Here is a 55,237-nt window from a genome sequence, read left to right as displayed (position 1 = left end):
GTTCTGGGCCAGCAGGACCGCGTTCGACAGACCGACATAACCCGTACCCACAACAGCGATCTTCACGACGAAATCCTCTCGACTTTCCTGGTCAGTTGCTCACTGCGGTGGTGAAGGGGCGAAGCCCGTCCTCCAGATATGGCTGCAGCGTCCTGGCGAACGTGTCGGTCATGTGGCTGCTCCCGTCCCGGTAGACGAACACCGAGCCCACGACCGCGGGGCAGCGGTCGTCGGTGCAGAAGCGGTCCCCGAGGTCGACCAGCGTGACGTCGTCGGCATCCCGCGCGGCCGCGTGGAAGTACTCCGGCAGGGAGAACGCCTCGGAGCGGTCGACGCCGCACGACGCGGTGTCCGCCGCCGTGGTGACGCACTCGCGCGCTTCGTCGGGCATCCGGGGTGTGTCGGCAAGGACGGCGACGGGCATACCGGCGGCGGTCAGCTCGGCCCACCGGTCGCGGAAGCCGCCCACGGCGGTGCCGCGGTCGGGCTCACCAGCGGCGTCGACAAACGTGTAGCCCGCCCGGGACGACGTCACGACGCCGTCGAAGCCCCCGGTCAGGACGCGGTCGAGAACCTCGTCGTTCCAGGCGATGCAGGTCGTCTCGTCGAAGGTCGAGTCCAGGCTCTCGATCGCCGCCGAGAACGCGCAGGCGCCCTTGAAGAAGAGGGTGATCCGCCAGCCATTGGCCTTGCCGATCTCCGACAGAGGCGTGGCCCACTGAGCCAGGTGGGAGTCGCCCACCATCGCTATGGAGCGCTCCCCGTCTGGATCGCCGAGCACGCACTCGAGCACGCCTTCGCCCTCGGGCTGGACCCGGCACTCGTCGGTGTAGACCGGGGGCAGGTCGCTCTCGGCCACCGCGGGTTCGGGCACGATCTCGGTGACCGTCTCGGGGGAGCAGATGGTCCCGTCCGGCTGGATCGCGGCAGCACCGAAGCATTCGGTACCGATCGCCTGGTCGGCCAGCTGCTCGCTCTCCCGCTCCTGGGCATTGATGACGGAGATGCCCATGAGCGGCGCCGCCAGGGCGACCACCGTGGTGCCGACCAGCACCGCGTACGTCACGCGCGGGCGTCGCTTGGCGAGGACCGGGGTCTTGCGAACGGGATCCTCGACGTACAGCTTCGTCAGCCAGGCGAGGATCAGCGTCCCGGCGAGGATCGCGAGCTTGTGGCGGTAGTCGAGGTTCCCCCCGAGCACGTACGGCAGGATCACGATCGGCGGCCAGTGCCACAGATAGATCGAGTACGAGTTGTCGCCGAGCCACCGTACGGGCGACAGGTTGTAGAGCCGCGTCGGTGCGAGGGGGTGGTTCGACTCGCCGGCGGCGACGACCAGGAGCACGCCGACGACCGGCAGCAGGGCCGCGACCCCGGGGAACGGCGTCCCGCTGCCGTAGGCGAAGACCGACACCACGAGGGCGGCCATGCCCGTCCACGACACGATCGCCGAGAACCCGCCTCGGTTCGCGAGGGTGGTGCTGAGGAAGGCGAGGAGAGCGCCGGCGCCGAACTGCCAGGCCCGCGTCGGGGTCACGAAGTAAGCGGCTGCCGGGTCGGTGAACGTCAGCACTATGCCGTAGACCAGCGAGGCGACGGTCGTCACGGCGAGGACCGCGAAGATCGCCGAGCGCCGGGACTTCCCGCTGCGGACGGCGAGCCACATCGCTCCGACGATCAGGAGCGGCCAGACCAGGTAGAACTGCTCCTCGACGCTCAGCGACCAGTAGTGCTGGACCGGCGAGGCCGCGCTCTCGGCGGCCAGGTAGTCCACGGCCTGCGCGGCCAGCGCCCAGTTCAGCACGTAGACGGTCGCCGCGATCGTGTCCTGGAGGAACGTCTGCCACATCTCCCGCGGCACGAGCAGCAGGACGGCGACGGCCGAGACGACTGCGACGAGCAGCGAGGCGGGCAGCAGCCGCCGGACGCGTCTCGCCCAGAACTGCGGGAGGTCGATCTTCCCGGTCCGGTCGACCTCGCGCAGGAGGTGCGACGTGATCAGGAACCCCGAGATCACGAAGAACGCGTCGACACCGATATAGCCGCCGGGGACGTGCATCGGCCAGAGGTGATAGAGCACCACCGCCATCACGGCGAATGCGCGGAGCGCCTGGATATCTCCTCGCACGCCTCGGGCGGCCTTCATACGACTGGTCACGTAATACCTTTCGGCTCGCGCTGTGCGCGGCCTTCGACTTTGTGGTCGCCGGAGAGACTGTCGTGCGAGTCTCTGCGGCTGCGAGCATACCAACGGGGATGTTGCTCCCCGGCAGCGGCCTACGGGCGGGGACTCGTCAGCCGACGAGGCTGCGCGCGGCGGAGAACACGGGCTCGACGAGCTGCTCCTGGAGGGCGAGTACCTCGCGTCGCACTTCCTCCTCCCGCGCAACTATGTCAAGCGTACTTTCAAGCAGCCGCTCGCCGAGGTCCGGCGTGGCCGCGTCGAATGCCCAGGAGAGGCGCCCGATGTCTTCGAGGAAGTAGCGCATCTTGGGGTGGGACACGATGCTCAGGACGGGCGTCCCGAGGCCGAAGGGGACCATCGTCGCGTGCCCGCGCATGCCGATCACGAGGCTTGCGTCGCGGTACACGGCCAGGCTCTCCTCCAGCGGGTTGTTGTAGAGACGTTCCACCGGGAGCTCCAGGTCGAAGCTCCTCCTGAGGTCGTTGACGAGCCGCTCGTCGCTCGTGAGGTGCGCGGCGAAGGCGATCTCGGCGCCGGACGCACGCACGCCGTTGACCAGGCGGGCCATCTCCTCGAGAAACTCCCCGTAGCTCTCGCCGAACCGGCGCGACCTGCGGTCGAAGGCGGCATTGAGCAGCACCCGTCCGGTACCCGTGGCGGGTGCCGTGGCCAGCGGGCGGATGCGCGACAGGATCGTCGTCGGGCACGGGACGTAGCGCACCTTGTCCTGGAGGGACGCGGGGAGGGCGGAGCGCACACGGTCGATCGACCCTTGGTTGCGCAGCCCGAGGAACTCCGCCTTCTCGGCGACCTTCACGAGGCTGTCCTGGAAGAGGGTGCCCTTGAAGGTCTGCCCGGCAAAGAGGTTGTAGCCCACCGCGAACAGGGCGAGCGGCGTCGTGATGCGCTCGAGGTGGTCGTTGTCGACGTTCCACTGCCAGCCTGAGTTGCCGTTGGGCGACGTGTCCGGGAGGAACAGTCCGCCTCCGCCCACGACCACCGCGCGCTGGGCGTTGAACTGCTCCACGGTGACGTCGTCGACGACCTGGTGGGCGTGGTACGGCCGCCAGGTGGTTGGTGCCGTGGCGGTCTCGATGGCTGCCCGGACCGCGATCGGCAGGATGACGTCGCCGAAGTTCCCGGTCGCTCCCGGGTAGTAGGCGACATGCGCGACGCTACCCGCGAGGTCGGCGGCGCCGAGGGCGCTCCGGCTGTAGGCGGAGGACCGGATCTGTTCGAGCATCTTCGACGCCGCGCTTCGCTCGGGATCGGCCTCCAGCGCCGCCGCCGCGGCGATCTCGCCGTCCTCGTAGCGGTGCGTGATCCAGGCGGTCCGTGCGCGCTGGAACTGGGCCTGCGCGACGTCCTCGGGCGGTGCGGTCACGAGACCGAGGACCGAGTGCGCCGCCCCGTACCGGCTGGTCGAAGACAAGAGACGCGCCCACATGAGCAGGAACTGGTTGATCCGGAGCGCCCCGGGCGTCGTGGCGACCTTCTCGAGCACGGCCGCCGCGCCGGCGAAGTCGCCGTCGTCGGACAGCGCCGATGCCTCCTTGACGGCGGTGACGAGCCAGTCGGGCTCCGAGCGGGGGGACGTCCGGCCCCGCATGACGGCGTAGGCGTCGAACAGGGCGCTGACGGTAGCGGTGTCGTCGGTGGCGGCGGTGTGCACCAGCAGGGCCTCGACGCCGGCCTCGAGCTCCTCGCCCCGCCGAGGACTGCGTGCGACGGACAGCACCTGGTCGACGAGGCTCCGGGTCGCCTCGTCGAGACCGTCGACGTCGAGCGTCGAGGACCACTGCACGACAGCCGCACGGAGCATGGCGAGGTTCTTCTCGCGGCGGACGCGACGGTCGACGGTCTGGCGCAGCTCCTCGGGGTCAGGGGTGGTGCGCCGCTCGGCGAGGCGCCAGTCCTTCTTGGCGGCCGCCCAGTTGTCCTCGGCCGCCTCGAGGACGCCCCGGAGGTCGTGCGCGCGAGGACTCTGCGGGCGCTCGGCGAGGAGCTGCTCGACGACCTCGGTGGCGTACCGGAGGTCGCCCTCGTCGACGGCCGTCTCGACGAGCGTCAGCGCACGGCCGAAGGCGCCGGACGGGCTCGTCCATGCGATCCGGCCGGTCGTCAGGGCGAACAGAGTGGTGCCGTCGTCGGCCTGCAGGACGTGGTCCAGGAGCTCCCTGCGGGCACGGCGCGTCTTCGCGCTGACGTGCTCGTCGTGCTTCTCGACAGCGTCGAGAAATGCTCGGTTGGCGTCCGCGCGCTCGACAGTGGCGGCGTTCGAGCCGACCAGCCTGTTGGTCTCGTTCACGACGGTGGCCGCGAGGCCGGATCCGCGACGGGCAAGCGTTCTGCGGATCGAATCTGGGGACATTCGCTACTCCTGCTGCGCGGTGGGGCGGGCGTGCAGGGACGCTACAGTAGATCGGGTGCTCTCCAGTACGAGGAGCTGCGCCAGGAACATCGCTCCAGGACCACGCACGGCACCTCGTTCGATAGGGTCGCTCCCGCTCCCGTCCCTACCACCAGAGATTAGGCCATGCCCGACCAGACAACCCCATCGGCGATAGTCATCATCCCTGCGCGCGGCGGCTCTCAGGGGGTACCGCTGAAGAACCTCGCGCGAGTGGACGGGATCACGCTCGTGGGGCGCGCAGTACAGGCGTCGCTCGCGGCCCCGTCGGTGGCCGAGGTCATCGTCTCGACCGACCATGACGAGATCGCCGCCGAGGCCCGCCTGCACGGTGCGCGCGTCGTGGCCCGCCCCGCGGAGATCGCGGGCAGCACGGCATCGTCGGAGTCGGCGCTGCTGCACGTCCTCGACCGCGTCGAGGCCGGCGACGGCGGCCTGCCTCCCCAGGAGATCCCGCCAGTGACGGTGCTGGTGCAGTGCACCTCACCGTTCATCGACCCGGAAGACCTGGACACGGCGATCCGCCGCGTCACCGCGGGCGAGAAGGACGTAGTGGTAGCGGTCTCCGAGACGCACGACTTCCAGTGGCGCATCGACGACGGCGTCGCCAGCCCTGTGGGACACACCACCGAGTACCGCCCGCGCCGCCAGGAGCGCGCCCCGCACTTCCGCGAGACCGGTGCGTTCTACGTGATGCGTACGGACGGGTTCCGTGAAGGTGGTCGCCGATTCTTCGGCGACGTCGGCATCCAGCCGCTGGCGCCCGAGTGGTCCATCGAGATCGACGAGCCGCGCGACCTCTGGCTCGCCCGCCAGCTCGTGGACCAGAAGAGCGACGCCGCTCCGGTGCCGCTCGACGTCGAGGCGCTCGTCACAGACTTCGACGGCGTCCACACCGACGACCACGCCTACGTCGACCAGGACGGCACCGAGCAGGTGCGGGTGAGCCGCGGCGACGGCATGGGCGTCTCCCGCCTGCGCCGCACGGGACTGCCGATCCTCATCCTCTCCACGGAGACCAACAAGGTCGTCGCCTCGCGTGCCGACAAGCTGAAGGTGCAGGTCATGCACGGTATCGACGACAAGGCCTCGGCCCTGCGCGCCTGGATCGCCGAGCAGAACCTGGACCCGTCGCGGGTCGCGTACGTCGGGAATGACGTCAACGACCTCGCCGCCATGGCGGTCGTCGGATGGCCCGTCGCGGTCGCCGACGCACGCCCTGAGGTGAAGGCACAGGCCAGGCTCGTGCTGTCCCGCGAGGGCGGGAACGGTGCGGTTCGTGAGATCTGTGACCGTATACTCGCTGCGCGTCAGGGCGAAGTCGCCTCCAGTACAGCAGCTGCCCAGACCCCCGTCGTCACCGGTTAGTCCCGACGACACGTAACAGCACTACCCTGTGCTTGACCCTTTCGGAAGGACCTTCTTATGAGCGCGACGAACGCGCAGCCCGCGCCGGTCACCATCGGCGACCTGCAGGTCGGCGTCGGCCAGCCCGTGTACGTGATCGGCGAGATCGGCATCAACCACAACGGTGACGTCGAGATTGCCAAGAAGCTGATCGACGTCGCGGTCGAGGCCGGATGCCAGGCCGTGAAGTTCCAGAAGCGCACTCCGGAGATCAGCACTCCGAAGGACCAGCGCGACAAGATCCGTCAGACGCCCTGGGGCGAGATGACGTACCTCGAGTACAAGTACAAGGTTGAGTTCGAGGAGCCGGAGTACACGGAGATCGACGCGTACGCCAAGGACAAGGGCGTGCAGTGGTTCGCCTCTCCGTGGGACGCCCCGTCGGTGGACTTCCTGGAGAAGATGGGCGTGCCGACCCACAAGGTCGCCTCCGCCTCTGTCACGGACCACGAGATGCTTCACGCGCTCGCCGCCACCGGCAAGCCGATCATCCTCTCGACCGGTATGTCGACGCTCGAGCAGATCGACGCCGCCGTGGAGATCCTGGACACGAGCAAGCTCGTGATCCTGCACTCCACGTCGACCTACCCGCTTCCCCCCGAGGAGGCGAACCTGCGCACCATCACGACGCTGCAGGAGCGCTACGGCGTGCCCGTCGGCTACTCGGGCCACGAGACCGGTCTGCAGATCTCGATCGCAGCAGTGGCGCTGGGCGCCGTCGCCGTGGAGCGGCACATCACGCTCGACCGCGCGATGTGGGGCTCGGACCACGCCTCCTCGCTCGAGCCCAAGGGCCTCGAGAACCTGGTGCGTGACATCCGCATCCTCGAGAAGGCTCTCGGCGACGGCCAGAAGCGCGTCATGCCCGGCGAGTTCTCGCCGATGTCGCGCCTCCGTCGCGTCGACGCCTGAGCCACAGGCCCAGGCGGATCAGCACACTGATCCGAGGCCAGTAGTAGGCTCAGGCGCGTCAGACAGCGCCTGGACCGAAGGCACGTCGCAGGCTCGGACGCCCAGCAGGGTCTGAGTCCGTGGAACTGTTCATCGTCGGAGGCGGGCGCCGCACGTGCGGTGCCCGCCTCTGATGTTCCCCGGTCCGGCAGGTTCAGGGGAACGCACGGGCCGCAGCGGCCCAGCCATCGCGAGAGGGGGCCTCGTGCCCGAGCGGGTAGATGCGGCGAGCATGCCGTTGGTGACGGTGGTCGCCGTCGTACGTGACGAGGAGCCCTACCTCGAGGCGATGGTGCGGTCGATCCTGGGCCAGGACTACCCGCATCCGCTGCACATGGTGATCGCGGTGGGCCCCTCCAAGGACCGGACCCGCGAGATCGCGGACAAGCTCGCGGTCGAGACGGGTCGCGTCACCGTCGTGGACAACCCGACGGGCTCCAAGCCGCTCGGCCTGAACGCAGGCCTGGAGCGCATGCCCGAGGGACATTCGATCTTCGTACGCGTGGACGGCCACACGGTGGCCGAGCCCACGTACGTGCGCCGCGCGGTGGAGGCTCTCCAGGCCGCGGGGGCCGACGGCGTGGGCGGGCAGATGCTTCCCGTCGGCGACACCCCCGTCCAGAAGGCCGTGGCGCGCGCGATGAGCCACCCGGCAGGTCTGGGCGCCGCGTCGTTCCACACGGGCGGCAGTGCCGGCCCAGCCGAGACGGTCTACCTGGGCACGTTCCGCCGTGAGGCGCTGGAGCGCGTGGGCGGGTACTCGCCCGTGTACGTGCGGGCCCAGGACTGGGAGCTGTGCCTGCGCCTGCGGAACAGCGGCAGCCTGCTGTGGTTCGACCCGTCGCTCGTGGTCCAGTACAAGCCGCGTCGCACGCTCGGCGCCGTCGCCACGCAGTTCTGGCGTACCGGCATGTGGCGTCGCGAGGTGGTGCGCCGCAACCCCGGCACCGCGAACCTGCGCTACCTCGCCCCGCCGACCGCCGTCGTCGTGCTCGGCACGTCGGTCCTGCTTGCCGTCGGCGGCGCGATAGCGGGCCTGCTGCCTCTGGTGGTGGTCGGCCTCGTGGCCCCAGCCACCTACCTGCTGGGCGTCCTCGCCGCCTCGGCGCACGCCGCGACCCGCAGCCCACGGCTGGACCTGCGTTCAGCCCTCGCACTGCCCGTCACGCTCATGACCATGCACATGGCGTGGGGGGCGGGTTTCCTGCGCGGCCTCACCGAGCGGGTCCGGACCGACGACGGCGTCTGACCGTCGACGCTGCTGAGGCGCTCACCCCGTGCGGGGTGAGCGCCTCAGCGCGTTATGGGGTCGTCTCAGGCGCCCAGGCGGCGACGTACGACGACGAGCGCGGCGCCCGCGGCCACCAGCAGCGCGGCGACGCCGGCCGTGAGCCACGCGGCCTCGGGGCCGGTCGCGGCGAGCTCGTCGTCGTCGGAGCCGTCGGCCGCACCCTCACCCTCACCGTCGCCAGTTCCGCCGTCGACGCCGAGGCACGGGTCGGCGGACTCGAAGCGGAGCATGGCCAGCGCTTCATGGATGTCCCGGCCCTCGCCTGTGTGGATCCAGAAGATGGGGTCGCTTACCGCAGTCTCCTCCGGATCGTAGATCTCGTCCCCGTACCCCACAGCGATCGGACCGGTCATGCCGGGTGTGCTGCCGTCCCAGGCAAGCCGGCCGGACAGCGTGTTGCCGTCATAGACGGTGCGCCCCTGGGCAGCCTCGTCCGAGGTGTAGGGGTAGATGGCGACGCTGGTCTCGTCGGTCGCCCACCACGCGTCGATGTCGTACACGAGGTAGCCCATGCCGTCCGTGCACTCGGTCGTCACGTTGACGGTCGTCTCGTCGTTGTGGTTGCAGTTCGGGAACGCGTAGTCGGCGACCGCCCTGACGTACGGGTCCGTGGTGCCAGGCTCCGGCTCGATGTACGGCGGCTCCTCGTAGATGGGATCGGTCCAGGGGTCCCAGTTCACTGGCCCCTCTCCCCACACGTACCCTTCCTCCAGCGCGGCGGTGAAGATGCCGTCCTCAAGGGTGTAGGTGACTCCGTCCCCGTCCTGCGGGATCTGGAAGTCGTCGGACGGGTCCTCGTCGCACGTGAAGTTCGGGGCCAGCCCGAGTGTCGGTTCCAGCGCCATGACATCGGCGTCGGGCTCTGCGCTGGGGGACGGCGAAGGGGAGATGCTCGGCGAAGGCGACGCGCTGGGGTCCGGGACGTCCGCGGCGACGGCGGTCCCCGCGCCGGCGGTCAGGAGCGACAGAGTGAGAGCTGCGGTGCTGATCAGAGCACGTTTCATGATGTCTTCCGGCCGTAGGGTCGTGGAGCCCGGCCGACGCTAGCCGCTACGTGTTGACCGGGCAACGAAGTTCCCGCCCAGATTGGCATAATTCACCCGATCTGGGCGGGTGTCGGCTACCGGTTCTCGAGCGACGGCGCTGCCCCGCCGAGCACCCGCTTGACCGGGCGACCGACGACCAGGATGGCCTGGTAGACCGGGGCCGGCAGCACCGACTGCAGCAGCACCCGCACGTGCCGTGGCCACAGCCAGGGGCGCACGTCCGGCAGCTCGCGCAGCGTGCCGTCCGCACGCTGCGCGGCGAGGGCCGAGACGACGTCAGGCAGCTCCGAGTCGCTGCTGTGCAGGTAGTTCTCGTCCAGCCACGCGGCGTCGGGCACGGGGCCGCTCTCGCGGAAGAGCTTGCCGGCGTCCGCGAGGGCTACGAGGCAGCCGCTGCCCGCGAAGGGCTCGTTGAGGAGCTCGTCGGAGACGCCGAAGTCGTCGACCAGGGCGGTCGGCAGGTTCAGGGCCAGCGACTCGAGCGCCGCCGTCGAGCTGACGGTCACGAGGGCCGTGCCGGACTGCAGCCACTCGGCCATGGGGCCGTCCACGAAGCGCAGGGCGCCGGCCGGATGGCCGAGCCGTGCGTGCTCGGCCTCCCACAGGTCGTCGTAGGGGTGCTCCTCGTTGTGCGTCTGCCGCTCACCCTTGCGGGCGCGGAGCTTGACGATCACGTCGAAGCCTTCGTTGGCGATGTTCGCCAGGCCGTCGAGCAGGCGGAGGCGTTCGGTGCGCCCGGCGGGCACCTTGGCCTGGGCGGCGAACACGACGCGCTCGATGGGCTTCGGCGTCATGGTGGCGTTCCGCTCCAGGAACGGCAGATGGGTCAGTACCACGTGCGGCTCGACGCCGTGGGCGGCGAACGCGTCCTGGTAGGCCAGGCGCTCCCGGCGGCTGTGCACGACGAACGCGTCGCACCAGCGGCGCCATGCCGTGCCGCGCGGCGTGGCCGGCAGGGCCATGCCCGGCAGGCCGGTGACGAGGGCGGGCCGCCGCTGCGGGTCCGCCCGGACAACCGTGCGAGCAACCATCTCCGCGACCGGCCCGGTCGCGGCGACCAGCACGACGTCGGGCTTGGCGTCCCGGACGTGCTGCTTCAGGGCGCGCAGGCTCAGCACGTGCGGGCGCACCACGGAGGAACCGGCGACGGCGGCCGCGATCTGGCTCGTGGTGGGCACGATCGGAGTGCTGATCAGGACGGCCGATCGCTCCAGCGGGGCGTCGGGCGCGCCGAGGCTGTCGAGCGTCGAGCACGCCCACTTGAGGTAGGAGTCGCTGTCCGCGACGGCGAGCACGCGGATGGTCATCCGTGGTCCTCCGGGTAGGTCGAGTCGGGTCCGGTTCCGGCGGCGCGGGTCTCCGCCGCGAGCCGGAGCACGCTCGAGAGGTGCGCGCGCAAGCTCGGTGCCGCGCGATCGGTCCACCAGCGGTCCGGCACGGCCTGCGGCGTGACCGCCACGCCCCGGGGGGCGAGGATCGTGGTCAGGAGTACGGCTGCCGTGGATGGGAGACTGACGACGCGCTGCGATGCCGCCATGCCGCGCAAGCGTAGCTCTACCGGGGCCCCTGCCGCGTCGAGTACCAGCCCGTCGATCGCGGAGAGCCTGGTCAGTGCCTCGTTCCGCTCGCGGCGATGCGGGAGGTAGCGCAACGGGCCGTCTGCCGCGAGCGACCGGACCCACTCCACATAGCTGTCGGTGTCGATCAGCCCGTCGGCGGCGAGGGCGGAGCCGATGACCACCGTCGGCTCGGCCGGGGCGTCACCGGCCGGAGCGTGGGCGAGCCAGGTGAACTCGTTCCGCACCAGCTCGAATCCTTGTGCGCGCAGGCGGTCGCTGACACCCGCGTCGAGGGGCAGCGCCGTGAACAGGGTCGCGCGTCCGTCGGCGGCGAGGTCCCGCAGCCGGCGGGCGGCGACGGTGCCTAGTCGGCGGCGTGCCGCGCCGGCCGTGGCGCGCGGGCGGACCAGCGGTTCGCGTTCCGCCAGCCGTCGGGCCAGGTCGAGAGTGGCGAGCCCGTCGTCGACGAGAACGACGTGGGTCAGGCCGCGCCGCAGGGGCGCCGTCGCCTGGAACAGGCCGGAGAAGGCGTCGCCGACCAGCCAGACCGGTTCGTGAGCGGTGAGCGCAGCGCGCCGTCCGCCCAGGTCGGCCGCGAACCCCTCGGGCAGCCCGAAACGCCGTACCTCGTCCAGGGCGTCGTCCAGCGCGGGGACGTCGTCGCGCACATGGACGCGAGTCGGGGTCCCGCCGAGCCCCGCGGCATGGGCCTCGATGGTGCAGAGAAGCTGGAGCGGCGACTCGACCAGTGCGCCCGCAGGCCCCGTCGGATGAGGCGAATTGTGGTGGGCGGTCGGCACGATGGGCAGTCTCTCACGTCGGGGAGAACAGGATCACGCCGGGCGGAGGCCCCGGAATGCCCGACCTGTCTGGTAGGTTTTCAGCCCGACCCGCTAGGATTTTGATGGCCGGTCGATGCCGGCCTGCCCTCCACAGACAGGTATTTCCTAAACCGTGAGCACACCCACCACCGATGCGGCCGCAGCCGGTGTCCGCCCTGTGCGCGGCGGCACGCCACAACCACCGCCGCCGCTGGAGCCCGACACGACGTCGGAAGAGCGGATGGCGCTGGCGAAGCAGTACGGCCTTCGCCGGCTGAACGTCCGCCCACCGCTCCTGGAGTACATCCGGGACCTGATGGGCCGCTGGTCCTTCATTCGCACACTGGCGACCTCCACCGCCTATGCGAGGAACCAGGGCAACTACCTCGGTCAGCTCTGGGCCGTCCTGAACCCGATCCTCAACGCCGCCGTCTACGTGCTGATCTTCGGGATCCTGCTGGGCGTGAACCGGCACGTGGGGAACTCGATCGCCTTCATCGTGATCGGCGTCTTCATCTTCCGGTTCATCGAGTCGTCGGTGACCGGCGGCGCCAAGTCGATCAGCGGAAAGACGCAGCTGCTGCGCTCCCTGCACTTCCCGAGAGCTGTGCTGCCCATGTCCACGGTGCTCTCGCTCCTGGCGACGCTCTTGCCGGCGCTCGTCGTCATGTGCGTCATCGTGCTACTCAGTGGGCTCCTCCCCGGGTACCAGACGATGACGGTCACCTGGTGGTGGCTGCTCCTGCCAGCGGCCGTCGTGCTCCTGTGGATCTTCAACACCGGGCTCGCTTTCATCATGGCCCGGATCGTGGCCACCACGCCGGACCTGGACAACATCATCGGCTTCGTGATGCGGGTGGTGATGTACGGCTCCGGCGTGATCTTCCCGCTCGCCGGCTACCTCGAGCGGATGAACATCTCCGAGGGCGCCAAGGTCGTGGTAGGCGGGATCCTGGAGTACCAGCCTGTGGCGGTCTTCCTCTACCTCGTCCGGTCCTGCCTGACGCAGGAGGAGAGCATCCCGCAGAGCGGGCTGATGTGGGCGCTCGGAGCGGCGTGGGCAGTGGTGTTCTTCGCGATCGGCTTCGTCATCTTCTGGCGGGGCGAGGAGAGGTACGGACGTGACTGAGGCCGACGCACACATGGACTTCGACCTCGAGCTCGAGCCCGAGGACCTGGAAGAGACGGCACCCGAGACCCCGATCGGCGATCCCTGCCTGGTCGTGGACGACCTCCACGTCGTCTACCGCGTGGTCGGCAGCCGGGCACGCAAGGAAGCGGCGAAGGGCGCCGAGGTCCGCGAGGCGCAGATCAAGCCCTCGTTCCTCAAGCGACTGGTCAGCGCAGGCCGCCAGCACACCGGCGGGGTGAGCGAGGTGCACGCCGTGCGGGGCATCTCGTTCACGGTCCGGCACGGCGAGTCGGTGGGGATCGTGGGCGTCAACGGCTCGGGAAAGAGCACGCTGCTGCGGGCGATCGCCGGCTTGATGCCGCCGGCGTCGGGCAGCGTTCACGTGTCGGGTGAGCCGTCACTGCTCGGCGTCAACGCGGCGCTCATGCCGCAGCTGAGCGGCGAGCAGAACATCATGATCGGTGGTCTGGCTCTCGGGCTCACGCCCAAGCAGGTCGAGGAGCGCTTCGACGAGGTCGTGGAGTTCGCCGGGATCGGCGACTTCGTGTACCTCCCGATGAAGACCTACTCGTCCGGCATGGCCGCCCGGCTGCGCTTCGCCATCTCCTCGGCGGCGTCCCCGGAGATCCTGATGATCGACGAGGCGCTCGCCACCGGAGACGCCGCGTTCAAGGCGCGGTCGAAGGCGCGGATCGAGGAGGTACGCCAGAACGCCGGGACGGTGTTCCTGGTCAGCCACTCGATCTCGACCGTCGAGGCGATGTGCACACGAGTGCTCTGGGTGCACCAGGGCAAGCTCGTGATGGACGGCCCGACGCACGAGGTGGCCGAGAGCTACAAGGAGTACATCCGCGACCAGCGGCCGCCCGGCCGCAGGGGCCCCAGGGCCGGCGGACGGGCAGGCGCCCGGAACGGCGGCGGCAAGGGCAACGCCCGAAAGGTCGGCGCCCAGGGGCAGCCCGCCGGGTCCTGACCGACCCGAGGGGCGCAGCGAAAGGCAGTCGTACGCAAAGGGCCGCAGCTCAGGGAGCTGCGGCCCTTCGCGCGCCGGGACGGGCCCGCCGGGCGATCCCGGCGGGCGATCAGGGTGTGATCAGTGCGATGCGACGAGCTCGATGAGGGGTGCGTAGTCCCGCTCGAACCGCGCGGTGTACTCGTCGTACAGGACCTGGTCGACGCCGTTCGCCTCGCGCAGCCGGCGTGCGGCGTCGGACTCGTCTTCGCTCCGCTCGGGCTGACCGGACCGGCCGCGGTGGCCCACCCGGTCGGCGGCGTACGAACCGGTCGAGGCCGTGGCCGCTATGTGGCTGGCCTCGAGGTGCCGCATGGTTCCGACCAGGTGGAACCGCTCGTCGAGCGTCTCGCGGCACATGCGCAGCAGGGCGTCCTCGCTCAGCTCCGAGGTAGCGCTGAGCCAGAACATGTCCTCCTCGGCACCGATGGCCTCGAACTTCCCGGAGCGGGAGGCCGGGAACTGCGTGCGGTACGCCTTGAGCAGGGCGGGGTGCGTGGTCACGATCTGGCGGGCCAGCATGTTCGTCATTCCGTGCTCGATCGTGTAGTCGACGTGCTGGTCGAACGTCGGGGACTCGTCGCGCGTCGGCACGATGCCGGGGGTGGAGAGGCGCTTGAAGTAGCCCGACCTGATCTGCGAGACGGGGTCGCGGAGCACAGTGAAGTGGCTGAGCTCGCGCCCGGGCAGCTGGAAGGCGAACGGGTGGTGCTGATGGACCATCATCAGCCGCCCGGAGTCCTCCGCCGACATCTGGAGCGCGTGCTCGATCTGCAGGAGGCCCTGGCGCCGGTTGATCTCCAGCATGCGGCCCCACGGCATGAGGCGCTTGAGCGACACGATCATGCTGGTGCCGCCGGAGAACGGGAGATGGAAGAACACGGGCAGGGCGGCGCCGCCGGGCGCCTGCTGATGCAGCCGCGCGAACTCCTTGGAGAGGCTGTCGTCGCCCCAGACGGTCAGGCTCGCCCCCTCGCCCGGCGGGAAGTGTGCGGTGAGCCTGTCCACGAGGGCGTGGGCCAGGTCCTCGCGGCCCGCCTTCGCGAGGGCCGTGACGACGACCAGCCAGTCCTGGTACTCCGGGCCGTTGGTGACGAACTCGGGCTCCGCGTCGACCACCTCGTCGAACCTGCCGGCGGCGGCGAGCAGGACGGGCACCCAGGCCCGGGCCGGCTTGTTGCCGAAGGCGGTGGCCAGCGTGGAGACGACGGCGAGGATCAGCCCGTCCCAGTCGCGGTGCCGCTTTGCGATCGCCAGCCGGCGCACGGACTGCACGTTGCTCGCGGGTATCTCCTCGCCGCGGGCATGTCGGACCATGAGGTCCGAGAATTCTTGGAGCAGGTCATCCCTGCGGTTGCGACCGACCACCGGGGGGCCGAACGCGCCCCGCCACTTCGCGCCGGTCGCCTTGCCCCGGGCGAAGCCCTGTTGCCAGTCCAGTGTTCTCGTCGTGCTCATCCGGTGATCTCCAGGTTGATCGGATCGCTTGCTGCGCCTGGCAGTTGCGGGAGTTCGGGCATGGCGTCTTTCACCCGGCCGCGATGATGTGAGTGCGGACGGCGCTCACCGCCGCGTCGATGGACACGACAGAGGTATCGATGACGAGATCTGCGTCTTCCGGCTCCTCGTAGGGCGAGGAGATGCCCGTGAACTCGGCGATCTCGCCGGCACGCGCCCGGGCGTAGAAGCCCTTGCGGTCGCGCGCCTCGCACACCGCCAGCGGTGTGCTGATGTGTACCAGGACGAAGCGCGCGCCGGCCTCCTCGGCCAGGGCCCGCACCTTCGCTCGGCCCGCCGCGAACGGCGCGATCGGTGCCGCAACCGCGATGCCGCCGTGCTTGGCCACGAGCGCCGCGACGTAGCCGATGCGCTCCACGTTGGTCTCGCGGGACTCGCGGTCGAACCCGAGGCCCTTCGACAGGTGGTGGCGCACCGCGTCGCCGTCGAGCACTGTGGTCTGCAGGCCATCGTCCTCCAGCTCGGCTGCCAGGGCGCGGGCCACCGTCGACTTGCCCGAGCCCGACAGGCCCGTGAAGAACACTACGATGCCCTGGCGGTGGCCGCTGCTCGCGGCGCGTGCCACCTCGGCGGCGGAGGCCGGAGGGTAGAGGGCGGCAACGGCGTTGTCCCGGACGTGAGCGAGGCCCGAGACGGCCGCCGCGGTGGCCGGCGAGCGATGTGCCGCGAGCGTGTCGGCGCGGGTGGCGCCGTACGCGGCCGCCACCTCTTCCAGCGTCACGCCACCCAGGCCGGACCATGGCACGACGACGGTGCTCACCCGCGCCCCGGTGCGCTCGGCCAGGGTGCCGGCCAGCCCCGTGACCGCCCGCACCAGACCGGGGGCGCCGACGGTGCCCGGCTCCGGGGTGCGGCGCGCGGCCGGCACGAACAGCAGCACGGCGTCGGAGCCCGCGGCCAGCCGCACGGCGGCGTCGGTCTCCTCGCGCGTAGGGACCTCGGTGACGAGCAGGCTGAGCGCTTGCGGCGAGCCCGCGCCCGCCCCGGCCTCGAGCTCTGCGCGGACCTCACGGGCCGGGCGGCGCACGGCGGCGTCCCACTGCGGGCCGATCGCCGGCGGCATCGGCTTGAGCGCGTCGACGGCGTCGGGCACATCGCCGGGGCGCACCGTGAGGCGGGCGAGCGGGGTGTTCTCGGCGTCGGTCAGCACAACACCCCACCCCACGGAGTCCTTGCTTCGCTGCGGGCCTCCGCGGGGACCCCGGACATCGGCCGGAGCGTCCGGCCAGGTGGCCGCGAGCACCGACGGCGCGACGGCACCGCCGAGGGCCAGCTCGAGGAGGTCGAGCTCGTCGTCGGTCAGGACGCGGGCGGGAAGGTCGGTCATGCGCGGGGGCTCGTTTCTGCTTTGTCGTCTGCTGGTTCGCCGGCCGGCTCGTCCGCGGTGCCGACCGCTGGGTCGTCCGCGGCGCCTTCGCCGCGCCCCGCCGGAGCCGAGCCCGCTGCGGGCGCGACGCCAAAGCGGCGCTTGACCCAGAACCAGACCAGGTTACCGCCGACCAGCGCGGCACCCGCGGCGCCCAGCACCACAGGGAGGCTCGCACCGAGCAGCTTGAGCGCGGACGCCAGCAGCAGGATCGCCAGGGCGCGGCGGATGATGCCGCCCGGCGCGCGCGAGGACACGTGGGCGCCGAACCAGGCGCCGGGGATGGCGCCGATGAGGAGGGACGTCGTCAGGCCGAGCGAGAAGTCGCCGTACAGGATGTGCCCCAGCGACGCCGCCGCGACGAGCGGCACCGCCTGGACCAGGTCGGTGCCGACCAGCTGGGACGCCTTGAGCGCCGGGTAGAGCAGCAGGAGCACGACGATGACCACCGAACCCGCGCCGACCGACGTGATGCCGACCAGGAGCCCGGCCACGGCGCCGAGGATCACGGTGGGGACCGGTCGCACCACCAGCTCACGCGGGGCGGACGGCTTGGCAGGACCCTCGCCGAACGCGGAGCGCTCCCGCACCATCTGCAGCACGGCGCGGACCACGAGACCGCCGGACGCGATGAGAAGGGCCACCCCGAGCACCCTCTGGAGCGCTGCGTCGAGGGAGTCGCCGAACGGCAGCCACTGGATGAGCAGGGCGCCGGAGAACGCGGCGGGGACCGAGCCCACGCACAGCCACAGGACCAGCTTCAGGTTCACCGTCCTGCGCCGCAGGTGCACGATGGCGCCCGCCGGCTTCATGAAGAGGCTGGCGACAACGTCGCTGGAGACCGCCACGAGCGGGTCGATGCGGAACACGAAGATGAGCATCGGCGTCATGAGGGCGCCGCCGCCCATCCCCGTCAGGCCGACGATGAACCCGACCGCGAGGCCGCCGAGGACCAGGGGGATCTCGATGCTCATGGCGGGCATCCCCCGGGAAGCGCGCGGAATCCCCTTATTCCGATCAACCCCATCGGGATAGTAGGCATTAACGCCTCCTGGGGCCGGTAGGGGTCTGTACGGGTCCGCAGACGCTGGATCGCATGCCGGAATGGTAGCCTCGGCGCGTCCACCGGACTTCGCCCACGGCACCTTGGCTCCTTGTCGAGCGCCTGCAGGAACGGCTGGATCGCCGGAGAAGACGTCCACCCTGGAGATCGATGAACGCGCCGTCCCCCACGCTCCCTCAGGCGTCGCTCGATGATGACGCCCTCGCCCACGCACTCGCCTCGGGAGCGGCGGGGGTGCTCCTCGCGCTCCGCGCCGAGGTCGACGCCGCCGGCGGCTCCTTCGTCGCGAAGGAGCTCAAGGACGCGGGTGATGCCGCAGCTCAGGCGTGGCTCGCGGCCGCGCTGACCGCCGCCCGGCCCGCCGACGCCGTCCTCTCGGAAGAGGCGAAGGACGATGCGTCCCGCACCCGTGCAGATCGTGTGTGGATCATCGACCCCCTCGACGGCACCCGCGAGTTCGCCGAGCGGTACGTCGACGGCCCGCTGGCCGGGCAGTGGCGGGACGACTTCGCCGTCCACGTCGCGCTCTGGGAGCGCGGCGTCGGGCTCACCGTCGGCGCAGTCGCCCTGCCTGCGCGTCAGCAGGTTCTGGCCACCTCGGACGGCGTCGTGCCGGACGACGACAGTGCCGCAGTCCTGGCCGGGAGCCGCCCCCTGCGGATCGCGGCGAGCCGCAGCCGCCCGCCGGAGTTCGTGGCCGCCCTGGCCGAGCGCGACGACGTCGAGCTGGTGCCGATGGGCTCAGCGGGCGTCAAGATGATGGCGGTCGCCGACGGTACAGTTGACGCTTACGTCCACGGGGGTGGGCAGTACGAGTGGGACTCTGCGGCCCCTGTAGCCGTTGCACGGTCCCGAGGCCTCGTCTGCACCCGCCTCGACGGATCCGAGCTCGTGTACAACCGGGAGAGCCCCTGGCTCCCTGACCTGTTCGTATGCCCCCCGGCACTGGCTCCGCGCCTGCGTGAGCTGCTCGACACCGTTGGTGTCGCGTCCGTGGTCGGGGCAGATAGCAAGGAAGGTGCCCAGTCGTGAAGAGTCACGTTCTGAGCCAGCTGCGCAGCCTGGAAGCCGAGAGCATCCACATCATGCGTGAGGTGGTAGCCGAGATGCAGCGGCCGTGCCTGCTGTTCTCCGGCGGGAAGGACTCCATCGTCATGCTGCACCTCGCGGTGAAGGCGTTCGCGCCGGCGCGGGTGCCGTTCCCGATCATGCACGTCGACACCGGCCTGAACTTCCAGACCGTGCTCGACTGCCGCGACCGGTGGGTGGAGCGCACGGGCGTGCAGCTGGTGGTCGCCTCCGTCCAGGAGGCGATCGACCGCGGTCTGGTGCAGGAAGAGCCGAACGGCTCGCGCAACCGGATCCAGACGCCGGTGCTGCTGGAGGCCGCCGAGAAGCACGGCTTCGACGCCCTGTTCGGCGGCGGCCGGCGCGACGAGGAGAAGGCCCGCGCCAAGGAGCGCGTGTTCTCCTTCCGCGACGACTTCGGCCAGTGGGACCCGAAGAACCAGCGCCCGGAGATCTGGAACCTCTACAACGGCCGCGTCCACCAGGGCGAGTCCATCCGGGTGTTCCCGCTGTCCAACTGGACCGAGCTGGACATCTGGGCGTACATCGAAGCCGAGAACATCGACCTGCCCGACCTCTACCTCGCCAAGGAGCGCGAGGTCGTGGAGCGCAGCGGCATGCTCTACGAGGTCAACGAGTTCACTCCGCTCAAGGACGGCGAGACCGCCGAGGTCAGGTCCACGCGCTACCGCACCGTCGGCGACGCGAACCTCACTGCATGCGTCGAGTCCACGGCGATCACGCTCCACGACGTCGTCGAGGAGGTCGCGGCCGTTCGTCTGACCGAGCGCGGCGCCACCCGCGGCGACGACAAGGTCAGCGAGGCCGCCATGGAGGACCGCAAGAAGGAAGGCTACTTCTGATGACGACGACTCTCCCCGAGGCCGGTCCCGAGTCGCACAACGAGATCGTCAGCGGCGACCTCCTGCGGTTCGCGACGGCCGGCTCGGTCGACGACGGCAAGTCCACCCTGATCGGTCGCCTGCTGTTCGACAGCAAGTCGATCTTCGCCGACCAGCTCGAGTCGGTGGAGCAGGTCAGCAAGGACCGCGGCAACGACTACGCGGACCTGTCGCTCCTGACGGACGGGCTGCGCGCCGAGCGCGAGCAGGGCATCACCATCGACGTCGCGTACCGCTACTTCGCGACGCCGAAGCGCAAGTTCATCATCGCGGACACGCCAGGCCACATCCAGTACACGCGGAACATGGTCACGGGCGCCTCGACGGCGGACGTGGCGCTCATCCTCGTGGACGCGCGCAAGGGCGTCGTCGAGCAGTCGCGCCGGCACACGTTCCTGGCCACGCTCCTGGGCGTGCCGCACGTGGTGGTCTGCGTGAACAAGATGGACCTGGTGGACTACGACGAGCAGGTCTTCGAGCGGATCCGCGCAGAGTTCACCGAGTTCGCCTCCCGCCTGCGTGTGCCCGACCTGACCTTCATCCCGGTGTCCGCCCTCGCGGGCGACAACGTGGTGACGCGGTCCGAGAACATGCCGTGGTTCGACGGCTCTCCGCTGCTGAGCCACCTCGAGCGCCTGCACGTCGCGTCGGACCGGAACCTGGTCGACGTGCGGTTCCCGGTGCAGTACGTGATCCGGCCGCAGCAGAACGACGCGCGCGACTACCGCGGCTACGCGGGCACCGTCTCGTCCGGCGTCATGAAGCCGGGCGACCGGGTGCTGGCCCTCCCGGCCGGCCTGGAGACGACCATCGAGTCCATCGACACGGCCGACGGCCCCGTCGACGAGGCGTTCCCGCCCATGTCGGTGACCGTGCGCCTGGCGGACGAGATCGACATCTCGCGCGGCGACATGATCTGCCGCCCGAACAACGTCCCGACGGTCACCCAGGACATCGACGCCCAGATCTGCTGGATGGACGAGTCGGCGTCGCTGGTGCAGGGCAAGAAGTACGCGATCAAGCACACGACCCGGTGGGCGCGGGCGATGGTCAAGAACATCAACTACCGCGTCGACGTCAACACGCTGCACCGCGACGAGGACGCGACCGAGATCAAGCTGAACGAGATGGCGCGGATCCGGCTGCGCGTGACCCAGCCGCTCTTCGTGGACCCTTACCAGTCCAACCGGCAGACCGGCGCGTTCATCCTCGTGGACGAGGCGACCAACAAGACGGTAGCCGCGGGCATGATCGGCGGACCTGCTCACCAGTACTGAGCCACGGACAGAACGTGTCCGGAATGTGACGGGTAGCGCCACGGAGTCCTGATACGCTCCGCAACGCCGGAGGGCCGCCGACCTTGAGGTCGGCGGCCCTCCGATGCTCCCCAGAATTGGTCCCTGGCCAGGGCGATCATCACGGTCTTCCCGGAGATGCGCGGCCACGGCCCGCAGTCCGACCCGGAGGTTCCCCAGGTGACCGTTGTCTCGAGTCCGCTCCCGCGCGCGTTCGGGCCGGCGGATCTGGACACCACTGCGGATGCGCAGTTCGCGCAGGGCGACGCCCCGCGCCCGCCGGCAGGCCGCACCCCTGGGGCGCGGCCCGCCACGCATATCCCCGAGCTGCACGGACTCCGCGGGCTGGCGCTCGCCCTCGTCGTCGCGTTCCACCTGTTCGGCAACGGCCGGGTGTCCGGCGGCGTCGACGTCTTCCTGGTGCTGTCCGGGTTCCTGGCTACCGGGTCCCTGCTGCGCCGCGCCGAGCGGCGCGAGCTGCGCCTGGGCGAGCACTACGGGCGAACCTTCTCCCGGCTCGTGCCGCCCGCCCTCGTGGTGCTGGTCGCGACGGCGGCCCTCGTCTGGTGGGTCATGCCGCGAGGCATCTGGGTGCAGACCGGCCGGGAGATCCTGGCTTCGGCGCTGTACTACGTGAACTGGGAGATGATCGCCGGCCAGCTCGCCTACGGCGCGGCCGGCCCCCAGACCAGCCCGCTGCAGCACTTCTGGTCGATGTCCGTGCAGGGGCAGTTCTTCCTGGCCTGGCCGATAGTGGTGCTGATCGTGGTCGCGCTGGCGCGGCTGGCGCGAATCAGCCCTCGCGCACTGCTGATCGTGGTCGTCGGGGGTACGACGACGGCGTCGTTCGTCTTCGCCCAGGAGCTGCACGTCGTGGACCAGCCGGTCGCGTACTTCCACTCCTGGGCCAGGTTCTGGGAGCTGGGCGTGGGCGGCTTCCTCGCCCTCGTGCTGCCCTGGCTCCGGCTCCCGGGCTTCCTGCGCCCCCCGCTGGGCTGGGCCGGCCTGGGTCTTGTGGTCTCCAGCGGCTTCGTGCTCGACGGCGGCGCGCTGTTCCCGGGGGAGTGGGCCCTGTGGCCGGTGGCGGGCGCCCTGCTCGTGCTGCTCGGCTCGGGCGGGTCCGCCGTCTGGGGTCCGCGGGGCCTGCTCCAGGTGGCGCCGCTGCGCTTCGTCGCCGACATCTCCTACGCGCTGTACCTGTGGCACTGGCCGCTGCTCATCGCCTACCTGCACTACACGGGCCTGGAGCGGCCGGACTGGTTCGGGGCCGCGGTGATCATGACGGCGTCGGTGATGCTGTCGTGGCTCACCACGAAGCTCGTGGCGAACCCCGCACAACGGTTCCGCGAGAGATTCGGCGGCGTCCCCGCGCTGGTGGCCGCCGTCCTGTGCGTGTCGCTCGTGGCAGGTGGCACTGTGGCCGCGCTGAGGGAGCTCGAGCGGCAGGACGCCGAGCTGCTCGCGCGTGCGGAGGCCGTGGCGGACGCCGTGGACGAGAGCGGGCCGTCCGAGTACCCGGGGGCGCTCGCGCTGAGCCCCGCGTACCAGGACCCGGTACCGGACGGTGTGCAGGTCCAGCCCGCGCCCGCGGTCGCTGCACAGGACCGGCCCGACGTCGACGGTGACGGCTGCATCGAGGGCAGCCGGACACCCGTGTCGGACACGCCCCTGACCTGCGTCCTGAACGACGAGCCGGACCCGGAGCAGGTGGTGGTCATGGTGGGCGACTCGCACACCATCCAGTGGTCCCCGGCGATGACCGAGGTCGGCGAGGAGGAGAACTGGCGGGTGCTGCTGATGGCGCGGCGCGGCTGCCGCCTGGCGGCGTCGGTCGAACCGCCCAACCCCGACAACATGTGCTGGACCTGGCGGGTCAACACGCTGGAGCTGCTCGAGCGCATGCGGCCCGACGCGGTGCTGGTGGTCGGGAGCCGCACCTCGCCCACGGAGCCCGGCGACACGGTGAGCCCGGCGGAGGTGCGCGCCTGGAAACGGCTGGGGAGTGCGGGTATCCGGGTAGTGACGCTGCGGGACAACCCGAGGTTCGGTTTCGACGTCCCCGCGTGCATGGAGGAGCAGCCCGACGGCTTCGGCTGCGCGCGGGCCCGGGCGGACGTCTTCTCGCCCGTCAACCCCGTCGAGAACGCCAAGGGAGTGCCGCAGTCGGCGGCGCACATCGACCTGACCCGGTTCATCTGCCGGGAGCAGCTGTGCGAGGGCGTCGTCGGGAACGTGCTGATCTACCGAGACGACAACCACATGACGGCTACGTACGCGACGACCCTGGCTCGCCCGCTGCACCAGGCGCTGCGGGCGAAGGCGAAGTGGCTGTTCGTGGACCCGATGCGCGGCCCGTCGGTGCGCATGCGCTTCTGACCCTTCCGCGGGTCGGGCGACTACCGCTGGTCGAGCTTGTCGAGACCTCACAGGGTCTCGACAAGCTCGACCAACGGGTCCTAGTTGAGGGTCACGGCGTCAAGGGCGTCGGCTATGCCGTCGCCGTAGAAGCTGTTCTCCGCGAGCCCGCCCACACAGGCCGGGCCGGCCGTCGTGGTGGTGCAGTCGTGGTCGTCGGCCTGGGCGCGGACCGCCGCCTCGAGCTGCGCCGGCGTCCAGCGCGGGTGCGCCGACTTCATGAGCGCGAGCACGCCCGCGACGTGCGGGGACGCCATCGAGGTGCCGCTCTTGAGGTCCCACGTGCCGTTCAGCTCGGTCGACAGGATCGCGCTGCCCGGGGCGGAGACATCGATCTTGCCGAGGCCGCGGTTCGAGAACGAGCTCAGGTTCGTCGCCTGGGTCAGCGACGAGACGGTCACGACGCCGTCCAGCTCCGCGGGGATGTCCTCGCAGCCGGAGTTGATCACGCGCTGCACGGCCGTCGAGTCGTTCGGGCTCGACGCATCGGTGGTGTTGTTCGCCAGGTCGGTCGCGGCGTTGCCCGCGGCGGCGGCGTGCACCACGCCACGCTTGGTCGAGAAGTCCACTGCGCGGCGCACGGCCTCCTTCGCGGCGTACTGGTCGGGCTGGTCCTCGCACCAGTACATGAACGGGTCGATGTAGTACGAGTTGTTGGTGACCTCCATGCGGTGCATGCCCGCCCAGATGAAGCCGCAGATGGCGTACTCGGGGTAGATGTAGCCGTCGTCGTTCACGACCTTGACCGAGGCCATCTTGACGCCGGGGGCCACGCCCACGATGCCGACGCCGTTCTGCGCAGCGGCGATGGTGCCCGCGACGTGCGTCCCGTGGTCGGAGGTGGTGGGCAGCCAGCCGGTCGCCGACATGTCCGGCCTACCGCCGTCGGTGCAGTTCACCGACTGGTCGGCGTCTACCTGGGTGGCCAGGTCCGGGTGCGCCGCGTCGATCCCGGAGTCGAGCACGCCGACGGTGACGGCGGACGAGCCGGGGTTGACCGCCAGGGCCTCGTCGGCCTTGATCATCTCCATGTCCCACTGGGTCGCCTCGCCCGGGTCGGGGACCACGGCGGTGCGGGACTGATCCTCGACGGTGTCGCCGACGACGTCCTTCTTCGCCTGGCCCACCACCGACTTGCTCTTCTGGGCGCCCGCGGCGGTCTCCGCGCCGTGCGTGCCCTCGGTGGGGGAGACGGTGCGGGTCGCACCCACGGAGTCGATGACGCCGGTCCGGTCGGCCGCGAGCACGTCCTCGCGGAACGAGCCGTTGGCCGAGTGCGCCACGACGACGCCGATCTGCGGCCACGCCTGCACGACGACGCCGTCGGCTCGCGTGACCGCCTTGATGGCGAGGAGCGTCTCGCGGAGGCTGGTGTGCTCCGTGTTGACGACGTAGGAGAACAGGGCTCCGTCCGGCGTGACGATCGGGACTGGTGTGGACTCCGGCTCGTCCGCCGCATACCCGGCGACGCTGCCGAGTGCGGTGAGTGCGAGCGTCGTCACGGTAGCGACGGCGAGTGCTCGCCTGGAGGGGGAGATGCGCATAGGTTCACTCTCCTTGAGGTGCACGGGCCCCAGATGGGGATTTCCCGAAATCTACCCTGTGTAGAGAAATCTGCCTCATGTCGGCCTGCCTGAAGCCGAAACCCTTCCGGCGAGGTGACGAGTACCCGATCGAACCCGTAGGGTATCTTCGCGTCCGCGCGGAGATCGCCAGCCCATCCAGTACTCGGTAAGGAGTGCGAGGGGGAGTTTCCGCACGGGGTGAATCTGTGGCATCGTGAGCCGCTGTTTTGCCCCCGGCCCATCCAGCTGCCCCCGAGAGAGCGAAGAGCGCGACAGAGAATGACGGCAACGACGATCAGACTGTCCGCACCGCCGGAATCGACCACCGCGAGGGAGACAGCCCCGCCGCGCAAGTTCCGTCCAGAGGTCCAAGCCCTCCGCGCCCTGGCCGTACTGCTCGTCCTCGTCTACCACATCGACCCCGCGCTCCTGCCTGGCGGCTACATCGGTGTCGACGTGTTCTTCGTGATCTCGGGCTTCCTCATCACGGGTCACCTGTGGCGCGAGGCATCGTCCACGGGCCGGGTGAGCCTCAAGAAGTTCTGGGCCGCCCGCGCCAGGCGCATCCTGCCCGCGTCGCTCGTCGCCACGGTCGGCACCATCGCCCTCGCCCTGGTGCTCCTTCCGCTCGACCTGCTCCAGCTCTGGTGGCGGCACGCGCTCGCCTCCGTGGTCTACGTCGAGAACTGGGCGCTCGCGGCCGACGCCGTCGACTACCAGGCCGCAGGCAACGAGCCGACGGCGTTCCAGCACTTCTGGTCCCTCGGCGTCGAGGAGCAGTTCTACCTCTTCTGGCCGCTGCTCGTGGTCCTCGCGATTCGCCTCTGGTCCCTGCGCGCCCGGCGTCCTGCCGGCGAGGTCCGGGACACCGCCGGGCTCCGCGGCCTGCTGCTGGGCATCTTCGCCCTGGTCGTCGTCGCCTCGCTCGTCTGGAGCGTCGTCGAGGTCCGCGCGGGCAACCCGGTGGCGTACTACTCGACGCTGACGCGCGTATGGGAGCTCGGGGCCGGCGGTGTGCTGGCGCTGCTGATGCGCGACACGGACCGGTTCCGGTCGGTGCGCAACACCATGGCGGTGGGCGGCGTCGCCATGATCGTGGCCGCTGCCTGCCTGTTCTCGGACGCGACCCCGTTCCCCGGGATCGCCGCACTCGTCCCGGTCCTCGGCACGAGCGCGGTCATCGCGGCGGGGCGCACGTCGGGTCCCGGCTCGCTGCGCAGGATCGCCGAGTCCTGGGTGGTGCAGCGGATCGGCGACGTCTCCTACTCGCTGTACCTGTGGCACTTCCCCGTGGTCGTCTTCTTCGCGGTCCGCGCGAACCGGACGCCCGAGCCGCCCGACGTGCTGGCGTTGCTCGTGGTCTCGTTCGCTCTGGCCATCGCCAGCTACGTGCTCGTGGAGCGGCCGGTCCGCACGCTGGCGTGGTTCCGCTCGGACAGCCGCATGCTCGTCTCCGCCCTGCTCGCCATGGTGCTCGTCGCCGGGCTGACGTTCGCCCTGCCGCTGCGCGCGCAGAGCGTGATGGGGGAGTGGGACCAGCGAGCGGAGTCGGTTGCCGCCGACGTCGACACCCGCGTCAACGAGAGCCTCGGGAACGGTTTCGCCCCGTTCGTCGACGGCGACACGGCGATCACCCCCAACCCGCTGCGCGCCGCCGACGACCAGGCACCCGACGTGGAACGCTGCCTGGCGCCCCAGGAGGACGAGACCACCCCGGTCTGCGAGTTCGGCGAGACGGACAACCCGGTAGCGACGGTCGCCGTGGTCGGCGACTCGCACGCCGAGATGTTCACCGAGCCGATCGCCACGGTCGCGGCCGAACGAGGGTGGCGAGTGGTCTCGTTCCTGCACTCCGGGTGCCCGTACAACGCCGAGCGCCGCGTCAGCAACAGCTCGGTCGAGGGTTGCTTCACCGCGAACGAGCAGACGCGGGCCGAGCTGGCGTCGCTCAAGCCGGACCTCGTGGTGACGACGTCGTACGAGAACCTCGGCTTCGAGCGCAGGGAGTCCGAGGAACAGCCGGGGGCGGCCGGTTACGCCGAGGTGTGGAACGAGCTGGTCAAGGCGGGGGCCAAGGTACTGGTCATCCGGGACACGCCGCAGGCTTCCGGGAGCGTGGTGACGTGCGTGACCGAGAACTACGAGAACCCTGAGCAGTGTGCGAAGTCCAGCAGGCAGGCGCTCGACGGGCGCGAGGTCGTTCCCGCCGCGCTCGAGCAGGCGCCGGGGGTTCGCTCGGTCGAGTTCTGGGACCGGTTCTGCGACGAGACAACCTGCCCCGCAGTGATCGGCAACACGCTCGTGTACCGCGACATCCACCACGTCTCGCGCACGTACATGCGCACCCTGGTCGACGATCTCCGAGAGGCCCTGCCCAAGACGCTGTGATCGGCCCCGCCCGCTGGTGGTTCGATGAGCGTGTGATCCACACGACCGACTATGCGATCGAGGACGAGGCCCGCGTGCGCGACCTGGTCCGCACCCACGGCTGGGCCACCCTCGTCGCGGTGGCCGACGACGGCGCGCCCATCGCCTCCCACCTGCCCGTCCTGCTGGAGGAGACGCCGGAGGGCGAGCCGATGAGCTTGCTCGGCCACGTCGGCCGGCCGGACGAGGTGCTGCACCGGCTGGACAGCGGCCGCGAGTCGCTGCTGATCGTGCAGGGCCCGCACGGCTACGTGTCTCCCGGCTGGTACGACATGACACCGGCCGTGCCGACGTGGAACTACGTCGTCGTCCACCTTTACTGCACTGTCGAGCTGCTCGGTCCGGGGGAGTCGTACGCGATCCTGTCCGACACCGTCGACCGCTACGAGTCGGTCATGCCCGACCCGGTCCGGCTGCCCCAGGTCGAGGAGTACGCCCGGCGCATCGCCAAGGGTGCAGCCGGGTTCCGCCTGCGGGTCACCCGGTGGCAGGGCAAGGCCAAGCTGAGCCAGGACAAGCCTCGCGCCGTCGCCGAGCGCGTCGTGGCGGCGCTGGAGTCGGACCCGCACTACGCGCAGCCCGCGCTCGCCGCCGAGATGCGCGCGGAGCTCGACCGCCGTCCGGGCAGCGTGACCGGCGGCGTGACTGGCGGCTTGACCGGCGGCGTCGCATGAGCACCGTCGCTGGACCGCTGCTGCTGACCGGGGCCCGCCTCGCCGGGCACACCGAGCCCGTCGACCTGCTGCTGCGAGACGGCCGGGTGCGGGCCGTCGCGCCGTCGGGCACCCTCGCGGCCGGCGGCTCGGGTGGCGCCGGGGCGGGGGACGCGGGTGTGGGCGCCGGGCCGGTGGAGCGGGTCGACCTCGACGGTCGCACCGTGCTGCCCGGGCTCTGGGACAAGCACGTGCACCTCACGCAGTGGGCACTGGTGCGGCGTCGGCTCGACCTTTCCGGCGCCCGCTCCGCCGCACAGGCGGTGCGGCTCGTCCGCGACCGCCTCGCCGAGGGCCTGCCGGAGCCGGGAACCGCGCTGGTCGGCTACGGGTTCCGGGACGGCCTGTGGCCCGATACCCCCACGGCATCACTGCTCGACGCCGTAGCGGGCGACGTGCCAGTGGTCCTCGTGTCCGGCGACCTGCACTGCGCCTGGCTCAGCACCGCAGGCCTGCGGTTCGTCGGCGTCGGCTCGCACCCCACCGGGTTGCTGCGGGAGAGCGAGTGGCTGCCGTTGGCCGCCGTCGTCGACCGGGCGCCCGACCACCTCGCCGACGCCTGGGTGGCTGACGCCGCCGCGGCCGCTGCCGCACGGGGCGTGGTCGGCGTCGTCGACCTCGAGCTCACCGACAACCTCACCGTCTGGCGCCGCCGGTTCCTCGCCGGTTTCGACGCGCTGCGCGTGCGGGCCGGCGTCTGGACACCCTGGCTGGACCACGTCCTGACCGAGGGCCTGCGCACCGGCGACGTGCTGCCCGGCACGGGCGGCCTGCTGGAGCAGGGGCCGTTCAAGGTGGTCACCGACGGCTCGCTCAACACGCGCACCGCCTACTGCCACGACCCGTACCCGGGGCTGAGCGGGCCCGAGGCGCACGGGATCCTGTCCGTGCCGCCGGACGAGCTGGTCCCGCTCATGAAGCGCGCGGACGCCGGCGGCCTCTGGTGCGCGATCCACGCGATCGGCGACCACGCCAACACCCTCGCGCTGGACGCGTTCGCCGCGACCGGCGCTCGCGGCTCGGTCGAGCACGCTCAGCTCCTCGACCACGCGGACCTGGCCCGCTTCGCCGAGCTGGGCGTGGTCGCTTCGGTCCAGCCCGAGCACGCCATGGACGACCGCGACATCGCCGACCGGTACTGGGCCGGCCGCACCGGGCGCGCCTTCCCGTACGGGGCACTGGACGACGCCGGGGCGGTGCTCGCCCTGGGCTCGGACGCGCCCGTTGCCGCGCTCGACCCGTGGGTAGCTCTCGCCGCGGCGGTCAGCCGCTCGCGCGACGGGCGCGCGGCGTGGCACCCGGAGCAGCGGATCGGGCTAAGGACGGCGCTGGAGGCCTCGACTGACGGGCGCGGCCTGTTCCCGACGGCGGGGGCGCCGGCCGACGTGGTGGTCCTGGACGCGGACCCGCTCGCCGTCGGACAGGCGGATGCGGATGCGGGCGCTGTAGGCCTGCGCGACATGTCTGTCGCAGGCACGCTCCTGGCGGGCCGCTGGACGCACCGGGCGTTCTGATCTCCTGTGGGCCCTCATTTCCTGCTCAGTCGTTCAGCGCACCCATCACCACGTACACGGCACAGGCCACGCCGAGGACCAGTGCGGCCGCGGTCGCGAGGGCGATCGGGGCGGCCCCGTGGTTCAGCTCTCCGGTGCGATGCAGCGACGTGTTGGCCCGGCGGTAGCCGATCGCGGCGGCCACGTAGGCGGCAACCGCGAGCCCGGCGCCGAGCACGCCCGCGAAGACGGCGAGGACGCCGGCGGCCTCAACGGTGAAGCGCATCGCCACGAGGCTCGCCACCCCGAAGGCGAGGCAGGTGCGGCGCCAGGCGAGGAGGGTGCGCTCGGTCTGGAGCCCGGGGTCGTAGACGCCGTTCTGCCGGCTCATACGAAGATCCCGATGGTGACCAGGGCGACGGCGACGATGATGCCCACGACGATCAGTCCGCCGACGGCGAGGCCGGGCAGCGGCTGCTTGCGGCGCAGCGCCATCTCGGTGGCGGACCAGCCCAACCACGCCTGCACGGCGGCCAGTGTGCCCAGGACAAGGAAGACGCCGGCCGCGGCCAGGCGCCAGCTCGTCGCGGCGGGCAGGGACAGCGCCTCGAGCGCGAACGCGCCGGCATACATCCCGAGCGCCGTGCGCAGCCAGGCCAGGAACGTGCGCTCGTTCGCCAGGCTGAACCGGGGGTCGGGCTCCTCGCCGTCGCGGTAGACGCGCTGCGGGAATCGCTTCGTGCTCATGAGGGGGCTTCGCCGGGAGCGAGGGCGACCCGAGGCTCTGCGTCGGTCTGCGCGTTCATCGTCACGCTCCCACGGTAACGGCGTCCCAGAGGAGCACGACCAGCATGTTTGCGCCAGGACGAAATCACCCGCCGAGATATTCCCACTTAAAAGGCGGGTTCAGTCGGCTGGAGCGATCATGGCGGCATGAGCCATCCGAGGCCCGGTCCACTCAGATCCCTCCTCTCGAAGGTACGTACGAAAAGTCCGAATGCCGCAGGACCAGACGACCAGCAGCCGGCGGTCACGCGCCAGCAGCTCGAGCTCTTCCAGCGCGCGGCAGATCCCGCCGATGTCGGCGTCCTCGTCGTCCTCTGTGATGACCGGCCGGTCATCCTCGGGCTGAGCTTCCAGGACTGGTACCCGGACGCCGATCTCACGGTCCTGTCCGAGGTCCGGGTCAAGCAGGGCGGGCGGCCGTTCGGCCTGACCCAGGTCCGCAACGACCACGACATCGTGCGCGCCCTCGCGGCGCTACCTCCGGCCGACCTGATCGTCGACCTGCGGCAGGGGCGTCCGGACGACGTGCGCAGCACCTTTCGCCGGGCCTACCTCACCCTGGCCGACGGCGGTCGGTACATCACCCGCCAGGAGCCCGGCATCCCGGCCGACGACGGCGACATCGTCGACGAGGTCCGGGAGCTCGCCCGCCGCCAGGGCCTGCCGACGGCGGAGCGGCGTGCCCTGAGCGATGCGCTCGACCTGGGCCTCGGGCAGGCGCTGGCCGGCGTGTCGATCGACGACGACTTCCTCGTGCTGCACAAGCGCGGCGAGCACGTCATCAAGCTCGGTGTGGAGGAGACGCGTGCGGCCCTCGCGGCGCGCGGGGTCGAGCAGCGGGTGATCGCGCGCGTCGCGCCGGAGCGGCGGGCGTCGGCGTCGTCCATCTGGTCCAGCGAGCCCGTGCTCGGCGCCGAGCGCCTCGGCGGGACCATCGACGTGGGCGAGCTGGTCTGCACCGTCTACGAGAAGGTTCTCTGCGCACCGCGTCAGGTGGCCGTGCTGGAGCGCCTCCTGCTGCCGACGTCGTACTTCCTGCCCGGGCGGTCGAGCCGCAGGACGCGCGGCATGACCTACTTCGGCAGCGACTTCTCCGCCCTCCCCGAGCTCGACGCCGAGCCCGAGGAGCTGCCCGGGACCTACTACCACCTGGACAACCAGATCGCCGGCCACTACGGGCACGTCATCACGCACGACCTGTCGAAGCTGTGGGCGTGGGACGCCGCTCTTGCCGAGTATCCCGACCTGAAGGTGCTGATCAGCCCCCACGTCGAGACAGGTGAAATACCCCCTTATACGTATGAACTCCTGGAGGCCTTCGGCATCGGCCGGGAGCGGGTCCACATGATCACCGGCCCGGTGCGGACCGAACGTCTGATCACCGCGACGCAGGCCTTCCAGCAGCCGGCCTTCCTCAGCCCGGAGGCGCGGGACGTCTGGGCGCGTGTGGTGGCAGGCCTGCTGCCGCGGGCGGGACACGACCCGCTGCCGGAGCGAGTCTTCGTGTCGCGCAGGGCAGCGTCCCGCCGCCGGTGCCTCAACGGCGACGACGTGGAGCAGCGGTTCCAGGACGCGGGTTTCGTCACGATCTACCCCGAGGACCTGTCGCTGCCGGACCAGGTGCGACTCTTCTCGAGCGTCCCGGTGATCGCCGGGTACGCGGGCTCCGGGCTGATCAACACCGTGTTCTCGTCGGGCCCGGCCACGCGCATCGTGCTGGCATCGAAGAGCTACTGGGCCACCAACGAGTACCACATCGCCGCCCTGTACGGCGGGGACCTGCACTACTTCTGGTGCGACCCCGTACCGTCCGACAAGTCCGGCAACGGGTTCCACGCGGACTACGTGTTCGACGTCGAGCGCGACGGGCAGGCGCTCGAAAAGCTCCTGCTGTCTCTCGATTCCTGACCCGCAGCTCGCCGTGACGGCCGGTCCGGGCCTCGGAGGGGTGCGGCATCAGCGTCCTGCGGCGTACCCCTGTGCTCCCCTCGGGTTGGCGGCGGCCCCCAGGAGGCCGGTGGCCGGGTCGCGGGTCACCGCAGAGAGGCGGCCGAGCGCCCAGTCGCCGGCCCGGGTCACGACGTGCCCGCGGCGCTCCAGCCCGGCGATGACGTCGTCGCCGAGCCGGTCCTCGACCACCGCCCCGCCTGGCGTCCAGGTGCGGGGCCAGAACGAGCCGGGGAACGACGTCGTGTGCAGGGCGGGCGCGTCGATCGCCTGCTGCGGCGTGTACCCGCCCACGAGCACGCGCAGCAGGAACAGCAGCTGCCACTGGTCCTGCTGGTCGCCGCCCGGCGAGCCGAGCGCGATCACGGGCTCGACGCCCCCACCCCGGGTATCGCGCAGCACGAGCGTGGGGGTGAGGGTGGTGCGCGGCCGCCGCCCGGGCACCAGGGCCGACGGCGACGCCTCGTCCAGCCACGTCATCTGCAGCCGCGTGCCCAGGCAGAAGCCGAGGCCGGGCACCGTGGGGGAGGACTGCAGCCAGCCGCCCGACGGCGTGGCCGAGACCATGTTGCCCCAGCGGTCCACGACGTCGATGTGGCACGTGTCGCCACGGGTCGCGCCGGTGTGCTCGGGCGAGTCGGGCTCGACCACCGGTACCGTCGGCTCGCCCACGCCGGCCGCCGCGCCGCCGGTGGGCGCGCCCGGCAGCGACCCGGCCGGAGCGTCCGTCACGTACTCGGTGCGCAGCGTCGGGACGGGCGGCGTCGGGCGGCCGGGCACGTCGCCCGGGCGGAGCTCGTGGCTCGCGACGTCGGTGATGAGCGTCCGCCGCTGGGCCGCGTACTCCTCGCTGAGCAGGTAGGTCAATGGCACGTCGTCCGAGGCGGGGTCGCCGTACCAGACGTCGCGGTCCGCCATCGCCAGCTTCTGTGCCTCGAGGATCGTGTGGGCACCGCGATCGGTGGACGGGTCGAGGGCGGCGTCGTCGAACCCCTCCAGGATCTTGCACGCGGCCAGCAGCGCCGGGCCCTGGCCCCAGGCGCCGGTCTTGGCGATCGTGTACCCCCGGAACGTCGCTGTGGTCGCGTCCTCGTAGGAGGCCTCGAAGCCGGCGATGTCGGCGGCGGTCAGAACGCCGGCGTGATCGCCGCCGTCGGCATGCCGGTGGGGCGTCCTGACGAAGTCCTCGACGGCTGCGCCGACGCGTGCGCGCCAGGCGGCGCGGGCAAGGTCGATGGCCTCCTCGCGGCCAACGGCGGCGGAGCCCGCGGCGACGACGGCGTCGAGCAGGTCGGCGTACTCCGGATTGGTGATCAGCGTGCCGGGGGCGGGCACCTCGCCGTCGGGCAGCCAGCGGGCGGCGGAAGTGGGCCAGTGGTCGCGGAAGAGGCCGGAGACCATGGAGATGGTGGCGCTGACCCGGCCGAGCACCGGGTGCCCGTCGCGGGCGTACCCGATGGCGAAGGCGAGAACGTCGGCCAGGTCCCAGGTGCCGTGGTCGCGCAGGAGGACCAGCCACGCGTCGACGCTGCCGGGCACGGCCGCGGCCAGCGCCCCCGAGCCCGGGACGAGGTCGAGGCCCTCCGCCCGGTAGTGCTCGATGGTGGCGCCCGCGGGAGCGGGACCCTGGCCCACCAGGACCCGCGGGGCCGCTGGCTCGTCGGCGGTGACGAAGATGCCGGTCATGTCGCCGCCCGGGCCGTTGAGGTGCGGCTCCACGACGTGCAGCACGAACGCGCCGGCGACCACCGCGTCGAAGGCGTTGCCGCCCCGCTCGAGCACCGCCTGGGCGCTCGCGGTGGCGATCCAGTGGGTCGAGGCCACCATCCCGAAGGTGCCCTGCAGGTCGGGCCGTGTCACTGGGGCGGCGGGCGGGGTGAACCCAGGCGGGGCGAACGCTGGCGGGGAGTACGGCGCTGTCATGACACTCATTTAACCCGGTCGGGTCGAGGGCGTCCCCGAGGAGATCAACCGGCTCATCGCATCGAGCGCGACGAGACGTGCGCCGCCGAACGAGCTATGCACGCTCGTTGTCACCGCGCAGGGAATGGATCATGCTCTGCAGGATCGGGAAAGCGTCTGACTGCTCGTCCTCGGTCAGGTCGGCCAGCATTCTGGCCTCGACGGACCGGACGGCCGCGCTCGCCTTCTCGAGGCTTCGTCGGCCGCTAGGGGTGAGCCGCGTGGGAAGCACCTTCCCGACGGGTGCCTCCGCAGGCCTGGTCACGTAGCCGTCTCGTTCCAGGGCCTGGAGCAGCACGTTCATCGTCTGCCGGGTCACGAACGCGCCCCGCGCGAGCTCGGAGCTCGACAGGCCCGGTCGTTGCGCAAGCAGCTCGAGGCAGGAGTAGTGCGTCACGCTCATCCCGAGGGGCCGCAGCACCTCCTCCATGGCTGAACGCAGGGCGCTCGACGCTTCTTTGAGCAGGTAGCCCAGTGACGTCTCCAGGTCGACGCCGACACCCTTTTGACTCATGTCAGCATTCTGACATAGGTTCACGCATGTCAGATACCTGACACGAAAGGAAGAAGCATCATCATGCCCGTCACCGGACCCGACTTCATCTCGCTCCAAGCGCGCGACCTCGACGCTTCGCAGGCGTTCTACGAGCAGTACCTGGGCCTCGTCCGCTCGCCGGCCGGACCCCCGCACGCCGTCGTCTTCGAGACGAAGCCGATCGCCTTCGCACTCCGCGACGTCCTACCCGGCACCGACCTCGCGTCCGTTGCGCAGCCCGGCATCGGTGCCGCGATCTGGCTCCACGCCACAGACGTCCAGGCGATCCACGACGCGCTCGTCGCCGACGGCCACACCATCGTCGTCGCACCGATCGACGGCCCCTTCGGCCGGACCTTCACCTTCGCCGACCCCGACGGCTACCAGGTCACCCTCCACGACCGCGCCTGATCTGCCGAACGCCACCGGACGTTAACCGCATCGTCGAACCTGTACCGAGACCGGTTCCGCAAAGGCGGAAAAAGAGAGTGAGGTCCTTCCCCGGAATCCCGGGAAAGGACCTCACCATTGCATGCTCACCGCAGGCCTCCGCCTGCCGGGCGTGTCATCACTCCGGGGCCACACCGCCCAGAAGGCCGAGGATGGCGGCGAGCAATCCGCTGAGAGTGTCGGTCACGGTGCTCACCAGGCCATCGAGCAGACCGGTGTCGTCGGGGAGCTCGGGTGTCGGGAGCTCCGGCTCCGGCGACGGGAGATCGGCGGGGGGCACCGGGGCGTCGATCGGCACCGGGTCCGTCGCGGTGGTGGGTGCGCTGATCAGGTGGGCCGTGGGCATGTCGCCGTCAGACAGCACCGTCGCGCTCGCACCCGTCGCCGCTGCGCAGACCAGACCGGCCGAGATGGCCACAGCCACCGCAGAACGGCCGATTGCACGGAATCCTCGGATCATTGTGTTTCCCCTCGAATGGCACCGTCGAAACAGCGGTGAGGCACACATGTGATTCACCACGACGAGCGTCAGACCGGGCTTTCGTTCTGTCAATCGGAGCGTGACAGGGTGCACAGTGAATGAAACAAGACATTCCAGGATTGAACCGTCCGGCGGGTTACCAGGAACACCCGTAACTCAGACATCACGGCCGTGATATCGCGTGATCCTGCGGTGAAACCACGGCCGCATCACTCGGTCGTGAAGATGTCCTCGATGGAGCAGCCGAAGGTCTGCACGTTGGGTGGTCCAGGCGAGTCGAGCCCCGTCGCCCGTGGCGGGACGTCGGCGTCGAGTGATACGTCGCCGGCCGCGCCGCGCGGTGAGGGGGCGGATCCTTTCGGGCGGGTGAAACTCTCGGTACAGTCGCGCCATGGAAAAGGACAATGAGGTCACTTCGCCAGAACTGACGGAAGAACCCCAAGCGTCCCCCGACGTCGCGGTCGCCGGGTCCCTCGAGAAGCCACGCTGGAAGATCATCGGGCCGGGCCTCATCGTCGCAGCGACCGGCATCGGCGCCGGCGACCTCGTCGCCACGATGGTCGCGGGCAGCAGCTACGGGTACACGCTGCTGTGGGCGGTGATCCTCGGCGTCGTCGTGAAGATCGCACTGGTCGAGGGTGCCGGTCGCTGGACGCTCGCGACCGGACGCACCATCTTCGACGGCTGGAAGTCGCTCGGCCTCTGGGCAGTCGTCTACTTCGGCGTCTACGTGGTGGTGTGGGGCTTCAGCTTCGGGGCCGCCGCGATGTCGGGTACGGGCCTCGCGCTGAACGGGCTGTTCCCCGGGCTCGATGTGCGGTACTGGGCGATGCTCGCCGGGCTCGCCGGGCTGCTGCTGGTCTGGTTCGGCAAGTACAAGCCGTTCGAGAACGTCATGGCGGTCCTCATCGGCGTCATGTTCGTGACGGTCGTGGGCTCAGCGCTGCTGACGACGCCCAACCTCGGCGAGATCGCGGCCGGCCTGGTGCCGATCATCCCCGACGGCGCGGTCCTGAACACGCTGGGTCTCGCGGGCGGCGTCGGCGGCACCATCACCCTGGCCGCCTACGGCTACTGGCTCGCCGAGAAGGGCTGGGACACGCCCCGCTGGATGCGCGTCATGCGGATCGACAACGCGTGGGCGTACGCCATGTCGGGCATCTTCGTGGTGTCCATGCTGATCGTGGGCGCCGAGCTGCTGTTCTCCGCGGGGATGGTGGTGGGCGACGGCGAGGAGGGGCTCATCGACCTCGCCGACGTGCTCGCCGAGCGGTACGGGTCGTTCATGGCGCCGCTGTTCCTGGTCGGCTTCTTCGCCGCGACGTTCTCGTCCGTTCTCGGCGTCTGGCACGGCGTGTCGCTCATGTTCGCCGACTTCGTCGCCACCATGCGCAACCTGCCCAGCGACGACTCGCGGCGCGGCGCCGGAGGCAGCTACTACCGGATGTACATCCTGTGGCTGACGTTCCCGCCGATGGCGCTGCTGTTCCTCGACAAGCCGATCCTGCTCGTCGTGGTCTACGGCGCGCTGGGCTCGCTGTTCATGCCGTTCCTCGCGATCACGCTGCTGCTGCTGATGAACTCGAAGGTCGTGCCCAAGCAGTGGCGCAACCGGTGGTGGGTCAACGTGATCCTCAGCCTGGTGGCCGCGATGTTCCTCGTGCTCGGCATCAACGAGCTGATCAAGGCCGTGGCGCCGCTCTTCGGCGGCTGACCCGCCCCGCCCCGCCGCAGTTCTACTTCGGCGGGGCGGGGTCACTCAGGCCGCCGCGGGCATGTCGTGCATGCTCCGGACCTTCTCGTAGATGCCCTCGAACGCGTCGAGGGTGCCGTCCACGGCGTGCGCCGCGACCAGCTCCCGGCTGGCCGCGCCCATGCGGCGGCGCAGGCCGGCGTCCGCCAGGAGGTCGCCGAGCCGGTTCGCCAGCTCGCGCACGTCGCCGGGCGTGTAGAGCCAGCCGTTGACGCCGGGGCGGACCAGGTGGGGCAGCGCCATCGCGTCGGCGGCGACCACCGGCAGGCCCGAGGCCATCGCCTCGAGCGTGACCAGGCTCTGCAGCTCGGCCACCCCGGGCATGCAGAACACGTCGGCCTCGGAGTAGGCGGTAAGCAGCTCGTCGTCGGGCACGTAGCCGCGGAAGCGGACCCGGTGCGAGACGCCGGAGGACGCGGCGAGCGCCGCCCAGTCGTCGGCCTTCGTGCCGGTGCCGACGATCTCGAGCCGTCCCGGCAGGTCCTCGGGGAGCAGGGCGAAGGCCCGGATGATCTCGTCGACCCGCTTCTCCTGGTCGAGGCGGCCCACGAACAGGACCGTCGGCTCCGTGCGGCCGTCCCGGACCGTGGTCGTGTACCGGTCGGTGTCGATGCCGTTGGACACGGGGATCGCGTGGCTGAGCCCGGCGTGCTGCGCGAGCAGGTCCACGGCACGCGGCGTGGGGGCCGTGACGACGTCCGCCTTGGCATAGACGCGGCCGATGTCCTGCCAGAGCCAGCGCCCGACGGTGCGATGCATCGAGCTGGGCACCAGCAGGTAGCCGACCAGGTTCTCGGGCATCAGGTGGTTGGTGGCCACCAGGGGGAGCCCCTCGCGGTGCGCGGCGTCCACCAGTGCGCGGCCGACGATGAAGCTGCCGTTGGTGTGCACGACGTCGGGCCGGATCTCCGCCAGGATCTCCGCGACCGCCCGGCGCGTCTCCCACGGCAGGGAGATCTGCAGGTTGTGGTGCGTCGGGTACCGGCTGGAACGCAGCCCGTGCAGCACGACGCCGTCGAGCACCTCGCGCGAGGGCCGACCTGTCGGAGACGGTGCGACGACGTGCACGTCGTACCCGCGGCGGGCCAGGCCGGTGGCCAGGCTGCCGGCGAACCGGGCGGCGCCGTTCACGGCGGGCGGATAGGTATCGGCGCCGATCAAGATCGTGCGGGGAGTACCAGGCAGGTTCACTGTGCTGTGCCTCTCGATGGTTCGGGAAGTGTCGAAGGGGCGGTACGCGCCGTGCGGGCTGCGACGGCGTCAGGGTGGAGCCGAGCAAGAACGAGGACCCCGGCGGACGCGGCGAGCGCCGCGCCTCCGAGGAGGAACCAGGTGGCGACGGGCGTGTCGGCGCCCTCGCCGAGGAGCAGCGCGCCGAGGAGCACCGCCACGATCGGGTCCACGACGGTGAGGCACGCGACCACTACCTCGGGCGGGCCGGACGGGTAGGCCTGCTGCACCAGCCAGCCGCCCACCACGAGGGCGACGACGGCGCTGGCTGCCGCACCGAGCACCGGCGGCTCGTACCAGCGGCTGTCGCCGGCGGCGAGCTCCTGGAAGATCACCCGCATCAGTGCGGAGAGGAGGCCGAACGCGGTGGCCCCCGCCGTGGCGCAGGCGACGCAGCGCAGCCAGCCGCCCACCGCCAGGCCGCCCATGCCGAGCGCCAGCACGATGCCGCCGACGATGAGAGTGGTCGGCAGGGTGGACCCGGGCGGCGGTGGGTTGCCCGATGTGGCACCCACGGAGGCGGCGACGAACACCGCGACGCCGGCCATGGTCAGGGCGACGCCGAGGAGCACGCTGCGGCCGGGCACGCGGCGCAGCCGGAGCGAGGACAGCAGTACCGCTACGGGCACCGCGAGCACGCCGATCGGCTGAACCAGGCGGAGCGGGGCGAGTGCCAGGGCGATGGCGTGGACTATCGTCCCGCCCCCGGCAAGCCCGAACCCGGCCAGCCAGCCGGGCCGCCGCGCGATCCTGGCGAGGCGGCGCAGCGACAGGACGCGTTCGCGAGGGAGCGGCTCCCCATAGAGGTCGGCGACCTCGCGGTGCTGCAGGACAGCAGCGCCGGCGAAAAGGGCGGCGCCGAGAACGGCGAGGGCGACCGCTATGGCTGGCATGGGTCAACGGTGACGTAAGGATGGCCTTCTCCGCCACCAGGTTTCCCCCCGGAATCGAATGGGGGTTTACCCCCATCTTTGTCGGACCACTCCCGCGGCGGCTACTTGAATGCTTAGGGTCAGCGCGATGAACACCGACACGAACCCGCGCGGCAGTGCCGCGTCGCCGCACGAGGCTGTACCGCAAGAACCCCCGCAGAAAGCACCGTACGCGGGACTCGTCGCGGGCACACCCGTACGCGACGAGGACCGGGAGATCCGCGGCGTCCGCGCCCACATCCGGGTCTACGGCGACGCCGCCGCGCCGAACCGGCTCGTGTTCCTGCACGGCCTCCGGGGCGACCATCACGGACTGGAGCCGATCGTCGCGCACCTCGTGCGTCAGCGCCCTGACCTGCAGGTATGGGTGCCTGACCTGCCCGGATTCGGTGCCTCCGCGCCACTCCCGGAGGGCGTGCACGACGTCGCCGGCTACGCCGCCTGGACGGCCGAGCTGCTGGCCGGCGTCATACCTGAGGGGGACGCCGTCATACCGGAGGGGGACGTGGTCCTGGCCGGACACTCCTTCGGGTCGATCGTCGCGGCAGCAACCATGGCCGCCTCCGGTGCGCCCGCCGTGCGGGCTCTGGTCCTGGTGAACCCGATCGCTACGGCGGCGCTCGCGGGCCCCCGGCGCGTGCTGAGCGCGGTGACGGTCGGGGTGCACCGGCTGGCCGCGGCGTTGCCCGAGGCCATCGGGACTGCACTTCTGCGTCACCAACTGTTCACCCGGATCGCGAGCGTGGCGATGGTCACAACCGGCGACCGGGACCTGCGACGCTGGATCCACGCCGAGCACGACCGGTACTTCTCGGGCTTCGCGGACCGGCGCACGCTGCTGGAGGCGTTCCACGCCTCGGTCGGCACCGACGTCGCCGGCTACGCCGCGGACATCCGCGTGCCGACGCTGCTGGTGGCATCCGAGAACGACGACGTCGCCCCGCTGCCCTCCCAGCGGGTGCTGCAGGCGATGTTCGCCCAGGCGCAGCTCGTCGTCGTCCCGCGGGTGGGGCATCTGGCGCACTACGAGGCGCCGGACGCCGTCGCGCGCGAGATCGCGGGGTTCTTCGCCGGCCTCGAAGGCGCCACGCCATGACGGAAGCGCAGCCGAAGATCGTCGTCGACTGCCGGTACCTGCGGGTCGGCCGCCACGACGGCATCAGCCGGTACACCGCGGGGATCGTGACCGCGCTGGCCAAGCTGCACCCGATCGAGGTGCTGGTCAACGACGAGCGTCAGCTCGACCACCTGCCCGACGGCCTGCCGTGGCACCTGGTGAGCGCCCCGACGAGCTGGCGCGAGCCGTTCGTGGCGCGGCAGGTGCGCCGCACGGGCGCCGACGTCGTGTTCAGCCCGATGCAGACCATGGGCACCTGGGGGCGTGACTACCGGGTGGTGCTGACCCTGCACGACCTCATCTACTACCGGCACCCCACACCGCCCCGGAACCTGCCCGCGCCCGTGCGCCTGCTGTGGCGGGCGTTCCACCTCGCGTGGTGGCCGCAGCGCGTGCTGCTGAACCGGGCCGACGCCGTGGTCACCGTCTCGGAGACCACGCGCGACCTCATCGCGCGGCACCGGCTGACCCGACGCGAGGTAACCGTCGTTCCGAACGCGCCCGACCCGGTGCCGGACCTGGCGGCCGGCCAGGCCGCCCCTCCGCGCACCCGGTCGCTCGTGTACATGGGCTCGTTCATGCCGTACAAGAACGTCGAGCTGCCCGCGCGCGCCATGGCGGACCTGCCGGGGTGGGAGCTGCACCTCATGAGCCCGGTCAAGACCGAACAGCGGGAGCGGCTGAGCGGGCTGGCGGGCGACGGCTCGCTCGTGTTCCACGACGGCGCGTCCGACGAGCTCTACCGTGACGTGCTGCGCAGGGCGACGGCGCTCGTCTCCGGGTCCCGCGACGAGGGCTTCGGGCTCCCGCTGGTGGAGGCCATGTCGCTCGGTACGCCCGTCGTGGTCAGCGACATCCCCGTGTTCCGGGAGGTCGGCGGGGCTGCGGGCGCGTACGTCGACCCGGACGACGTCGCCGGGTTCGTCGCCGCGGTCCGCGAGCTCGAAGATCCGGAGACCTGGGCCGAACGGTCGGCGGCCGCGCGGATCCGTGCCGCAGGGTACGACTGGAACTCCTCCGCCAAGGCTCTGCTCGCCCTTCTGGTAAGGTGAAGTTTGACCGTTATCTATCCGTGATCTAAGGTCTTCGGCGATGACCCGCCGCTACAGCCCACCCGCCAAGACGCCCGAGGCGACCTACGCAACCACGGGTAGTACGGGCCGGAAAACCTCCGGCCGGCTCGTGGCCATAGATGGGCTGCGGTTCGTCGCCGCCGCGGCCGTGCTCCTGTACCACTTCACGGCGACCACGAGCGTGAGCGGCTACTGGGGTGTCAACCCGGTCCACGCGTTTCCGCTGCTCAACGAGTTCACGCGGTACGGCTGGCTCGCCGTCGAGCTGTTCTTCATGATCTCGGGGTTCGTCATCCTGCTCACCTCGGACGGCCGGGGGATAGCGGGCTTCATCGCCTCCCGGGTCGGCCGGCTCTTCCCGGCCTACTGGGCGTGCGTCGTGCTGACGGCGGGCCTGCAGCAGGTGTGGTCGGGCGGACGGCAGGCGAGCCTGACCGAGACCCTCGTCAACCTCACGATGGTGCAGGACCTGTTCCAGGTCACGGGACTCCAGGTCGTGTTCTGGACCCTGCTCGTGGAGCTCAAGTTCTACCTGCTCGTGCTGGTAGTGCTGGCGCTCGGTCCGCTCACGCGCAACCGGGTGCTGGCCTTCGCCGCGATCTGGCCGCTCGCCGGCTGGGCCGCCCAGGCGCTCGGCGCCCAGTGGCTCGTCGACTGGCTGGTGCCGAACTACGCCCCCTACTTCGCCGTCGGCATGCTGCTGTTCCTCGCCTACCGCGACGGGTTCGACCTGGTCACGGGCCTCATCCTCGTCGGGTCGCTGGGCCTGTGCGTCATGCGGGTCGTCGATGCCGCCGGCCGCGCTTCCGACCTCCAGGGCGTCCTGGTGAGCCCATTCGTCGCGGCGGCGATCATGCTGGCGTGCGTCGTCGCCGTCTGGGCGACGACGCTGCAGGGCAAAGTGCGCCCGCCCGGCCGGCTGGTGGCAGCGCTCGGCACGGCCGGTGCCCTGACGTATCCCATCTACCTGGTGCACACGCAGTTCGGGTACGCCGTGATCGACCTGCTCGCCCACCAGACCACCCGCACGGTCGCCCTCTTCGCGGCGGGCGCGCTGAGCGTGGTCCTCGCGGTGGCGATCCACTACGGCGTCGAGCGGCCGACGTCGGCCCGGCTGCGCCGGGCGGTGCAGGCCGGGCTGCTCCGCTGCTCGGACGCCCTGCGCTCGCGTGGCCTGATGCGCGCCTGGGACGACATCCGGACCTGACGCGTCACCCGAGTGAGGTCGAGCCGCGCGCTCAGCGCGGCGGGTCCGCCACCGCGAACGGAAGACGGTGCAGCAGCGCCGCCTGCTCCTCGGCCCGCTTGCGCTCCCGCTGGCCGGCGGCGAGCTCGCGCTCGCGACGCTCGGCGAGGACCGCGTGCAGGAATGCCTCGGGATGCGTTCCGGGCGGCGGCCCGGGGGCGACGTAGGGCTCGATGCGGCCGGCGAGGTCGTCGGCGAGCCGCGCCCGGGAGTCGGGGGCGAGGCGGGCGGCGCGGCCGAGCAGCTGGCGCGCGGCCAGGGCCAGCCCGTCCGGCAGACGGCGCATGTCCGCGGTGTGCGCCCACGCGGCCAGGCTCTGCGGCATCACGACCGGGGCCGACGGCGGCTTGCCGCCCCGCACCCGAACCGCGTACGTGCCGGCGGCGATGTCGCCGAGGCGCTTGCCCTTCGCGTTGGACAGCGACGCGATGGCCGCGATAGCGCCGAACGTGAGCCACAGCTCGAACACCCCGATCAGGGCGCGGACCAGCGCGTGCCGGAACCGGACCGGACCGCCGTCGTCGCGCACCACGCGGATGCCGCAGGCGAGCTTGCCGACCGACCGGCCGCGTGACAGCGTCTCGACCGTGACGGGCACGCCCACGACCACGGCCGCGCTCGCCACGGAGAAGATGATCAGGGCCAGGTCCTGGCTCATCGTGGCGACCTCGAAGAACCAGATGCCGGCGATGGACAGGAAGATCCAGATCGCAGCGCCGACCACTATGAAGTCGAGCATCGCCCCCATGCCGCGGGTGATGAACGAGGCGGGGCGCGCGTCCAGCACCACGCCCTCGCCGATGACTATGCCGTCCTGCACGGTTCCTCCGGTCGGTGTGGGGCCTCGGGGTCACGCCGTAATTCCTGTGCGGCAGACTACCGTCGTGGACATCGACGCCTTCACCGCCGTGCACGCCGCAGAGTGGGACCGCCTCAAAGAGCTCTCGTCCCGGCGCCGCCTGGACGGCGCCGAGTCCGACGAGCTCGTGCGCCTGTACCAGTCGGTGGCCACGCACCTGTCGACCGTCCGTTCCGCTGCACCGGACCCGGCGCTGGTCACCAGCCTGTCCGACGTCCTGAACCGCGCGCGCACTCGCATCGCGGGCACGCACGAGCCCGCCTGGCGCGAGGTCGTGCGGTTCACGATGGTGTCGCTGCCGGCGGCGTTCTACCGGATCCGGTGGTGGTCCCACGCGGTAACGGCGGCCTGCCTGCTCGTCGCGATCGTCGCCGGCATCTACATCGCCACCGACGCCGACGCGCTGAACTCGATGATGACGCCGGCGGAGCAGGACGAGTATGTGAACAACGCGTTCGCCTCGTACTACGAGCCGGGCCCCGGGTTCGCAGGCGTCGTGTGGACCAACAACGCGCGGATCGCCGCCCTGGCCGTGGCCGGCGGGATCACCGGATTCTTCACGCTCAACGTGCTCTGGCAGAACTCGGTAGGCGTGGGCGCAGCTGGCGGCATGATGGCCGCCCACGACCAGCTCGACCTGTTCCTCACGCTCATCGCCCCGCACGGCCTGCTCGAGCTGACGTGCATCTTCGTCGCAGGAGCGGCGGGCCTGCGGCTGTTCTGGACCCTGATCGACCCGGGCCACCGCAAGCGCTCGGTAGCCATGGCAGCCGAGGGGCGCTCCCTGATCACGACGGTCATCGGGCTCGCGGTCGCGCTCGGGGTCTCCGGCCTCGTGGAGGGCTTCGTCACCGGCTCGGAGATGTACTGGTGGCTCAAGATCCTGATCGGCGCCATGGTGCTCGCCGGGTTCTGGGCCTACGTGTACGTGCTGGGCGGGCGAGCGGTCCGGGCGGGGGCCACCGGTGACCTCGCCGAGCACGAAGCGGGCGCGACCGTGGTCACGGCTGGGTGACGGCTGCGGGAAGACCCCGCAGTACGCTCGAGTTACGCGGGCCCGGTGTCGGTGCCCCGTACTAGGGTTGCGGCGCAGGCACGACTTGAGACGAGACCCGGAGCACGCCCCATGACGACGCCCGAGAGCGCACCCGACCAGCCGGCGCAGCCGACGCCCCCGCAGCCCGGAGGGTCCCAGCCCGCCGGCGGCTGGGGCGAGCCGCCGCGGTACGGGCAGTACGCGCCCGGGTACGACCCGGCAGCGCCGCCAGCTCCCGAGCAGTCGCAGCACGGGACGCCGCCGGGAGTTCCTGCAGCCGGGCAGTACGGCCAGAGCCAGTACGGGCAGTACGCCCCGTTCTCGCCGCAGGTACCTGGCTACCGGCCCCCGGCCGACAAGCCCGGCATCGTCCCGCTGCGCCCGCTCACCCTGGGCGAGCTGTACGACGGCGCGTTCGGCGCGGTCCGGCACAACCCGGGCGTGACGCTGGGCCTGACGGCGATCGTCGTGGTCGGCGCCGTCGTGCTCGGCACCCTGATCAGCATCCCCCTGACCACGCTGTTCACGGACCTGTTCGCCAGCGTGTTCACCCAGCTCGAGGTCGACCCCGCCACCGAGGACCTGGGCTTCACGCAGGACCTCCTGGGCGTGACCTACGGGTCGGCGCTCGGCACCGGCCTGCTGCTCACGCTTGCGACGCCGCTCGCCATGGGCATCATGGCCATCTCCGTCAGCGACTCGGTCATCGGCCGCAAGGTTTCGGTGTCCGACGCGTGGCGGCGCGCCGCCAAGCGCTGGTGGTTCCTCATCGGGTTCTCGCTGCTGAGCTTCGTCGCGGTGCTCGTGGCCTACGCGCTGGCCATCGCGATCGTGGCCGGGCTGTTCGCCGTGGACACGACGCTCGGCGTGATCGGGATCTTCGTCGTCCTCATCGCACTGGTTGTGGGCGGCGTCTGGGCGGTCACCCGGGTCGCCCTCATCCCGCCGGCGCTCGCGGTCGAGGGCGGCGGGTTCTGGGCCACGTGCCAGCGGGCGTGGAAGCTGACCCGCGGCACGTTCTGGCGGGTGCTCGGCATCTACCTGCTGACCTCGATCATCCTGAGCGTCATCGGCCAGATCGTCGCGGTTCCCGTGGGCATCGTCATGGGCGTGGCGATGACGGCTGCCAACGACGTGGGCGTCGCGGTCAGCCTCGGGCTCACCTACATCATCACGGGCGGCATGAGCGTGCTCTTCCTCGGCGGCGTCATGGCCCTGCTCTACATCGACACCCGGATGCGACGCGAGGGACTGGACGTTCAGCTGCAGGCCGCGGCCGCAGCCGCGGCGGACAAGTGACATGAGGTTCGACGTACCTGTCGTCCCGGACCGGGACACCGCCCGCGAGTGGCTCACGAGCGAGCTCCAGCGCCCCGAGTACGCGGAGCGGGAGTCGCTGCTCTCACGCCTCATCAGCTGGGTGCTGGAGCGCCTGGACGAGATCGAGTGGCCCGCGGCTCTCACCATGGCGGGCCCGCAGCTCGCGATCACCATCGCGGTGATCGCCGCGGTGGTGGTCGGGATCGCCTGGTTGGTGGCCGGGCCGGTGCGACTGGGGCGCGACCGCGCCCGTTCCGCGAAGGTGCTCGACAGCGACGACACCCGCTCGGCCGCGGAGCTGCGCGCCTCGGCGGACGCCGCGGCGGCGTCGGGTGACTGGCGGACGGCGGTGGTCGAGCGTTTCCGCGCCGTCGTCCGGATCCTGGAGGAACGAGTGATCATCGAACCGCGACCCGGCCGTACGGCACAGGAGGCCGCCGCCGACGCAGGGGAGCGCTTGCCCGCGCAGGCCGCACGCCTGCGCTCGGGCGCGGACCTGTTCGACGGGGTCGAGTACGGTGACCTGGTCGCCACGGCCGCGGACGACGCCGCGCTGCGCGAGCTCGACGCCGAGGTCGCGGCGGCCCGGCCCGCTGCCCTGCCGGTCGCCGGCTCGGCCGCTGGTGCGAGCTCCGGCTCGGACACCGAGGAGCGGGCGGAAGAGAAGCCTGGGGTGTCCGCGTGACCGCCCCGGCGGTGCCCCCGCCCCACGCTCCGACTCGGCCCGCGCCTGCGGCCCTGGTCAACGAGCCACCGGTGATCATCGGCGACGACACCACCGGCCGGTCGCGCGCCGCCAACAGATGGCGCCGCATGCGCTGGCCGCTGACGGTGCTCGGGGTGATCGCGCTGCTCGTCCTGTTCCTCGCGGTGGTGCGCCAGCCGACGTCGGCCGAGTCATACGCGCCGGACAACCCGGAGTCGGACGGGGCCATGGCCGTGGCCGAGGTGTTGGAGGACCAGGGCGTGCAGATCACGCACGTCACCTCGGTGGCCGACGCCGTCGCGGCCGCCGGCCCCGACAGCACGCTCCTGGTCACACCCAACCCGGCGTTCTTCGCCGAGGACCAGATCTCGTCGCTGAGCCGCACGGGGGCGGACCTCGTGGTGCTCAACCCGGACTACAGCATGATCGGGGCCGTGACTCGGAACACTGTCGACTCCATGTACAGCGAGCTGTCCGGCCCCGTCCAGCCGCAGTGCGACGACCCGGCCGCGCGGGCAGCGGGCGCGCTCGAGCTCGGGCCCGGCCTCTACGACACGTCGACTAACGGCGACGCCGTCCGCCCAGTCCTGTGCTGGCCCGACGGCATGGGCGCCTTCGCCTATGCACGCCTGGACTTCCCGGACCGGTCGGTGACCGTGGTCAGCGACCCGGCGGTGATCCGCAACGACTCGGTCCTGGACGAGGGCAACGCGGCGCTCGCGCTGTGGATGCTCGGCCAGCACGAGGACCTCGTCTGGCTGGTGCCGAACCCGATGGACGTCAGCACCGGCGACGACGAGCCAACGCCGGCCGAGCGCGGCCAGGTGAACCCCCAGATGCCGCCGGGTTCCGCGCCGGTCGCCCTCGTGGCTGTGCTCGCTGCCGTGCTGCTCGCGCTCTGGCGCGTGCGCCGCATGGGCCCGCTCGTCGTCGAGGACCTGCCGGTCCTCGTCCGCTCGGCCGAGGCGACCCGCGGCCGCGCCCGTCTGTACCGGGCGGCCCGTGCCAGCGGGCATGCCGCCGCGGGCTTGCGGGCGGCGGCGGCGGACCGGATCGCCTCACGCCTCGGTCTCGCCCGCTCGTCCGATGCCAATACCGTGGTCGATGCCGTCGTGGCCGCCACGAACCGCCCGCCGCAGCAGGTGGCAGACCTGCTCTATGGCCCACCGCCCGCTGACGACGCCGCGCTCGCCGAGCTCGCGCGCCGACTCGACTTCCTGGAGAGCGAGGTCTACCGACCGTGACCGAACCAGCCTTCCCCAACCAGCCCGCCCAGCAGCCCGCTGAGCCGAGGCCCGCTCCGCAGCCGCAGCCCGTGGCAACGGCTCCGCAGCCTGTGGCCACGCAGACCGCGCCCGAGCCGCCCGCCCCGTCGCAGGAGCTGCGCGCCGCCCTGGCGGCGGTCCGTACCGAGGTGGGCAAGGCCGTCGTCGGGCAGGACGCGGCGGTGACCAGCCTGCTCATCGCGCTGCTGTGCCAGGGGCACGTGCTCCTGGAGGGCGTGCCGGGCGTGGCGAAGACCCTCCTGGTCCGCACCCTGGCGGCGGCCCTGCGGCTGGACACCAAGCGCGTCCAGTTCACGCCCGACCTCATGCCGGGCGACGTGACGGGCTCGCTCGTGTACGACGCGCGCACTGCCGAGTTCTCGTTCCGCGAGGGCCCCGTGTTCACCAACCTGGTGCTGGCGGACGAGATCAACCGCACGCCCCCCAAGACCCAGGCGTCCCTGCTGGAGGCGATGGAGGAGCGGCAGGTGTCGGTGGACGGCAAGCCCCGTCCGCTGCCCGACCCGTTCCTGGTGATCGCCACCCAGAACCCCGTCGAGTACGAGGGCACCTACTCGCTGCCCGAGGCCCAGCTCGACCGGTTCCTGCTCAAGCTCGTGCTTCCGCTGCCCGAGCGCGAGCAGGAGATCGAGGTCCTGGCCCGGCACGCCGCGGGCTTCGACCCGCGCAACCTGGCGGCCGCCGGTGTCACGCCCGTCGCCGACGCCACGATCCTGGAGCGTGCCCGCGTCGAGGTGGCGCGGGTCCAGGTGTCGCGGGAGGTGCTCGGCTACGCCGTGGACGTCTGCCGCGCCACCCGCTTCTCGCCGTCGCTCTCGCTTGGCGTCTCTCCGCGTGGCGCCACCGCGCTGCTGCGCACGGCGCGGGCGTGGGCGTGGCTGTCGGGACGCTCGTTCGTGACGCCCGACGACATCAAGGCGCTCGCCCACCCGACGCTGCGGCACCGCGTGCAGCTGCGCGCCGAGGCCGAGCTCGAGGGCGTCACCGCCGAGGGTGTGCTGGACACGGTGCTGGCCTCCGTGCCGGTACCGCGGTGACCAGGGTGGCCGCCCTTCGACCGGCTCGGGAACCGCGCATCGAGACCCGGGGAACCCGATGGTCGTGACGTGGCGGGCCGCCGCCCTGATGGGCCTCGGGGTGGTGCCCGTGCTGCTCCTGCCGGCGAACGGCACGGTGCTGGTCTGGGCGGCGGTAGTGGTCCTGGTGTGCCTCGTCGACGTCGCGCTGGCCGCGTCGCCGCGGCGAGTCGCCGTACAGCGCCGGGTTCCGGCGTCGGTCCGGCTGCGCTCGGAGGCGACCAGCGAGCTCGTCGTCCGGAATGCCTCCGGCCGGCGGCTGCGTGGCGTGATCCGCGATGCGTGGGGCCCGTCGGCCGGCGCCGGTCCGGGGCGGGGGAACGGTCAGCGGGCGCGTCCGGCGTCGGGCGGCTCGGGGCGCCACCACGTGGACCTGCCCGACGGCGAGGCCGCGCGCCTGCCCACCACGCTCGTGCCGACGCGGCGCGGCGACCGGGCGGCGGGCGGCGTGACGATCCGCAGCCTCGGGCCGCTGGGTCTGGCGGGCCGCCAGGTGACGCTGCCCGTGCCCGGCCGCCTGCGCGTGCTGCCGGAGTTCGCCAGCCGCAAGCACCTGCCGTCGCGCCTGGCGCGGCTGCGGGAGATGGACGGCCGCGCGGCGGTGCAGATCCGCGGCGAGGGCACGGAGTTCGACTCGCTCCGGGAGTACGTGGTGGGCGACGACGTCCGCTCGATCGACTGGCGTGCCACCGCCCGCCGCCGCGAGGTGGTGGTGCGCACGTGGCGCCCCGAGCGGGACCGGCGCGTGCTGATCGTGCTGGACACGGGCCGTACGGCCGCCGCCCGCGTGGGCGCCGCTGACTCGACGGGCGCGCCGCGGCTGGACGCCAGCATCGAGGCGGCGCTGCTGCTCGCCGCGCTGGCCGGGCACGCGGGGGACCGGGTTGAGCTCGTCGCGTTCGACCGCACCGTGCGGTCCCGTGTGGTGGGCGCGGCCGGGCCGCGGCTCATGCCCGCCATGGCCGAGTCCCTGGCGACCGTCGAGCCGGTGCTGCTGGAGACCGACTGGCCGGGCGTGGTGACGCAGGTGCGGACCCGCATGACACAGCGCGCGCTCGTGGTGCTGCTCACGACCCTCGACCCGGCGGCGGTGGAGAACGGCCTGCTGCCCGTCGTGGACCAGCTCGCCCGCGACCACACGGTCGTCGTCGCCTCCGTCGCGGACGAGGAGGTGGCGGGGCTCCGCGCCGGCCGCGAGACGGTCGCCGAGGTCTACGACGCCGCGGCCGCCGCGCGCGGCGACCTGGAGCGCACCGCCGTCACCACGATGCTGCGGCGCTACGGGGCCGACGTCGTCGAGGCGCTGCCGGACGACCTGGCGCCGCGCCTTGCAGACGAGTACCTGGCGCTCAAGGCTGCCGGCCGCCTCTGACCGCCGTCAGACACCGAGATGCCGCAGCACGGCCAGGACCCGGCGGTGGTCGGCGGCGTCCTGCGGGGGTTCTCGCCCCTCCCGAGATCCGGTCCGCCCGAGCGCGACGGCGCCTCAGTGGGGTGAAGACGCCGCGCCGTGGCCCTGAAGACCGGGATTCCTGGACCGGCCTGGCACACTGGAGGACATGAAGGTACGAGTTCTCGTCGTCGATGACGACACAGCACTGGCAGAGATGATCGGCATCGTCCTCAAGGGCGAGGGCATCGAGTCCATCTTCTGCGCCGACGGGGACTCCGCCCTGGGGATGTTCCGCACCCACCAGCCGGACCTCGTGCTGCTCGATCTCATGCTGCCCGGCAAGGACGGCGTGCAGGTCTGCCGCGAGATCCGCGCCGAGTCCGGCGTGCCGATCATCATGCTGACGGCCAAGTCGGACACGCTCGACGTGGTGGTGGGCCTCGAGTCCGGCGCCGACGACTACGTGTCCAAGCCGTTCAAGCCCAAGGAGCTGGTGGCCCGGATCAAGGCCCGCCTGCGCCGCAGCGAGGACCCCGGCCCGGAGCGGCTCGTGGTGGGCGACGTCGAGATCGACGTCACCGGCCACACCGTCATGCGCGACGGCGAGCGCATCGCGCTCACCCCGCTGGAGTTCGACCTGCTCGTGGCCCTGGCCCGCAAGCCCTGGCAGGTGTTCACGCGCGAGGTGCTGCTGGAGCGCGTCTGGGGCTACCGGCACAGCGCGGACACCCGCCTGGTCAACGTCCACGTCCAGCGCCTGCGCTCCAAGATCGAGCGTGACCCGGAGAACCCGGAGATCGTCCTCACGGTTCGCGGCGTCGGTTACAAGGCGGGCGCGACACGCTGATGCCGTCCGGCCTGGTCACTCGGCTCCGCCGGGTGGTGTCAAGGGCCCGGGTGGTCACGATCCGGGCCACCCGTCGATCGGTTGCCCAGTGGCGCGCCTCGCTGCAGCTGCGGGTCGTCACCACCGCGCTGGCGATCGGCTTGGCGGCCATCGCGGTGCTGGGGCTGTACCTGTCGACGTCGGTCCGGGACGGCATCTACGAGCAGCGCCTGGCGGCCATCGACCGAGAGGCCGCCGCGCTGACGGCGCAGGTCTCGCGGACCTTCTCGGAGACGGCCACGACGTCGGACGGCGAGCTGCAGACGCTGCTGAACGACACCATCGCGACGCTCGGCGCCACGAGCGGTTCCACGGCCGAGGCGTACTTCCTGCTGCACGAGCTCGGCAGCACCGTCCAGGTGAGCGACATCGCCACCCGGCCCGAGCTGACGGACGTGCTCATCACCACCGAGCTGCGCCAGGCCAACCTCGCCTCCGACGACGACCAGGTGCTGCAGGCGGTGGGCATCCCCGCGCCCAACGGCTCGGGCATGGTGCGCCCCGGTGTCATCGTGGGCTCCACGGTCCAGGCCGCGCCGGACGCCGGGTACGAGATCTACTACCTCTACTCCCTGGAGCCCGAGCAGGAGACGCTGTCGTTCGTGCACCGCGTGCTGCTCGCGGGCGGGTTCGGGATGCTCGCGCTCCTCGGCGTCGTCACCTGGACGATGGCGCGGCAGACGGTCACGCCCGTGACGCGCGCCGCGACCGTGGCGGAGCGCCTCGCCGAGGGTCACCTGTCGGAGCGCATGCCGGGTGCCCGCGGCACCGACGAGATGGCGAGCCTCGCGCGATCGTTCAACGAGATGGCGGAGAGCCTGCAGGACCAGATCCGGCGCATGGAGGAGCTGTCGACCATGCAGCGCCGGTTCGTCTCCGACGTGTCGCACGAGCTGCGTACCCCGCTCACCACCATCCGCATGGCGAGCGAGATCATCCACGAGTCGCGCGACCAGATGGACGAGGACGCCGCCCGCTCGGCCGAGCTGCTCCTCGGCCAGATCGACCGGTTCGAGTCGCTCCTGTCCGACCTGCTGGAGATCAGCCGGTTCGACGCGGGCGCCGCCGTGCTCGACGCCGAGCGCCGCGACCTGCGCGACCTCGTCATGTCCGTGGTGGAGCAGGCCGCCCCGCTCGCGGAGACCAAGGACGTGCGGGTCTCGGTACGGCTGCCCGACGGCGACGCCTTCGCCGACTTCGACCCGCGCCGCATCGAGCGCATCCTGCGCAACCTCGTCGTCAACGCGATAGAGCACGCCGAGGAGCGGCCTGTCGAGGTCACCGTCGCGGAGGACAACCGAGCGGTCGCCGTCGTGGTGCGCGACTACGGCGTCGGTATGACGAAGCAGGAGGTCGAGCACGTGTTCGACCGGTTCTGGCGGGCCGACCCGGCGCGAGCCCGCACTACGGGCGGCTCCGGCCTGGGCCTGGCGATCGCGCTCGAGGACGCGCGCCTGCACGCCGGGCGCCTCGACGCCTGGGGCCGCCCCGGGCAGGGTGCGAGCTTCCGCCTCACGCTGCCCCGCAGCGCCGGCGTCGAGGTGGGGGAGCCGCCCGTGACGATGGCGCCCGCGTCCCACGAGGCCGGTCTCCGGACCGGCCAGATCCCGGTGGTGCACCCGGCCACGGGCCCGACGCCGACGACGATCCCCGACCTGTCGGACCCGGACGAGACCGCAGAGTCCGCCGACCCGAGATCTGCCACGAACGACCTGGAGGTGCACTGATGCGTAAGGCAGCAAGCGTCGTTGTCGCCGCTGTCGTCACGCTGGCCGGTGTCGCCGGTCTCGGGGCCTGCGCCCAGATCCCGACGTCGGGCCCGGTGCGGATCGGCAACGCGCCCGTGGAGCGACCGCTCGACATCGCGCTGCTGCCGCAGGGACCGGCGCCCGGCGCGGACCCCAACAGGATCGTGCTGGGCTTCCTGGGCGCGGCCGTGGCGGCGACGACGTCACCGAAGGAGTTCCAGACGGCCCGGGAGTTCCTGACCGAGGACGTCGCCGGCACGTGGGACCCGGAGGAGGCCGTGCGCGTGGTGCGCGAGGCGCCGCTGCCGGAGCCGTTCGAGCGGGGGGTTGAGCTGCGAGGTGCCGAGACGGTGGAGGTCGTCGTGCGCGCGACGACCGTCGCCACCCTCGACAGCGTCGGTACCTACACGGAGGTGGGCAACCCGCGGGAGCTCGGCTACCGGTTCACCCTCGTGAAGTCTGGCGGCGAGTGGCGCATCTCGGCCCTCGACAACGGTGTGCTGGTGCCCTCCAACCTGTTCGCGAACCAGTACCGGGCCACGCGCCTGTTCTTCCCGGCCGCGGACGACATCAAAAGTCTCGTGCCCGACCAGCGCTGGTTCCCCCGGTACTCCTGGCGCACCGTGGCGGTGCGGGAGATGCTCGCCGGGCCGCCCGAGTGGCTCCAGGGGGCTACCCAGTCCCTGGTGCCCGAGGGGACCCAGCTCGCCTCTCCGTCCGTCCAGGACTCGGAGGACGCGGAGGCGGTCGTCGTGCGGCTCAGCGAGCAGATCAGCGCCGCTCCGGCAGCCGAGCGCGCGGTGATCGCCGCGCAGCTCTCCGCGACCCTCTCCGAAGGAGCCGGCCGCGTCCGCCCCGTGGAGCTGTACAGCGCTCAGAACCGGCTCTCCGTCGACGCGGCCGGCGTCAACCTGCCGAAGACGATCGTCCAGCCGATGGTGCTGAAGAACCACCGCCTGTACCGGGTGGACGACGGACGCACCGTGGAGTTCGACCTGCCCAACGACCTGTCGGACCTGGACCCGACGGCGCTCGCGCTCAGTCCGGCGACCGAGCCGATCGTCATCCGGGACGGCACCGACCGGATAGTGAACGTCTCGCTCGACGGCGGCCCGGTGCAGCTCCTGGAAGGTCCGGACCTGGCTGCGCCGTCCGTCGACAAGTTCGGCGCGACGTGGACCAGTGGCGGCACCGGCCAGCTGCGGGTGGCGTCCACCGTGATGGTCGATGGGGAGGTCGCGGTCGAGGAGGTCTCCCTGGAGCCCGACTGGCTGAGCGGGCGCCAGGTGATCAGCGTCTCGGTGTCGCCGGAAGGTTCGCGCATAGCGATCGTGAGCGTGGCGCCGTCGGGCACACAGGTGCAGGTGGCGGGCATCGTGCGGGACAACGAGGACAACCTGGTCGACCTAGCGCCGCCGCTCTCGGTCGCTGCGCCTGTGGTCGACACCGTGGAGGCTCGCTGGGCCGGGCTCACCATGCTGGCGCTCCTGACCCTTGACGACGACGGCATCTCCGGCGTCTGGACCGCCGGCGTCGGCGGGCTGGCCGGCAGCGGTGGCCAGTCGCGGCAGCTCCCGGGCCTCACGGACGTCAAGCAGCTCGCGGCCGGTGTGGCCGACGAGGGGATCCTGGTGGTCACCGAGAACGGCGACCTGGAGCGCGAGGAGACGGGCGTCTGGCAGCCCTTCGCCGACGACGTCGACCTGGTGGCCTACCCGGGCTGACTCGCCCCGCCGAGGTAGAACTGTGGCGAGATAGAACTGGGGCTGAGGTGCT

The 55,237-nt window shown here is 71.3% G+C and carries 44 protein-coding genes; 27 read left to right on the top strand and 17 right to left on the bottom strand.

The genetic code is table 11. From position 1 onward, the window contains the following. Window positions 1-91: 91 nt before the first annotated feature. Window positions 92-2,158, bottom strand: a complete 2,067-nt coding sequence (locus tag IE250_RS21110) for an acyltransferase family protein (protein WP_189671269.1) — start codon at window positions 2,156-2,158, stop codon at window positions 92-94. Window positions 2,159-2,294: 136 nt separating this feature from the next. Further along, window positions 2,295-4,556 carry a polysaccharide pyruvyl transferase family protein gene (locus IE250_RS21105; protein WP_189671268.1) on the bottom strand — a complete coding sequence of 754 codons (2,262 nt, stop codon included), beginning with the start codon at window positions 4,554-4,556 and terminating at the stop codon, window positions 2,295-2,297. 165 nt (window positions 4,557-4,721) lie between these two features. On the opposite strand from IE250_RS21105, the gene IE250_RS24690 reads away from it, so the two are divergent. The 3 genes from IE250_RS24690 (at window position 4,722) to IE250_RS21095 (ending at window position 8,202) form a co-directional block, all read left to right on the top strand. After that, window positions 4,722-5,963 (top strand): acylneuraminate cytidylyltransferase, encoded by a 1,242-nt coding sequence (locus IE250_RS24690; protein ID WP_229872650.1) that lies wholly within the window; start codon window positions 4,722-4,724, stop codon window positions 5,961-5,963. A 57-nt stretch (window positions 5,964-6,020) separates the two neighbouring features. Continuing rightward, window positions 6,021-6,914 carry an N-acetylneuraminate synthase family protein gene (locus IE250_RS24685; RefSeq protein ID WP_229872649.1) on the top strand — a complete coding sequence of 298 codons (894 nt, stop codon included), beginning with the start codon at window positions 6,021-6,023 and terminating at the stop codon, window positions 6,912-6,914. Between the two features lie 244 nt (window positions 6,915-7,158). Then, on the top strand, window positions 7,159-8,202 hold the full coding sequence (locus IE250_RS21095; RefSeq protein ID WP_229872648.1) for a glycosyltransferase family 2 protein: 1,044 nt from the start codon (window positions 7,159-7,161) through the stop codon (window positions 8,200-8,202). Window positions 8,203-8,267: 65 nt separating this feature from the next. Here IE250_RS21095 and IE250_RS21090 read toward each other — a convergent pair whose 3' ends face one another. The 3 genes from IE250_RS21090 to IE250_RS21080 all read right to left on the bottom strand — a co-directional run bounded on the left by IE250_RS21090 (window position 8,268) and on the right by IE250_RS21080 (window position 11,649). Next, window positions 8,268-9,248 (bottom strand): LAVTG motif-containing sortase-dependent surface protein, encoded by a 981-nt coding sequence (locus IE250_RS21090; RefSeq protein ID WP_189671267.1) that lies wholly within the window; start codon window positions 9,246-9,248, stop codon window positions 8,268-8,270. Between the two features lie 116 nt (window positions 9,249-9,364). Beyond that, on the bottom strand, window positions 9,365-10,597 hold the full coding sequence (locus IE250_RS21085; RefSeq protein ID WP_189671266.1) for a DUF6716 putative glycosyltransferase: 1,233 nt from the start codon (window positions 10,595-10,597) through the stop codon (window positions 9,365-9,367). Further along, window positions 10,594-11,649, bottom strand: coding sequence for a hypothetical protein (locus IE250_RS21080; RefSeq protein ID WP_189671265.1), 1,056 nt, complete (start codon window positions 11,647-11,649; stop codon window positions 10,594-10,596). The genes IE250_RS21085 and IE250_RS21080 overlap by 4 nt, the downstream gene beginning before the upstream one ends. Before the next feature lie 154 nt (window positions 11,650-11,803). Here IE250_RS21080 and IE250_RS21075 point away from each other — a divergent pair, with 154 nt between their 5' ends. After that, entirely contained in the window at window positions 11,804-12,799 is a 996-nt protein-coding gene (locus IE250_RS21075; protein WP_189671264.1) for an ABC transporter permease, read from the top strand. Beyond that, entirely contained in the window at window positions 12,792-13,775 is a 984-nt protein-coding gene (locus IE250_RS21070) for an ABC transporter ATP-binding protein (RefSeq protein WP_229872647.1), read from the top strand. The genes IE250_RS21075 and IE250_RS21070 overlap by 8 nt, the downstream gene beginning before the upstream one ends. A 120-nt stretch (window positions 13,776-13,895) precedes the next feature. Here IE250_RS21070 and IE250_RS21065 read toward each other — a convergent pair whose 3' ends face one another. The 3 genes from IE250_RS21065 to IE250_RS21055 all read right to left on the bottom strand — a co-directional run bounded on the left by IE250_RS21065 (window position 13,896) and on the right by IE250_RS21055 (window position 17,672). Further along, window positions 13,896-15,272 (bottom strand): hypothetical protein, encoded by a 1,377-nt coding sequence (locus IE250_RS21065; protein WP_189671263.1) that lies wholly within the window; start codon window positions 15,270-15,272, stop codon window positions 13,896-13,898. Window positions 15,273-15,342: 70 nt separating this feature from the next. After that, a complete protein-coding gene (gene cysC, locus IE250_RS21060) occupies window positions 15,343-16,659 on the bottom strand; it encodes an adenylyl-sulfate kinase (RefSeq protein ID WP_189671262.1) in 1,317 nt (438 codons plus the stop codon). Beyond that, entirely contained in the window at window positions 16,656-17,672 is a 1,017-nt protein-coding gene (locus IE250_RS21055; RefSeq protein ID WP_189671261.1) for a sulfite exporter TauE/SafE family protein, read from the bottom strand. Before IE250_RS21055 ends, cysC begins: the two co-directional genes overlap by 4 nt. A 239-nt stretch (window positions 17,673-17,911) precedes the next feature. Here IE250_RS21055 and IE250_RS21050 point away from each other — a divergent pair, with 239 nt between their 5' ends. From IE250_RS21050 to IE250_RS21035, 4 genes are all read left to right on the top strand, one after another. Then, window positions 17,912-18,793 (top strand): 3'(2'),5'-bisphosphate nucleotidase CysQ, encoded by an 882-nt coding sequence (locus tag IE250_RS21050; protein ID WP_189671260.1) that lies wholly within the window; start codon window positions 17,912-17,914, stop codon window positions 18,791-18,793. Next, the gene (gene cysD / locus IE250_RS21045) at window positions 18,790-19,692 is read left to right on the top strand and encodes a sulfate adenylyltransferase subunit CysD (protein ID WP_189671259.1); all 903 of its coding nucleotides are present in this window, start codon (window positions 18,790-18,792) and stop codon (window positions 19,690-19,692) included. The genes IE250_RS21050 and cysD overlap by 4 nt, the downstream gene beginning before the upstream one ends. Beyond that, entirely contained in the window at window positions 19,692-21,008 is a 1,317-nt protein-coding gene (gene cysN, locus IE250_RS21040) for a sulfate adenylyltransferase subunit CysN (RefSeq protein ID WP_189671258.1), read from the top strand. Before cysD ends, cysN begins: the two co-directional genes overlap by 1 nt. 198 nt (window positions 21,009-21,206) lie before the next feature. Continuing rightward, window positions 21,207-23,402 carry an acyltransferase family protein gene (locus IE250_RS21035; protein WP_189671257.1) on the top strand — a complete coding sequence of 732 codons (2,196 nt, stop codon included), beginning with the start codon at window positions 21,207-21,209 and terminating at the stop codon, window positions 23,400-23,402. An 80-nt stretch (window positions 23,403-23,482) separates the two neighbouring features. Here the strand turns inward: IE250_RS21035 and IE250_RS21030 are convergent, their stop codons facing one another. Further along, window positions 23,483-24,985, bottom strand: coding sequence for a S8 family peptidase (locus IE250_RS21030; protein WP_189671256.1), 1,503 nt, complete (start codon window positions 24,983-24,985; stop codon window positions 23,483-23,485). 300 nt (window positions 24,986-25,285) lie between these two features. On the opposite strand from IE250_RS21030, the gene IE250_RS21025 reads away from it, so the two are divergent. Genes IE250_RS21025 through IE250_RS21015 form a run of 3 tightly spaced genes read left to right on the top strand, consistent with a single transcriptional unit; the run spans window position 25,286 to window position 29,660 of the window. Further along, window positions 25,286-27,394: an acyltransferase family protein gene (locus tag IE250_RS21025; RefSeq protein WP_189671255.1), complete on the top strand. Its 2,109-nt coding sequence runs from the start codon at window positions 25,286-25,288 to the stop codon at window positions 27,392-27,394. A gap of 32 nt (window positions 27,395-27,426) precedes the next feature. After that, entirely contained in the window at window positions 27,427-28,107 is a 681-nt protein-coding gene (locus IE250_RS21020; RefSeq protein WP_189671254.1) for an FMN-binding negative transcriptional regulator, read from the top strand. Further along, a complete protein-coding gene (locus tag IE250_RS21015; protein WP_189671253.1) occupies window positions 28,104-29,660 on the top strand; it encodes an amidohydrolase in 1,557 nt (518 codons plus the stop codon). The genes IE250_RS21020 and IE250_RS21015 overlap by 4 nt, the downstream gene beginning before the upstream one ends. A 25-nt stretch (window positions 29,661-29,685) precedes the next feature. On the opposite strand, the gene IE250_RS21010 is transcribed toward IE250_RS21015, so the two are convergent. Next, window positions 29,686-30,030, bottom strand: a complete 345-nt coding sequence (locus tag IE250_RS21010; RefSeq protein WP_189671252.1) for a DUF202 domain-containing protein — start codon at window positions 30,028-30,030, stop codon at window positions 29,686-29,688. After that, window positions 30,027-30,386 carry a YidH family protein gene (locus tag IE250_RS21005; RefSeq protein ID WP_189671251.1) on the bottom strand — a complete coding sequence of 120 codons (360 nt, stop codon included), beginning with the start codon at window positions 30,384-30,386 and terminating at the stop codon, window positions 30,027-30,029. The genes IE250_RS21010 and IE250_RS21005 overlap by 4 nt, the downstream gene beginning before the upstream one ends. A gap of 186 nt (window positions 30,387-30,572) precedes the next feature. On the opposite strand from IE250_RS21005, the gene IE250_RS21000 reads away from it, so the two are divergent. Next, entirely contained in the window at window positions 30,573-32,333 is a 1,761-nt protein-coding gene (locus IE250_RS21000; RefSeq protein ID WP_189671250.1) for a glycosyltransferase family 61 protein, read from the top strand. A 48-nt stretch (window positions 32,334-32,381) separates the two neighbouring features. On the opposite strand, the gene IE250_RS20995 is transcribed toward IE250_RS21000, so the two are convergent. Continuing rightward, the gene (locus IE250_RS20995) at window positions 32,382-34,295 is read right to left on the bottom strand and encodes a gamma-glutamyltransferase family protein (RefSeq protein ID WP_189671249.1); all 1,914 of its coding nucleotides are present in this window, start codon (window positions 34,293-34,295) and stop codon (window positions 32,382-32,384) included. Window positions 34,296-34,389: 94 nt separating this feature from the next. Then, a complete protein-coding gene (locus IE250_RS20990) occupies window positions 34,390-34,848 on the bottom strand; it encodes a MarR family winged helix-turn-helix transcriptional regulator (RefSeq protein WP_189671248.1) in 459 nt (152 codons plus the stop codon). A gap of 63 nt (window positions 34,849-34,911) precedes the next feature. Between IE250_RS20990 and IE250_RS20985 the strand changes: the two genes are divergently transcribed. After that, a complete protein-coding gene (locus IE250_RS20985; protein WP_189671247.1) occupies window positions 34,912-35,280 on the top strand; it encodes a VOC family protein in 369 nt (122 codons plus the stop codon). Between the two features lie 157 nt (window positions 35,281-35,437). Here IE250_RS20985 and IE250_RS20980 read toward each other — a convergent pair whose 3' ends face one another. Further along, entirely contained in the window at window positions 35,438-35,743 is a 306-nt protein-coding gene (locus IE250_RS20980; RefSeq protein ID WP_189671246.1) for a hypothetical protein, read from the bottom strand. A gap of 448 nt (window positions 35,744-36,191) precedes the next feature. On the opposite strand from IE250_RS20980, the gene IE250_RS20975 reads away from it, so the two are divergent. Then, entirely contained in the window at window positions 36,192-37,514 is a 1,323-nt protein-coding gene (locus tag IE250_RS20975) for an Nramp family divalent metal transporter (RefSeq protein WP_189671245.1), read from the top strand. A gap of 45 nt (window positions 37,515-37,559) precedes the next feature. On the opposite strand, the gene IE250_RS20970 is transcribed toward IE250_RS20975, so the two are convergent. Together IE250_RS20970 and IE250_RS20965 are read right to left on the bottom strand one after the other, a co-directional pair. Continuing rightward, window positions 37,560-38,744: a glycosyltransferase gene (locus tag IE250_RS20970; protein ID WP_229872646.1), complete on the bottom strand. Its 1,185-nt coding sequence runs from the start codon at window positions 38,742-38,744 to the stop codon at window positions 37,560-37,562. Next, window positions 38,741-39,676: a hypothetical protein gene (locus IE250_RS20965; protein ID WP_189671244.1), complete on the bottom strand. Its 936-nt coding sequence runs from the start codon at window positions 39,674-39,676 to the stop codon at window positions 38,741-38,743. The genes IE250_RS20970 and IE250_RS20965 overlap by 4 nt, the downstream gene beginning before the upstream one ends. 127 nt (window positions 39,677-39,803) lie before the next feature. On the opposite strand from IE250_RS20965, the gene IE250_RS20960 reads away from it, so the two are divergent. From IE250_RS20960 to IE250_RS20950, 3 genes are read left to right on the top strand one after another with little or no spacing between them, the layout of a single operon-like run. Continuing rightward, window positions 39,804-40,811: an alpha/beta fold hydrolase gene (locus IE250_RS20960; RefSeq protein WP_189671243.1), complete on the top strand. Its 1,008-nt coding sequence runs from the start codon at window positions 39,804-39,806 to the stop codon at window positions 40,809-40,811. After that, a complete protein-coding gene (locus tag IE250_RS20955; RefSeq protein WP_189671242.1) occupies window positions 40,808-41,884 on the top strand; it encodes a glycosyltransferase family 4 protein in 1,077 nt (358 codons plus the stop codon). Before IE250_RS20960 ends, IE250_RS20955 begins: the two co-directional genes overlap by 4 nt. 40 nt (window positions 41,885-41,924) lie before the next feature. Further along, window positions 41,925-43,112, top strand: a complete 1,188-nt coding sequence (locus IE250_RS20950; protein WP_189671241.1) for an acyltransferase family protein — start codon at window positions 41,925-41,927, stop codon at window positions 43,110-43,112. A gap of 31 nt (window positions 43,113-43,143) precedes the next feature. Here the strand turns inward: IE250_RS20950 and IE250_RS20945 are convergent, their stop codons facing one another. Beyond that, entirely contained in the window at window positions 43,144-43,971 is an 828-nt protein-coding gene (locus IE250_RS20945) for an RDD family protein (protein ID WP_189671240.1), read from the bottom strand. A 64-nt stretch (window positions 43,972-44,035) separates the two neighbouring features. Here IE250_RS20945 and IE250_RS20940 point away from each other — a divergent pair, with 64 nt between their 5' ends. From IE250_RS20940 to IE250_RS20900, 9 genes are all read left to right on the top strand, one after another. After that, on the top strand, window positions 44,036-45,025 hold the full coding sequence (locus tag IE250_RS20940) for a stage II sporulation protein M (protein ID WP_189671239.1): 990 nt from the start codon (window positions 44,036-44,038) through the stop codon (window positions 45,023-45,025). Window positions 45,026-45,136: 111 nt separating this feature from the next. Continuing rightward, window positions 45,137-46,345 carry a hypothetical protein gene (locus IE250_RS20935; RefSeq protein WP_189671238.1) on the top strand — a complete coding sequence of 403 codons (1,209 nt, stop codon included), beginning with the start codon at window positions 45,137-45,139 and terminating at the stop codon, window positions 46,343-46,345. 1 nt (window position 46,346) lies between these two features. Next, a complete protein-coding gene (locus IE250_RS20930; RefSeq protein WP_189671237.1) occupies window positions 46,347-47,051 on the top strand; it encodes a DUF4129 domain-containing protein in 705 nt (234 codons plus the stop codon). Then, window positions 47,048-48,316, top strand: a complete 1,269-nt coding sequence (locus IE250_RS20925; RefSeq protein WP_189671236.1) for a DUF4350 domain-containing protein — start codon at window positions 47,048-47,050, stop codon at window positions 48,314-48,316. The genes IE250_RS20930 and IE250_RS20925 overlap by 4 nt, the downstream gene beginning before the upstream one ends. Before the next feature lie 92 nt (window positions 48,317-48,408). Continuing rightward, window positions 48,409-49,395: an AAA family ATPase gene (locus IE250_RS20920; protein ID WP_229872657.1), complete on the top strand. Its 987-nt coding sequence runs from the start codon at window positions 48,409-48,411 to the stop codon at window positions 49,393-49,395. A gap of 58 nt (window positions 49,396-49,453) precedes the next feature. Further along, window positions 49,454-50,806, top strand: coding sequence for a DUF58 domain-containing protein (locus tag IE250_RS20915; RefSeq protein ID WP_189671235.1), 1,353 nt, complete (start codon window positions 49,454-49,456; stop codon window positions 50,804-50,806). Window positions 50,807-50,993: 187 nt separating this feature from the next. Continuing rightward, on the top strand, window positions 50,994-51,674 hold the full coding sequence (gene mtrA / locus IE250_RS20910) for an MtrAB system response regulator MtrA (protein ID WP_189671234.1): 681 nt from the start codon (window positions 50,994-50,996) through the stop codon (window positions 51,672-51,674). A 32-nt stretch (window positions 51,675-51,706) separates the two neighbouring features. After that, complete coding sequence (gene mtrB, locus IE250_RS20905; protein ID WP_229872645.1) at window positions 51,707-53,440, top strand: MtrAB system histidine kinase MtrB; 1,734 nt, start codon at window positions 51,707-51,709, stop codon at window positions 53,438-53,440. Then, window positions 53,440-55,185: an LpqB family beta-propeller domain-containing protein gene (locus tag IE250_RS20900; protein ID WP_189671232.1), complete on the top strand. Its 1,746-nt coding sequence runs from the start codon at window positions 53,440-53,442 to the stop codon at window positions 55,183-55,185. Before mtrB ends, IE250_RS20900 begins: the two co-directional genes overlap by 1 nt. The last annotated feature ends 52 nt before the right edge of the window (window positions 55,186-55,237 follow it).

Origin of the sequence: Promicromonospora soli (assembly GCF_014653785.1) — a bacterium.
GTDB lineage: Bacteria > Actinomycetota > Actinomycetes > Actinomycetales > Cellulomonadaceae > Promicromonospora > Promicromonospora soli.
This window is presented reverse-complemented; position numbering and strand designations above follow the sequence as displayed.

Bases quoted from the DNA above. Each gene is read 5' to 3' on its own strand.
- IE250_RS21105 (WP_189671268.1), bottom strand. From the start codon at position 4,556: ATGTCCCCAGATTCGATCCGCAGAACGCTTGCCCGTCGCGGATCCGGC.
- IE250_RS24690 (WP_229872650.1), top strand. From the start codon at position 4,722: ATGCCCGACCAGACAACCCCATCGGCGATAGTCATCATCCCTGCGCGC.
- IE250_RS24685 (WP_229872649.1), top strand. From the start codon at position 6,021: ATGAGCGCGACGAACGCGCAGCCCGCGCCGGTCACCATCGGCGACCTG.
- IE250_RS21090 (WP_189671267.1), bottom strand. From the start codon at position 9,248: ATGAAACGTGCTCTGATCAGCACCGCAGCTCTCACTCTGTCGCTCCTG.
- IE250_RS21085 (WP_189671266.1), bottom strand. From the start codon at position 10,597: ATGACCATCCGCGTGCTCGCCGTCGCGGACAGCGACTCCTACCTCAAG.
- IE250_RS21065 (WP_189671263.1), bottom strand. From the start codon at position 15,272: ATGAGCACGACGAGAACACTGGACTGGCAACAGGGCTTCGCCCGGGGC.
- cysC (WP_189671262.1), bottom strand. From the start codon at position 16,659: ATGACCGACCTTCCCGCCCGCGTCCTGACCGACGACGAGCTCGACCTC.
- IE250_RS21055 (WP_189671261.1), bottom strand. From the start codon at position 17,672: ATGAGCATCGAGATCCCCCTGGTCCTCGGCGGCCTCGCGGTCGGGTTC.
- IE250_RS21050 (WP_189671260.1), top strand. From the start codon at position 17,912: ATGAACGCGCCGTCCCCCACGCTCCCTCAGGCGTCGCTCGATGATGAC.
- cysN (WP_189671258.1), top strand. From the start codon at position 19,692: ATGACGACGACTCTCCCCGAGGCCGGTCCCGAGTCGCACAACGAGATC.
- IE250_RS21030 (WP_189671256.1), bottom strand. From the start codon at position 24,985: ATGCGCATCTCCCCCTCCAGGCGAGCACTCGCCGTCGCTACCGTGACG.
- IE250_RS21025 (WP_189671255.1), top strand. From the start codon at position 25,286: ATGACGGCAACGACGATCAGACTGTCCGCACCGCCGGAATCGACCACC.
- IE250_RS21015 (WP_189671253.1), top strand. From the start codon at position 28,104: ATGAGCACCGTCGCTGGACCGCTGCTGCTGACCGGGGCCCGCCTCGCC.
- IE250_RS21010 (WP_189671252.1), bottom strand. From the start codon at position 30,030: ATGAGCCGGCAGAACGGCGTCTACGACCCCGGGCTCCAGACCGAGCGC.
- IE250_RS21005 (WP_189671251.1), bottom strand. From the start codon at position 30,386: ATGAGCACGAAGCGATTCCCGCAGCGCGTCTACCGCGACGGCGAGGAG.
- IE250_RS21000 (WP_189671250.1), top strand. From the start codon at position 30,573: ATGAGCCATCCGAGGCCCGGTCCACTCAGATCCCTCCTCTCGAAGGTA.
- IE250_RS20995 (WP_189671249.1), bottom strand. From the start codon at position 34,295: ATGACAGCGCCGTACTCCCCGCCAGCGTTCGCCCCGCCTGGGTTCACC.
- IE250_RS20990 (WP_189671248.1), bottom strand. From the start codon at position 34,848: ATGAGTCAAAAGGGTGTCGGCGTCGACCTGGAGACGTCACTGGGCTAC.
- IE250_RS20985 (WP_189671247.1), top strand. From the start codon at position 34,912: ATGCCCGTCACCGGACCCGACTTCATCTCGCTCCAAGCGCGCGACCTC.
- IE250_RS20975 (WP_189671245.1), top strand. From the start codon at position 36,192: ATGGAAAAGGACAATGAGGTCACTTCGCCAGAACTGACGGAAGAACCC.
- IE250_RS20965 (WP_189671244.1), bottom strand. From the start codon at position 39,676: ATGCCAGCCATAGCGGTCGCCCTCGCCGTTCTCGGCGCCGCCCTTTTC.
- IE250_RS20960 (WP_189671243.1), top strand. From the start codon at position 39,804: ATGAACACCGACACGAACCCGCGCGGCAGTGCCGCGTCGCCGCACGAG.
- IE250_RS20955 (WP_189671242.1), top strand. From the start codon at position 40,808: ATGACGGAAGCGCAGCCGAAGATCGTCGTCGACTGCCGGTACCTGCGG.
- IE250_RS20950 (WP_189671241.1), top strand. From the start codon at position 41,925: ATGACCCGCCGCTACAGCCCACCCGCCAAGACGCCCGAGGCGACCTAC.
- IE250_RS20935 (WP_189671238.1), top strand. From the start codon at position 45,137: ATGACGACGCCCGAGAGCGCACCCGACCAGCCGGCGCAGCCGACGCCC.
- IE250_RS20930 (WP_189671237.1), top strand. From the start codon at position 46,347: ATGAGGTTCGACGTACCTGTCGTCCCGGACCGGGACACCGCCCGCGAG.
- IE250_RS20915 (WP_189671235.1), top strand. From the start codon at position 49,454: ATGGTCGTGACGTGGCGGGCCGCCGCCCTGATGGGCCTCGGGGTGGTG.
- mtrA (WP_189671234.1), top strand. From the start codon at position 50,994: ATGAAGGTACGAGTTCTCGTCGTCGATGACGACACAGCACTGGCAGAG.
- IE250_RS20900 (WP_189671232.1), top strand. From the start codon at position 53,440: ATGCGTAAGGCAGCAAGCGTCGTTGTCGCCGCTGTCGTCACGCTGGCC.